At 71.7% G+C, this 57671-nt stretch carries 49 protein-coding genes and 2 pseudogenes (2 of these 51 running past the window's edge); 32 read left to right on the forward strand and 19 right to left on the reverse strand.

Translation table 11 applies throughout. The features are described from left to right. The 4 genes and pseudogenes from IE263_RS07105 to IE263_RS48295 all read left to right on the forward strand — a co-directional run. Window positions 1–117: the 3' portion of a glycoside hydrolase family 10 protein gene (locus IE263_RS07105; RefSeq protein ID WP_189933419.1), read on the forward strand. 1248 nt of this gene lie to the left of the window's left edge; 117 of the gene's 1365 nt are visible here — the last part of the coding sequence; the start codon falls outside the window, past its left edge; its stop codon occupies window positions 115–117. Between the two features lie 93 nt (window positions 118–210). After that, the gene (locus IE263_RS07110; RefSeq protein WP_189933421.1) at window positions 211–1272 is read left to right on the forward strand and encodes an LCP family protein; all 1062 of its coding nucleotides are present in this window, start codon (window positions 211–213) and stop codon (window positions 1270–1272) included. A 222-nt stretch (window positions 1273–1494) separates the two neighbouring features. After that, window positions 1495–1709 (forward strand): annotated as a pseudogene (locus IE263_RS07115) (YciI family protein); the annotation flags it as partial. Between the two features lies 1 nt (window position 1710). Continuing rightward, window positions 1711–1860: pseudogene (locus tag IE263_RS48295) on the forward strand (RNA polymerase subunit sigma-24); the annotation flags it as partial. On the opposite strand, the gene IE263_RS07120 reads toward IE263_RS48295, so the two are convergent. After that, the gene (locus IE263_RS07120) at window positions 1841–3019 is read right to left on the reverse strand and encodes a class I SAM-dependent methyltransferase (protein ID WP_189933423.1); all 1179 of its coding nucleotides are present in this window, start codon (window positions 3017–3019) and stop codon (window positions 1841–1843) included. The pseudogene IE263_RS48295 and the gene IE263_RS07120 overlap by 20 nt on opposite strands. 123 nt (window positions 3020–3142) lie before the next feature. Between IE263_RS07120 and IE263_RS07125 the strand changes: the two genes are divergently transcribed. Next, entirely contained in the window at window positions 3143–4036 is an 894-nt protein-coding gene (locus IE263_RS07125; protein WP_373311897.1) for a polysaccharide deacetylase family protein, read from the forward strand. Beyond that, a complete protein-coding gene (locus IE263_RS07130) occupies window positions 4033–4887 on the forward strand; it encodes a polysaccharide deacetylase family protein (RefSeq protein ID WP_189933427.1) in 855 nt (284 codons plus the stop codon). The genes IE263_RS07125 and IE263_RS07130 overlap by 4 nt, the downstream gene beginning before the upstream one ends. A gap of 97 nt (window positions 4888–4984) precedes the next feature. Here the strand turns inward: IE263_RS07130 and IE263_RS07135 are convergent, their stop codons facing one another. Then, on the reverse strand, window positions 4985–5272 hold the full coding sequence (locus IE263_RS07135) for a hypothetical protein (RefSeq protein WP_189933429.1): 288 nt from the start codon (window positions 5270–5272) through the stop codon (window positions 4985–4987). Window positions 5273–5448: 176 nt separating this feature from the next. Continuing rightward, on the reverse strand, window positions 5449–6027 hold the full coding sequence (locus IE263_RS07140; protein ID WP_189933432.1) for a TetR/AcrR family transcriptional regulator: 579 nt from the start codon (window positions 6025–6027) through the stop codon (window positions 5449–5451). A gap of 89 nt (window positions 6028–6116) precedes the next feature. Here IE263_RS07140 and IE263_RS07145 point away from each other — a divergent pair, with 89 nt between their 5' ends. From IE263_RS07145 to groL, 5 genes are all read left to right on the forward strand, one after another. Further along, entirely contained in the window at window positions 6117–6563 is a 447-nt protein-coding gene (locus IE263_RS07145) for an anthrone oxygenase family protein (protein WP_189933434.1), read from the forward strand. A gap of 322 nt (window positions 6564–6885) precedes the next feature. Further along, window positions 6886–7311 carry a DUF4267 domain-containing protein gene (locus IE263_RS07150; RefSeq protein ID WP_189933436.1) on the forward strand — a complete coding sequence of 142 codons (426 nt, stop codon included), beginning with the start codon at window positions 6886–6888 and terminating at the stop codon, window positions 7309–7311. A gap of 23 nt (window positions 7312–7334) precedes the next feature. Then, window positions 7335–7691, forward strand: a complete 357-nt coding sequence (locus tag IE263_RS50315; protein WP_444545092.1) for a zinc finger domain-containing protein — start codon at window positions 7335–7337, stop codon at window positions 7689–7691. Window positions 7692–7837: 146 nt separating this feature from the next. Continuing rightward, a complete protein-coding gene (groES, locus tag IE263_RS07155; RefSeq protein WP_039652762.1) occupies window positions 7838–8146 on the forward strand; it encodes a co-chaperone GroES in 309 nt (102 codons plus the stop codon). Between the two features lie 122 nt (window positions 8147–8268). Beyond that, on the forward strand, window positions 8269–9894 hold the full coding sequence (gene groL, locus IE263_RS07160; RefSeq protein ID WP_189933438.1) for a chaperonin GroEL: 1626 nt from the start codon (window positions 8269–8271) through the stop codon (window positions 9892–9894). A gap of 335 nt (window positions 9895–10229) precedes the next feature. Here the strand turns inward: groL and IE263_RS07165 are convergent, their stop codons facing one another. From IE263_RS07165 to IE263_RS07175, 3 genes are all read right to left on the reverse strand, one after another. Next, on the reverse strand, window positions 10230–10919 hold the full coding sequence (locus IE263_RS07165; RefSeq protein ID WP_189933440.1) for an ester cyclase: 690 nt from the start codon (window positions 10917–10919) through the stop codon (window positions 10230–10232). Between the two features lie 76 nt (window positions 10920–10995). Next, entirely contained in the window at window positions 10996–11769 is a 774-nt protein-coding gene (locus tag IE263_RS07170) for an SDR family NAD(P)-dependent oxidoreductase (protein WP_189933442.1), read from the reverse strand. Between the two features lie 95 nt (window positions 11770–11864). Further along, a complete protein-coding gene (locus tag IE263_RS07175) occupies window positions 11865–12533 on the reverse strand; it encodes an MOSC domain-containing protein (RefSeq protein WP_189933444.1) in 669 nt (222 codons plus the stop codon). 81 nt (window positions 12534–12614) lie between these two features. Between IE263_RS07175 and IE263_RS07180 the strand changes: the two genes are divergently transcribed. After that, window positions 12615–13511 carry a LysR family transcriptional regulator gene (locus IE263_RS07180; RefSeq protein ID WP_189933446.1) on the forward strand — a complete coding sequence of 299 codons (897 nt, stop codon included), beginning with the start codon at window positions 12615–12617 and terminating at the stop codon, window positions 13509–13511. A 108-nt stretch (window positions 13512–13619) separates the two neighbouring features. Here IE263_RS07180 and IE263_RS07185 read toward each other — a convergent pair whose 3' ends face one another. Beyond that, a complete protein-coding gene (locus tag IE263_RS07185) occupies window positions 13620–13946 on the reverse strand; it encodes a WhiB family transcriptional regulator (RefSeq protein ID WP_189933448.1) in 327 nt (108 codons plus the stop codon). A gap of 379 nt (window positions 13947–14325) precedes the next feature. On the opposite strand from IE263_RS07185, the gene IE263_RS07190 reads away from it, so the two are divergent. The 4 genes from IE263_RS07190 (at window position 14326) to IE263_RS07205 (ending at window position 18942) form a co-directional block, all read left to right on the forward strand. Then, window positions 14326–14937, forward strand: a complete 612-nt coding sequence (locus IE263_RS07190) for a response regulator transcription factor (protein ID WP_003948568.1) — start codon at window positions 14326–14328, stop codon at window positions 14935–14937. Window positions 14938–15478: 541 nt separating this feature from the next. Further along, a complete protein-coding gene (locus IE263_RS07195; RefSeq protein ID WP_189933450.1) occupies window positions 15479–16066 on the forward strand; it encodes a sigma-70 family RNA polymerase sigma factor in 588 nt (195 codons plus the stop codon). Window positions 16067–16208: 142 nt separating this feature from the next. Then, entirely contained in the window at window positions 16209–17711 is a 1503-nt protein-coding gene (gene guaB, locus IE263_RS07200; RefSeq protein ID WP_189933452.1) for an IMP dehydrogenase, read from the forward strand. Window positions 17712–17817: 106 nt separating this feature from the next. Continuing rightward, on the forward strand, window positions 17818–18942 hold the full coding sequence (locus IE263_RS07205) for a GuaB3 family IMP dehydrogenase-related protein (RefSeq protein ID WP_189933454.1): 1125 nt from the start codon (window positions 17818–17820) through the stop codon (window positions 18940–18942). A gap of 653 nt (window positions 18943–19595) precedes the next feature. On the opposite strand, the gene IE263_RS07210 is transcribed toward IE263_RS07205, so the two are convergent. Beyond that, on the reverse strand, window positions 19596–20804 hold the full coding sequence (locus IE263_RS07210) for a nucleotide sugar dehydrogenase (protein ID WP_189933456.1): 1209 nt from the start codon (window positions 20802–20804) through the stop codon (window positions 19596–19598). Between the two features lie 296 nt (window positions 20805–21100). Between IE263_RS07210 and IE263_RS07215 the strand changes: the two genes are divergently transcribed. Continuing rightward, window positions 21101–22807, forward strand: coding sequence for a glycerol-3-phosphate dehydrogenase/oxidase (locus tag IE263_RS07215; protein ID WP_189933458.1), 1707 nt, complete (start codon window positions 21101–21103; stop codon window positions 22805–22807). 183 nt (window positions 22808–22990) lie between these two features. Here IE263_RS07215 and IE263_RS07220 read toward each other — a convergent pair whose 3' ends face one another. After that, a complete protein-coding gene (locus IE263_RS07220) occupies window positions 22991–24034 on the reverse strand; it encodes a serine hydrolase domain-containing protein (RefSeq protein WP_189933460.1) in 1044 nt (347 codons plus the stop codon). 552 nt (window positions 24035–24586) lie between these two features. Here IE263_RS07220 and IE263_RS07225 point away from each other — a divergent pair. From IE263_RS07225 to IE263_RS07260, 8 genes are all read left to right on the forward strand, one after another. Next, window positions 24587–26713 carry a serine/threonine-protein kinase gene (locus IE263_RS07225; protein WP_189934283.1) on the forward strand — a complete coding sequence of 709 codons (2127 nt, stop codon included), beginning with the start codon at window positions 24587–24589 and terminating at the stop codon, window positions 26711–26713. A 237-nt stretch (window positions 26714–26950) separates the two neighbouring features. Beyond that, a complete protein-coding gene (locus IE263_RS07230) occupies window positions 26951–29614 on the forward strand; it encodes a serine/threonine kinase C-terminal domain-containing protein (protein WP_189933462.1) in 2664 nt (887 codons plus the stop codon). A gap of 154 nt (window positions 29615–29768) precedes the next feature. Then, window positions 29769–31508 carry a protein kinase domain-containing protein gene (locus IE263_RS07235; RefSeq protein ID WP_189933464.1) on the forward strand — a complete coding sequence of 580 codons (1740 nt, stop codon included), beginning with the start codon at window positions 29769–29771 and terminating at the stop codon, window positions 31506–31508. Between the two features lie 86 nt (window positions 31509–31594). Further along, window positions 31595–33220 (forward strand): serine/threonine-protein kinase, encoded by a 1626-nt coding sequence (locus IE263_RS07240; protein WP_189933466.1) that lies wholly within the window; start codon window positions 31595–31597, stop codon window positions 33218–33220. 115 nt (window positions 33221–33335) lie between these two features. Next, the gene (locus IE263_RS07245; RefSeq protein ID WP_189933467.1) at window positions 33336–34964 is read left to right on the forward strand and encodes a serine/threonine-protein kinase; all 1629 of its coding nucleotides are present in this window, start codon (window positions 33336–33338) and stop codon (window positions 34962–34964) included. Window positions 34965–35060: 96 nt separating this feature from the next. Then, window positions 35061–36938, forward strand: coding sequence for a serine/threonine-protein kinase (locus IE263_RS07250; RefSeq protein WP_189933469.1), 1878 nt, complete (start codon window positions 35061–35063; stop codon window positions 36936–36938). Between the two features lie 137 nt (window positions 36939–37075). After that, a complete protein-coding gene (locus IE263_RS07255) occupies window positions 37076–38707 on the forward strand; it encodes a succinic semialdehyde dehydrogenase (protein WP_189933472.1) in 1632 nt (543 codons plus the stop codon). A 72-nt stretch (window positions 38708–38779) separates the two neighbouring features. Further along, a complete protein-coding gene (locus IE263_RS07260; protein WP_189933474.1) occupies window positions 38780–40558 on the forward strand; it encodes a GMC family oxidoreductase N-terminal domain-containing protein in 1779 nt (592 codons plus the stop codon). A gap of 105 nt (window positions 40559–40663) precedes the next feature. On the opposite strand, the gene IE263_RS07265 is transcribed toward IE263_RS07260, so the two are convergent. Together IE263_RS07265 and IE263_RS07270 are read right to left on the reverse strand one after the other, a co-directional pair. After that, window positions 40664–41605: an LAETG motif-containing sortase-dependent surface protein gene (locus IE263_RS07265; RefSeq protein WP_229910832.1), complete on the reverse strand. Its 942-nt coding sequence runs from the start codon at window positions 41603–41605 to the stop codon at window positions 40664–40666. Between the two features lie 793 nt (window positions 41606–42398). Beyond that, entirely contained in the window at window positions 42399–42686 is a 288-nt protein-coding gene (locus IE263_RS07270; protein WP_189933478.1) for a chorismate mutase, read from the reverse strand. Window positions 42687–43091: 405 nt separating this feature from the next. Between IE263_RS07270 and guaA the strand changes: the two genes are divergently transcribed. Beyond that, the gene (gene guaA / locus IE263_RS07275; protein WP_189933480.1) at window positions 43092–44672 is read left to right on the forward strand and encodes a glutamine-hydrolyzing GMP synthase; all 1581 of its coding nucleotides are present in this window, start codon (window positions 43092–43094) and stop codon (window positions 44670–44672) included. 16 nt (window positions 44673–44688) lie between these two features. On the opposite strand, the gene IE263_RS07280 is transcribed toward guaA, so the two are convergent. Together IE263_RS07280 and IE263_RS07285 are read right to left on the reverse strand one after the other, a co-directional pair. Then, window positions 44689–45180 carry a pyridoxamine 5'-phosphate oxidase family protein gene (locus IE263_RS07280; RefSeq protein ID WP_189933482.1) on the reverse strand — a complete coding sequence of 164 codons (492 nt, stop codon included), beginning with the start codon at window positions 45178–45180 and terminating at the stop codon, window positions 44689–44691. Between the two features lie 130 nt (window positions 45181–45310). Then, on the reverse strand, window positions 45311–45937 hold the full coding sequence (locus IE263_RS07285; protein WP_189933484.1) for a hypothetical protein: 627 nt from the start codon (window positions 45935–45937) through the stop codon (window positions 45311–45313). Between the two features lie 110 nt (window positions 45938–46047). Between IE263_RS07285 and IE263_RS07290 the strand changes: the two genes are divergently transcribed. Further along, window positions 46048–46842 carry a class II aldolase/adducin family protein gene (locus IE263_RS07290; protein WP_189933486.1) on the forward strand — a complete coding sequence of 265 codons (795 nt, stop codon included), beginning with the start codon at window positions 46048–46050 and terminating at the stop codon, window positions 46840–46842. Window positions 46843–46963: 121 nt separating this feature from the next. On the opposite strand, the gene IE263_RS07295 is transcribed toward IE263_RS07290, so the two are convergent. Beyond that, window positions 46964–47881, reverse strand: a complete 918-nt coding sequence (locus IE263_RS07295; RefSeq protein WP_189933488.1) for a DUF4429 domain-containing protein — start codon at window positions 47879–47881, stop codon at window positions 46964–46966. Between the two features lie 189 nt (window positions 47882–48070). On the opposite strand from IE263_RS07295, the gene IE263_RS07300 reads away from it, so the two are divergent. Next, window positions 48071–49348: a hypothetical protein gene (locus IE263_RS07300; protein ID WP_189933490.1), complete on the forward strand. Its 1278-nt coding sequence runs from the start codon at window positions 48071–48073 to the stop codon at window positions 49346–49348. 198 nt (window positions 49349–49546) lie between these two features. Continuing rightward, window positions 49547–50074 (forward strand): DoxX family protein, encoded by a 528-nt coding sequence (locus IE263_RS07305; RefSeq protein WP_189933492.1) that lies wholly within the window; start codon window positions 49547–49549, stop codon window positions 50072–50074. Window positions 50075–50371: 297 nt separating this feature from the next. Here the strand turns inward: IE263_RS07305 and IE263_RS07310 are convergent, their stop codons facing one another. Together IE263_RS07310 and IE263_RS07315 are read right to left on the reverse strand one after the other, a co-directional pair. After that, a complete protein-coding gene (locus tag IE263_RS07310) occupies window positions 50372–50614 on the reverse strand; it encodes a hypothetical protein (RefSeq protein WP_189933494.1) in 243 nt (80 codons plus the stop codon). Beyond that, window positions 50601–52289 carry a PspC domain-containing protein gene (locus tag IE263_RS07315; RefSeq protein ID WP_229910833.1) on the reverse strand — a complete coding sequence of 563 codons (1689 nt, stop codon included), beginning with the start codon at window positions 52287–52289 and terminating at the stop codon, window positions 50601–50603. Before IE263_RS07315 ends, IE263_RS07310 begins: the two co-directional genes overlap by 14 nt. A 179-nt stretch (window positions 52290–52468) precedes the next feature. Between IE263_RS07315 and IE263_RS07320 the strand changes: the two genes are divergently transcribed. Both IE263_RS07320 and IE263_RS07325 read left to right on the forward strand, forming a co-directional pair. After that, complete coding sequence (locus tag IE263_RS07320; RefSeq protein ID WP_189933496.1) at window positions 52469–53761, forward strand: ATP-binding protein; 1293 nt, start codon at window positions 52469–52471, stop codon at window positions 53759–53761. Beyond that, window positions 53758–54504, forward strand: coding sequence for a LuxR C-terminal-related transcriptional regulator (locus IE263_RS07325; protein WP_189933498.1), 747 nt, complete (start codon window positions 53758–53760; stop codon window positions 54502–54504). The genes IE263_RS07320 and IE263_RS07325 overlap by 4 nt, the downstream gene beginning before the upstream one ends. A gap of 69 nt (window positions 54505–54573) precedes the next feature. Here IE263_RS07325 and IE263_RS07330 read toward each other — a convergent pair whose 3' ends face one another. Continuing rightward, on the reverse strand, window positions 54574–55206 hold the full coding sequence (locus IE263_RS07330; protein WP_189933500.1) for a hypothetical protein: 633 nt from the start codon (window positions 55204–55206) through the stop codon (window positions 54574–54576). 114 nt (window positions 55207–55320) lie between these two features. Next, window positions 55321–56397: a C40 family peptidase gene (locus tag IE263_RS07335; protein ID WP_189933502.1), complete on the reverse strand. Its 1077-nt coding sequence runs from the start codon at window positions 56395–56397 to the stop codon at window positions 55321–55323. 480 nt (window positions 56398–56877) lie between these two features. On the opposite strand from IE263_RS07335, the gene IE263_RS07340 reads away from it, so the two are divergent. Further along, window positions 56878–57231, forward strand: a complete 354-nt coding sequence (locus IE263_RS07340) for a hypothetical protein (RefSeq protein WP_189933504.1) — start codon at window positions 56878–56880, stop codon at window positions 57229–57231. Here IE263_RS07340 and IE263_RS07345 read toward each other — a convergent pair. Then, window positions 57209–57671: the final stretch of a tellurite resistance/C4-dicarboxylate transporter family protein gene (locus tag IE263_RS07345; RefSeq protein WP_189933506.1), read on the reverse strand. 512 nt of this gene lie beyond the right edge of the window; the window shows 463 of its 975 coding nt (coding positions 513–975); the start codon falls outside the window, past its right edge; its stop codon occupies window positions 57209–57211. The genes IE263_RS07340 and IE263_RS07345 overlap by 23 nt on opposite strands.

Genomic DNA, 57671 nt, shown 5'->3' on the forward strand with positions numbered 1-57671 from the left:
GTCACCTGTTCCAACGCCTCGTACAACGGGACGGTTCCCGACGGCGGTTCGGTGACCTTCGGGTTCAACGGGTCGTGGAGCGGGAGCAATCCGGTGCCGGTGGTGACACTGGGCTGAGTGGGGCCCGGAGAGTATGAGATTTTCCGAAGAAACTCGTCTCGGCGCTCCGTTCCTAACAGTCCCCTAATAATTCGGACTTACGTTCTTCACGTGACGGGACACGACGCGAGCGGGCACGGGGAAAGACAGCGGGGCCGGCGGTCGAGAGCGCTCAAGGCCGTCGGCCTCACCCTCGCGGGCGCGCTGGTGCTGGGCGCCGCCGCGGCGGGCTGGGCGTACCGGCATCTGAACGACAACATCACGAGCGTCGACATCGACAACGCGCTCGGCGACAACCGTCCGGCGCGCGCGGTGACCACCCCGTCCCCGTCCGGTACGGCCTCCGCCACCCCGCTGCCCACCGAGGCCGTCAACATCCTCGTCCTCGGCTCCGACTCGCGCAGCGGCGCGGAGAACCAGGAACTCGGCGGCGGCGACAGCACCGGCGCCCGCTCCGACACCGCGATGGTCGTGCACATCGACGCCGGCCGCGCCGGCGCCACCGTCGTCAGCATCCCGCGCGACACCCTCGTCACCCGCCCGTCCTGCCCGCTGCCCTCCGGCGGTTCGACGGCGGTGGCGTACGGCGCCATGTTCAACACCGCGTACTCCGTGGGCGGTCCGGTCTGCGCGGTGAAGACCGTCGAGTCGATGACCGACGTCCGTATGGACCACTACGTCGAGGTCGACTTCTCGGGCTTCGCGAAGCTCGTCGACGCCCTCGGCGGGGTCACCGTCACCACGGCCGAGGACATCGACGACGAGGACAGCCACCTGCGCCTCGCCGCCGGCACCCACCACCTCGACGGCACGCAGGCCCTCGCCCTGGCCCGCACCCGGCACGGCATAGGCGACGGCAGCGACCTCGGCCGCATAGGCCTCCAGCAGACCCTGGTGAAGGCCCTGCTGGAACAGATCTCCTCCACCGACCTGCTGACCAGCCCCACCCGGCTCTACGAGGTCGCCGACGCCGTCACCGGCAGCCTCACCACCGACACCGGCCTGGACTCCCTCACCGAGCTGATGGAACTCGGCCAGAGCCTGAAGGGCCTGTCGGCCGCGAACGTCACGACCCTGACGATGCCGGTGGTGACGGCACCCTCGGACCCCAACCGGGTGGTGGCCGACGAACCCGAGGCGAGCGAGCTGTGGGAGTCGCTCAAGCGGGCGTGACCCCCCGGCCGACCAGCCCGTCCACCACGGCCGCCACCTGCTCGGCGACGTCGTAGTCGGCCGTCACGTCCTCCCACCGCGCCGACAGGGCGGCCGGTCCCGGATGAGCCCGCCGGAAAAAACTTCGAAGAAGTCCGATGAGGGTGTCGATCCCTCCGTCTCCCGCTCGAAGTAAGGGTGAGAGGCGGGAACAGCCCGGCCCACCACACCGGAGGAGTCACCATGCCCCGCTACCTGTCGCTCGTCCGGATCGACGAGTCCACCATCCCCGCCGAGGGACCCAGCCCCGAGCTGATGCAGCGCATGGGCGAACTGATCGAGGAGATCACCAAGGCCGGCGTCATGCTCGACACCGCCGGCTGCTCCCGTCGGCGCAGGGCACCGGGCTGCACCTGAAGGGCGGCGACATCTCCGTCACCGACGGGCCCTTCACCGAGCCTCCTGCCCAGCGTCCGCGGCGACCTGCTCCTGCGCCTGGGCCGTACGGCTCAGGCGCGGGCGGAGTTCGCCCGGGCGGCCGAACTGGCCGGCAACGAACGGGAACGGGAGCTGCTGTGGGCCGGGCCGATCAGGCGGGGTGACCGATGAGCATCGTCGGCGCTCCCGCCACCCGCGTCAGGAACACGGTCGCCGAGTTCGGCCCCTGCGGCTTGACCTTCTTGCGCAGCTCCTCCGGCTCCACCGCCGACCCCCGCTTCTTCACGGTCAGGATCCCCACCTCCCGCTCCCGCAGCAGCGCCTTCAACTTCTTGACGTTGAAGGGGAGCTGGTCGGTGATCTCGTAGGCGGTGGCGTACGGGGTCACGTGCGACTCGTCGGCGGTGATGTAGGCGATGGTGGGGTCGATCAGCCCGCCCTCCAGGTCCTCGGCCACCTCGGCGACCAGGTGGGCGCGGATGACGGCGCCGTCGGGCTCGTACAGGTACCGCCCGACGGAGCGGACCTCTGGGTCGGGCAGCATGGTGTCGGGCGAGGCCCAGATCCCGGCCTCCGAGGGCAGTAGTGTCGCCCGCCGCGCCCCGGGCGTCCTGCCCGCGCCGAACCACAGCACCGCCTCCTTCACCTCCCCGCCGTCCGAGATCCACTCGGCCTCCGCCTCGTCGGGGATCACCTCGTGCGGGATGCCGGGCGCGATCTTCAGGGCGGCGAGCGGGGCCCTGAGCGCGGCGGACACGGCCCAGGACAGGGGAGGGGAGTAGGCCTCGGGGTCGAAGATCCGGCCGCGTGCGCCGGACCGCCGGGCCGGGTCGACGAACACGGCGTCGTACGGGGACGTGTCGACCTCCGTCACATCCGCCTCGCGCACCTCGATCAGCTCGGCCAGGCCGAGCGCGGCGGCGTTGGCCCGCGCCACCTCGCAGGTCAGCGGATCCCGGTCGACGGCCAGCACCCGGATCCCGGCCCGCGCGAACGCGATCGCGTCCCCGCCGATCCCGCAGCACAGGTCGGCGACGGACCGCACCCCCAGCGCCTGGAAGCACTCGGCCCGATACGTCGCGACACTCGCCCGCGTCGACTGCTCCACCCCGTTCGGCGTGAAGAACATCCGCTCGGCGTCCTCGGCCCCGAACTTCGCCACCGCCCGCTGCCGTAGCCGGGCCTGGCCGAGGGCCGCCGAGACGAGCTCCGCGGGGTGCTCGCGGCGCAGCCGGGTGGCGACGGCGAGTTCGTCGGCGGGGGCGGTGCCGCGCACGGCGTCGAGGAGGGCGCGGCCCTCGGGGGTGAGGAGGGGGGCGAGGTCGTTCACCGGCTCATTGTGGGCCAGTCGGTGGATGGTGCGCCTCCGGCAGAGGTGTCGGGCGGGTTCGTGGGGCGGTGACTGCGAGGATCCGGCGCCATGGAATCAGTAGTACAAAATGACAAAAAGGTGATGCGGTGGATGGGGTTCCGTGGCGGCCTGGCCGTCCTCGCCGCGACCGCCATCGTCTCGGGCTGCGGGGAGGGCAGCGACTTCGCGATCCGTCCCGCCTCCGGCCAGCAGCCCGACCAGGCCCCGCCGGCCGGCGCCCTGCACTCGTACGCGGACAGGCTGCGCGCCGACCACACGGCCAGGGTCGCGGCGGCGCAGCGCTGGGGTCTGAAGAAGGTCCCGCTGACGCCCCCGGCGCCCCCCGGGAAGAAGCCGAGGATCACCACCCGTGAAGGCTTCGAGGTGACCGGCCACGAGGACCTGAACCTCCCCCCGGTCTTCACCACCGTCCCCACCCGCCACAGGGTCGTCTTCCTCACCATCGACGACGGCGCCGAGAAGGACCCCGAGTTCCTGCGGATGACGACCGAGCTGAGGATCCCGTACACCGCCTTCCTCAGCGACTACCTCGTCAAGGACGACTACGGCTACTTCGAGAAGATGCAGAGCACCGGAGTGGCCCTGAACAACCACACCCTCCACCACCCGTACCTGCCGGGCCTGTCCTACAGGGGGCAGAAGCGCGAGATCTGCGGCATGCAGGACGTGATCGAGAAGCGCTACGGCAGACGGCCCGCCCTCTTCCGGCCGCCGTTCGGGAACTACAACCGCGACACACTGCGTGCCGCGAAGGCCTGTGGCGTGAAGTACGCGCCACTCTGGAACGCGGAGGTCTTCGCCGACCACTGGGAGTACCGCGAGGGGGACCGGGACCTCCACCCCGGCGACATCGTCCTGAGCCACTTCCGTGGCCGGGCCGAGGGGGCGGGCACGATGCCCGACATGGTCCGCCGGTTCCTGAACAAGGTCACGGAGAAGGGATACGCGGTGGCCCGCCTGGAGGACTACCTGTGAGAAGCCGCGGACTGGTCGCCGCACTGCTGACACTGACACTGACCCTGACGCCCCTGACCGGTTGCGCCCAGTCCGTCGACCCGATCGAACGACTGGGCAAGAAGGCGGCGGAACGCGTACGACCGGACCACGGCCCGACACCGGAACAGCCTCCCCCACTCGCGGCAACGCTCGAGCCGGGGGACCCCCATCGCCGCTGGGGCCTGACGACCCCCCTGGCCCCGCCCCCCACCCCCGCGGCCGGACCACGCACCGCAAGCCACGCCTCCCTCCCCCCGGTCGTGGACCACATCCCGACCCGGGACAAGGTCGTCTTCCTCACCTACGACGACGGCGCCGAACGCGACCCCCGCTTCATCGACATGGTCCGCGAACTCCGCCTTCCGGTGAGCATGTTCCTCACGGACAGCGTGGTGGGCCCCGCCTACGCCCACTTCGCCCACCTGCGGTCCGTCGGCGCGAGCATCCAGAACCACACCCTCGACCACGCCGCCCTGCGCGGCCTGCCCTACGCCGGCCAGCGCGCCGAGATCTGCGGCCAGCAGGACAAACTCAAGTCCCGCTTCGGCCTGCGCCCCCGCCTCTTCCGTCCGCCCTACGGCATCTACGACACCACCACCCTGCGCGCCGCCGCCGACTGCGGCATCACCGCGATCGTCCTCTGGCGCGCCTCGATGGGCCCCACCGACCTCACCTACACCCACGGCTCCCACCACCTCCACCCCGGCGACATCATCGCGGTCGACCCCGACGAGGCGATGGGCCCGAGTCTCAGGGAACGGACGACCAGGCTGCTGCGGCGAGTGCAGGAACAGGGCCTGACGGTGGGGCGGCTGGAGGACTATCTCTAGCGCCGAGGAGCGCCGAGGAGCGCCGAGGAGCATCGAGGAGTACCGAGGAGTGCCGATGAGTACCGACGCCACCGAGGAGTACCGAGGACCACCGAGATCAGCGGGCCCACACCATCGCCGTGAAGACCAGGAAGAGCCCCGCCGTCACCGCCTGCGCCGCCCCGGTGACGGGGTACCCGCGCCGGAACAGGAGAACAGCACTCCCGAGGGCCGCCAGCCCCATCAGACCGAGCCACACCAACAGCGCCGTCGGACGCCCGCTCATCACCAGAATCGCGGCGATCAGATACCCACAGACGATCTCCACCGGCACAAGAAGCGCCGCCAGGCAGCAGCCGGCCGTGGGGGAGGGGTCGGAGGCGGGCGCGGGAACTCGGCGAGACATGCAGGAACGGTACGGCAGCCACCCGGTCCGGCGTTCGGGAAGGAGGGTGGCACGTGGGGGCGAGGGCCTGCCGTCCTGAGCCCCGGCCCACCCGAGGGGGCGTGCCCTTTGGAACGCAGGTCAGCAAAATCAGCCCGTCCGGCGGGCCCCGGCTGCGTGCCCGCCGGGACGGTGTGTCAGACCACGGCGAGCCGGTCCACCAGCAGCTCCACCCTCTGCGCGGCGTCCTCGGGCGGCAGCCGTCCCGCGCGGGTCAGGGTCGCAAGGCCGTGCAGGGACGCCCAGAACGTCTCGGTGAACAGCCCCGGGTGGACGCCGTCCCCGGCGACCTCGGCGAGGCACTCGAGCAGGGCGGCGAAGGCGTCCTTGAGAGGTTCAGGGGTGTCCTCCTGCGCGTACGCCAGGCCGCCGTCGAGCTGGAACAAGGCGTCGTAGACCGCCGGGTTGCGTGCGGCGAAGTCGAGGTAGGCGCGGGCGAGCGCGGCGACCCGGGCGCGCGGGCCGTCCGCGGCGGAGGTCGCGGCCCGCACCGCTGTGGCCATTTCGGCGGCGCCCTCCAGGGCGACGGCGCCGATGATCTCGCGCTTGCCGCGGAAGTGGCTGTAGAGGACGGGCTGGCTGTATTCGATGCGCTCGGCGAGCCGGCGGGTGGTGACTGCGTCCCAGCCCTGCTGCTCGGCGAGTTCGCGGGCTGTCGTCACGATGAGGCGTTCGCGCTCCGCCCGTTCGCGCTGCTTGCGTTCCTGTACCGACATGATTCGATCCTAGCACCGCTAGACAATCAAGCGGCAGCAGTACTAGCGTTGCCTCGTCCGCTAGCAACACTAGATGCGAAGGGGTCGTCATGCTCAACGCACTCGAGGTCGTCACCATCGTGATCGTCGGCGTGATGGTGGGGGTGGAGTTCTCCGTCGCCTTCGTCATCAACCCGATCCTCAACGCACTCCCCGAGGACAGCGGCCAACTCGGCCATGCCCACGGGGGTCGGATGCTCGGCGCCGTGATGCCGGTCTGGTACATCGGCTCGCTCGTCCTCGTCGCGGCCTGGGCCATCGCCGGATGGCACCACGAGGGCGCCGGACTCGTCGTCACCGCGGGCGCGCTGCTGCTTTTCAGCGTGGTCATGTCGCTCCTGCTGCTCGTCCCGATCAACAACCGGGGCAAGACATGGACCCCCGAGAATCGGCCCGCCGACTGGAAGCAGCAGCTGAACCGCTGGGAACGCTTCCACTACGTCCGCGTCGCCGTCATCATCGCCGCCTTCGCCCTGCTGGTCGCCGCCCTCGCCTGATACCAAAGCCGCCCCGACATGCACTGATTCGCCCCGTTATACCGACGGCTTTCGCCCGTCGGGGTGAGCCCGACAGGGCTTCGGATTACTGACCCCGCGGGCCGACGCCGCGCCGGTGGCGCACAATCCCCGATCCCCGGGCGGCAGCTGGCCACCGAAATCCCGACATCCGGGAATGCGGCTGCCGCGCAGATCTGACAACGGCGATCCGACGAACTACGCCCCTCGATCAGCCGCGTCCGCGCGGCCTGATCAGGCCCCACAGACTCGGCAAGCTCCACGAAGCTCACCAAGCCGACGAAGACTCGCAAGGAGAAGCACAATGTCGCTGAAGAAGATCAACACCGTCCTGGCCGCCGCCTTCATCCTCTTCATCCTCTGGTTCGGGGCGGAGTTCATCCTGAGCCCGGAGACGACGGCACCGGGCTTCGGCCTGCCGAGCTGGCCGTCGGGCGACGGCGACGGCTTCCTGATCATCAAGGGAATCCGCGACGTCGTCTTAGCCCTGGTCCTGGGCATCCTGCTGGTGACGGGCCACCGCCGGGCGCTGGGCTGGGCGCTGCTGGTGGAGGCCCTCGCCGCGTACGGCGACATGGCCACCGTGCTGGCCCACCACGGCTCCGTGGCCACCGCGCTCGGCGTCCACGGCCTGACCGCGACACTGATGGTGGTCAACGGCCTGCTGATGATGCGCGAGACCCGCAAGGCCGCGGCCGCTCCGGCAACGCCCGCCCCGCAGCCTGCCTAACGCCACCTTGGGCGCGTGTCGGTATGCGCCTGTCAGTGCCTGCCGGGAAAGGTGAGGCGCACGATCTTCTTCCGGTGGGCGGCGGCCTGGCCCCTCAAGAAGCCTCCCCGAGCGACGCGGACGAGGTCGAGCGCCACCCTTGTCCGCGCTGCCGGGCCGAACCCGGCTCGCCGTGCCGCTCGCGCTCCGGCGCGGTCGCCGGCACCTACCACACCGGCCGCTTCACGAAGGTGCCCCGACTCGCCAAGCTTCTGCGCGTGCCGGCCCCCGCCGACCGCGGGCCGGGCCGGCCGTGGCGCAGGGCGCCAAGAAACCCCCGCCAGCTGAAAAACCTGCCGACGCGCCGCCAGGCATTGGCACTCCGCTTGACCGAGTGCTAACCCCGGTCATAGTCTCAGCTCTGGCACTCCCCACTGGAGAGTGCCAACAACGCGACGGGCAGGTCCGGCACCCGCGACGACGGATCGACCTGGTCGCCACCTCAGACAGTTAACCCCGTGAGATCTCCGAAGGGGGAGGTCGGATCGTGACGACCGCCAGCTCCAAGGTTGCCATCAAGCCGCTCGAGGACCGCATCGTGGTCCAGCCGCTCGACGCCGAGCAGACCACGGCCTCTGGCCTGGTCATCCCGGACACTGCGAAGGAGAAGCCCCAGGAGGGCGCCGTCCTCGCCGTGGGCCCGGGCCGCTTCGAGAACGGCGAGCGTCTTCCGCTCGACGTCAAGGTCGGCGACGTCGTCCTGTACAGCAAGTACGGCGGCACCGAGGTGAAGTACAACGGCGAGGAGTACCTCGTCCTCTCGGCTCGCGACGTCCTCGCGATCATCGAGAAGTAATTCACCTCGAGCAATTTGTTGCTTGAAGCTGCGCCCCTGGCCCCCGCGACCACATAAGAAGCCGGGCGCCCGGGGCGCAGTGCCTTTTTCACCCACAGATTTCCGAGAGGGCTCCCGCTGTCATGGCGAAGATCCTGAAGTTCGACGAGGACGCCCGTCGCGCCCTCGAGCGCGGCGTCAACAAGCTGGCCGACACGGTCAAGGTGACGATCGGCCCCAAGGGCCGCAACGTCGTCATCGACAAGAAGTTCGGTGCCCCCACCATCACCAACGACGGTGTCACGATCGCCCGTGAGGTCGAGATCGACGACCCGTACGAGAACCTCGGCGCGCAGCTGGTGAAGGAGGTGGCGACCAAGACCAACGACATCGCTGGTGACGGCACCACCACCGCCACGGTCCTGGCCCAGGCGCTGGTCCGTGAGGGCCTGAAGAACGTCGCCGCCGGCGCCTCCCCGGCCGCCCTGAAGAAGGGCATCGACGCCGCCGTCAAGGCCGTCTCCGACGACCTGCTCGCCTCGGCCCGCCCGATCGACGAGAAGTCCGACATCGCCGCCGTCGCCGCGCTGTCCGCCCAGGACCAGCAGGTCGGCGAGCTCATCGCCGAGGCGATGGACAAGGTCGGCAAGGACGGTGTCATCACCGTCGAGGAGTCCAACACCTTCGGTCTGGAGCTGGACTTCACCGAGGGCATGGCCTTCGACAAGGGCTACCTGTCGCCGTACTTCGTGACGGACCAGGAGCGCATGGAGGCCGTCCTGGAGGACCCGTACATCCTCATCAACCAGGGCAAGATCTCCTCCATCGCCGACCTGCTGCCGCTGCTGGAGAAGGTCATCCAGACCAACTCCTCCAAGCCGCTGCTGATCATCGCCGAGGACGTCGAGGGCGAGGCCCTCTCCACCCTCGTCGTGAACAAGATCCGCGGCACCTTCAACGCGGTCGCCGTCAAGGCCCCGGGCTTCGGTGACCGCCGCAAGGCGATGCTGCAGGACATGGCGACCCTCACCGGTGCCACCGTCATCTCCGAGGAGGTCGGCCTCAAGCTCGACCAGGTCGGCGTCGACGTGCTGGGCTCCGCCCGCCGTGTCACCGTCACCAAGGACGACACCACCATCGTCGACGGCGCCGGCAAGTCCGAGGACGTCCACGGCCGCGTCGCGCAGATCAAGGCCGAGATCGAGAACACGGACTCCGACTGGGACCGCGAGAAGCTCCAGGAGCGCCTCGCGAAGCTGGCCGGCGGCGTGTGCGTGATCAAGGTCGGCGCCGCCACCGAGGTGGAGCTGAAGGAGAAGAAGCACCGTCTGGAGGACGCCATCTCCGCGACCCGCGCCGCGGTCGAGGAGGGCATCGTCTCCGGTGGTGGCTCCGCGCTGGTCCACGCCGTCAAGGTCCTCGAGGGCAACCTCGACAAGACCGGCGACGAGGCCACCGGTGTCTCCGTCGTCCGCCGCGCCGCCGTCGAGCCGCTGCGCTGGATCGCCGAGAACGCCGGCCTCGAGGGCTACGTCATCGTCTCCAAGGTCGCCGAGCTCGAGAAGGGCAACGGCTACAACGCCGCCACCGGCGAGTACGGCGACCTGATCAAGGCCGGCGTCATCGACCCGGTGAAGGTCACCCGCTCCGCCCTGGAGAACGCCGCCTCCATCGCCTCCCTCCTCCTCACGACCGAGACCCTGGTCGTCGAGAAGAAGGAAGAGGAGGAGCCGGCCGCCGCGGGCCACGGCCACGGCCACGCCCACTGACGTACGTCAGCACTGAGGCCCGGCGCCCTGAAGGGGGCGCCGGGCCTTCGCGTTCATGTGACGGTTGTCAGCCGTCGCGCCGCACCAGGAACCGGACGGGCGCGAGCGCTGCCCGCGCCTTCCTGGTCCGCCGGCCGAGCCGCGAGAGCGGCCCGACATCGACCTGGCCGGTGGCTGTCACCTCGTCATGGAATTGAGCGAACAAACCGGAACGCACTGAAGAATGCGAGCGGCGGCCCACTCTTTTTACGAAGGCCCCGCTCCGCACGCGTGCCGGAGCGGGGCCTTCCTCTTCACTGAGCCCCTTCGCTGAGCTTCTCGCTGATCCTCGCGGGCTACTGAGCGAGTACCCCCAACTGCTCCAGCAGCCCCGCCCGGTCGTACTGCCGCCACGCCTCGCAGATCTGCCCGCCCCGGAACCGGTGCCAGGTCATGCCGGTCATCGTGGCCTCCTGGCCGGTGGCCGGGATCCCCAGGAAGTCGCCCTTGTGCCGGCCGTGCCAGGTCCAGCGGCTGCACACCAGGTCGTCCTCGGCGATCTGGTTGTCCACCCGGATCGAGAAGTCGAAGGCCCGCCGCCAGCCCACGACCTCGTCACGCGCCGCCCGCAACCCCGTGTCCTGCGGGTTCGCCGGGTCGTGGTCCACGTAGTCGTCGGCGACCCGCTCGAACAGCCGGTCCACGTCGCCCCGCCCGAGCCCCTCGAGGAACTCCCGCGCCACACCACGGTTGAGCTGCTCGTCCCGCACCACGTCGAGATCGGTGAAGGTCGGCATCTCGTCGCAGAGGGCCACCATCTCCCGGAAGATCCGGTCGGTCTCCGGGAGGTTCGAGTTCCGCATCGCCTCCTCGTACGAGGGGAACTCCACGATCTCGATGAAGTGCGACGCGTCCGACCGGTCCTTGCCGACCAGCGCGTGCGTCGCGGTCCGCTTTCCCCTGGTCTGTTCGACCCATGTGTCCAACAGCCGGTTCATCTCGTCGAACCGGCTCGTCCTGCAGTCGATGAGCTGTACGAATGTCATGACGCCGCCTCCGGCCCCCCTGGGTCCGGTCTGATCACGCCCATTTTCCCACCGGAGCGCCGACGTCACCCGCCCACTACTGGGGCCCGTACTTCCGTCCCGTCCTCGAGCTGATCCCGCCCAGCAGCGAGCGGGGTGTCACCTTCACCAGCCCCATCAGCGCCTTGTACCGCGGGTCGGGAATCGACACCGACTTCCCACGCGCCAGATCGTGCAGCGCCGCCGCGACCAGCTTGTCGGCGTCCAGCCACATCCAGCCGGGGATGTTGTCCGTCCCCATCCCGGCCCGCTCGTGGAACTCCGTCCGCACGAACCCCGGGCACAGCGCCATCAGCCGCACCCCGCTGCCGTCCAGGTCCTTCGCGGCCCCCTGCGTGAACTGCACGACCCACGCCTTGGACGCCCCGTACGTCCCGCGCGGCAGGAAGGCCGCGACCGACGCCACGTTGACGACCCCGCCACGCCCCCGCTCCCGCATCGCCGCGGTCGCCGCCGACGTCAGCCGCAGCACCGCCTCGCAGTGCACCTTGAGCATCCTCAGCTCGTCGGCCATGGGTACGTCGAGGTAGCGGCCCTTGTTGCCGAAGCCCGCGTTGTTCACGAGCAGGTCGACGGGGTTCTTGCGGTCGCCGAGCCGGGCGGTCACCGCCTCGATGCCCTCGTCCTCGGCCAGGTCGGCCGTCAGCACCTCCGCCTCGATGCCGTGCCGGTCGTGCAACTCGGTCGCCTGCTCCCGCAGACGCTTGGTGTCCCGTGCGACGAGGACGAGATTGTGCCCGTCCGCCGCCAGCCGGCGCGCGAACGCGGCACCGATGCCCGCGGTCGAACCCGTAATCAGAGCCGTTGTCATGGCAGAAGGGTAGTGACCCGGACTGACGGCGTCCGTTCTCTGCACGGCGCCTCCAGAAGGTGAAGGCGCCGTGTGCACGCCACCCGTGACGGGCGTCAGCCCCCGTACTGCTCCACATACTTCCGGGCCGCCGCCAGCGCCTCCGGGTGCAACGCCTCGCCCGTCGCCAGCAGCCGCGGCAGCAGCTCCCGGTGCGTGGTCGTGGCCTGGAACTCCATCCGGGCCGTCACCTCGTGCTCCGGCAGGTGGACGATTTCCACCGGATCCCCCGCGCGGATCTCGCCCGGCACGATCACCCGCAGATACGCGCCCGTCGCGGCCTTCCGCGTGAACCGCTTGACCCACCCCTTCTCACCCACATGAGCCTGGAAGGTCAGGCAGGGTATGCGCCCCGAGGTGACCTCCAGGACGACGGTCGGGCCGATCCGCCAGCGCTCGCCGATCCGCGCGCCGGACACGTCCAGGCCGGTGGTGGTGAGGTTCTCGCCGAACGCGCCGTTCGCCAGCGTGCGCCCCAGCTCGCGCTCCCAGTCGTCGAGGTCCTCGCGCGCGACGGCGTACACCGCCTGGTCGTTCCCGCCGTGATGGCGCAGGTCGCACACCGCGTCCCCGGCGAGCCCGCTTCCCCCGGTGCCCTTCGGCCCGGGCGCGGCCACCCGCACGGGCCCCTCGACGGGCCGCTTGTCGATGCCGGTCAGTCCCTGCGGCTGGTCGGTGTACGGCACGGCCTTCGGACGGCCCACGTTGACGGACAGAAGCCTCATGGGCGGCACGGTAGGGGACCGTTGGTCAAAGTGTCGACGCATTATTCGCCGCCGTCCCCAAGATTCACTTATGCTCGAAGGGTGATCGAGGCCCGTCATCTCCGCGTGCTGCGCGCCGTGGCCGCCACCGGTTCCTTCTCGGCGGCGGGGCGCGAACTGGGGTGCACCCAGCCCGCGGTCAGCCAGCAGATGAAGGCCCTGGAGGCGTCCGTCGGCACGCCCCTGCTCGTGCGCAGCGGCCGCGAGATGCGCCTGACCCAGGCGGGCGAGGCCCTCGTGCGGCACGCGGCCGGGATCCTCGCGGGGCTCACCGCCGCCGAGGAGGAGGTCGCCGCCATCGCCGGACTGCGCGCCGGCCGGGTCCGCCTCGTCTCCTTCCCCAGCGGCAGCTCCACGCTCGTCCCCACCGCCCTGGCCGCCCTGCGCGCCGCCCACCCCGGCACCCGGGTCTCCCTGGAGGAGGCCGAGCCGCCCGAGTCGGTCGACAAGCTGCGCGCGGGCGACTGCGACGTCGCGCTCGCCTTCCGTTACGAGGGTGCGGCGGGCGCCGAGGAGTGGGCCGACCTGGTCGGCCGCCCGCTCCTGATGGACCGCCTCGTCGCCCTCGTACCCGAACGGCACCGCCTCGCGCGCGCGGAGTCCCTCGCCATCGGCGAGCTCGCCCGGGAGCCCTGGATCGCCGGATGCCCGCGCTGTCGCGGCCAGCTGGTGGAGGTGTGCGAGGGCGCGGGCTTCACACCCCGCATCGACTTCGCGACCGACGACTACCCGGCGGTCGCGGGCCTTGTCGGCGCCGGCCTGGGCGTCGCCGTCCTGCCCCAGCTCGCGATCGAGTCCGTACGGCCCCGAGGGGCGCGCGCGGTGACGCTGGAGCCGGCGGTGCGGCGGGAGATCGTCGCGCTCACGCTGCCCGACCTGGCGCAGGTGCCGGCGGTGGCGGCGACGCTGGAGCAGCTGGGGCGGGCGGCGGCGCGGTAGGACGCGGTGGGAGCGGTGCGTGCCGGCGGCCGGGGTCGTAGCGGCAGGGGCCGTAAAAGCCGACAGGGCACGCGCGTGCGTGCCCCAGAGATGTGCAGAAACGTTCCTTCAGGCGTTCGGAGCAGCGTCTCCGCTGGTCGACGCCGACACCAGTCGGTGGCGCGCCCGCCCCATGAGCTCCTCGCGCTCGTCCTCGGTCAGCCCACCCCACACGCCGTACGGCTCTCTCACCGCCAGCGCGTGCGCCGCGCACTGTGCGCGCACGGGGCACCTCATGCAGACCTCCTTGGCCGAGTTCTCGCGAGCGCTCCGCGCCGCCCCGCGCTCGCCCTCCGGATGGAAGAAGAGCGAACTGTCCACCCCGCGGCAGGCGGCCAGGAGTTGCCAGTCCCACAGGTCCGCGTTCGGTCCGGGAAGGCGGGAGAAATCTGCCATTGCGTGACCCCTTGTAGCCGTTCTGAGCGGATACGGTGTTCACGACCGTACAACTACGATCTAAGGAGATGAAAATATGACCCATTGCGAATCTAGCCTCAGACGCCAGTAAATGGGAAGAAATGGGGCCGAATGGGGCGCCGGTTGTGATGAAAGATTGAGGGTCCGCGCGGCTGTCTCCACCGTGTCCGCGCCCTCACGTAGAGTGCCGAAGAGTGCACGCAGCCCCGTAACTCTTTCGAGTGACCGTCGTTGAGAGTGCGGAGGCGGTTGAAAACACAAACGCTCGGGCAGGCGTCCGAGACGGTCGACCGCACAGGTGACGATTCGTACCAGCCTGGAGGCACAAGGTGACGCGCATCAGCTGCGGAGGGCGGCCATGACTTCCGTCCTCGTCTGCGACGACTCCCCGCTTGCCCGAGAGGCGCTCCGCCGCGCGGTCGCGACCGTGCCCGGCGTCGAGCGCGTGACGACGGCGGCCAACGGCGAGGAAGTCCTCCGCCGCTGGGGCGCCGACCGCTCGGACCTGATTCTGATGGACGTGCGGATGCCCGGACTGGGAGGCGTCGAGACCGTCCGGCGGCTGCTGTCCGCCGACCCCGGCGCCCGCATCATCATGCTGACCGTCGCCGAGGACCTCGACGGCGTCGCGCTCGCGGTCGCCGCCGGCGCCCGCGGCTATCTGCACAAGGACGCCTCACGCGCCGAACTGCGCGCGACCGTGACCCAGGCTCTAGCCGACCCGACCTGGCGTCTGGCCCCCCGTCGGCTGCGCTCCGCCGAGATGGGCGCGGCACCCACGCTCACCGCGCGGGAGATCCAGGTCCTGGAGGGCATGAGTCACGGCCGCTCCAACGCGGAGATCGGCCGCGAGCTGTTCCTCTCCGAGGACACCGTGAAGACCCACGCCCGCCGGCTCTTCAAGAAGCTCGGCGCCTCGGACCGCGCGCACGCCGTGGCGCTCGGCTTCCGCTGGGGGCTGGTCCGCTAGGACCCGTCCGGCGGATCACGTCGGGAAGAAACAGCGGCACCTTGTGGCGGCCGGCGAGCGGGGGCGAGGGGTGTGCCCACGCGAGCGGGCCGGTATGGGCGCCGAGCTCGGAGGCCGGGTTCCGGGGCCTGGCGCCGATGCCCGGCTCGGGGGCCGGGCATCGGAGGCGCCGCAGCCGGCGACAACGCCGTTTGGGGGTCTCCCTCCGGGCAGGCCCCGCAGACTTTTCGGAGCAAGCCGACTTCGTCGAAGGGGAGCGGGGGCATGGGCGAACCTCCCTGTTCGGAAGGGGTCGAGGGCTTGCGGGAACCCCCCGTCCGACGGGCGGTGGACGGGGGCGGCACAGGGCCTCGCCCGGTGCCCGCTGCTCGTTTCGCCGCGGATGCCGCATCCTTGAGGTGTGGAGTTCCTCGGGGACGAGTCGGTCGAGCGGAAGGGGAGGGCGCAGGGGATGAGTTCCGGCGCACCTGCTCATAACGCTTCGGTGCACAACGACGGGCACGGTGCCGCGGCCGGTAAAGCCGCGGTGCACCATGGACCGATGCGCGAAGACGAGGCGGTCCGTGCCCAGGGAGCGATCGGCGGCCTCGTGCACCGCGCCGTCGACGGCGACGAGCAGGCCACCCACGACCTGCTCGCCCATGTCCACCCCTTGGCGCTGCGCTACTGCCGCACCCGGCTGTCCCGCCTGCCCGGCGACGCACGCCACTTCGTGGAGGACCTCGCCCAGGAGGTCTGCGTGGCCGTCCTCCTGGCCCTCCCGCGCTACAAGGACACAGGCCGTCCCTTCGAGGCCTTCGTCTTCGCCATCGCCGCCCACAAGGTCGCCGACCTCCAGCGCGCGGCGATGCGCCACCCGGGGTCGACGGCGGTGCCCTCCGACGAGATGCCCGAGCGGCCGGACGACTCGTTGGGCCCGGAGGAGCGGGCCCTGCTGAGCAGCGACGCCGAGTGGGCGAAGAAGCTGCTGGCCAACCTGCCGGAGAACCAGCGGGAGCTGCTCCTGCTCCGCATCGCGGTGGGCCTCACGGCGGAGGAGACGGGGCAGATGTTGGGAATGTCACCCGGCGCCGTCCGCGTGGCCCAGCACCGCGCACTGAGCAGACTGCGGGCGCTCGCCGAGCAGTAGTTGTCCCTTCAGTGAACAGCCCCCCTGCCGTTTCCGTACGAACATACGAAGCCCGGAGTCACTCGGAACCGTGGAATTCGGGAGGCGCGCTTCCCGTTAGCATGGACATCCGCACCGATCAAGGCCATTTGGGGAAGGTGTCATGACTGCCAACGTCGACGGAGTGCCCGACAAATTCGCGACCCTCGGGCTGACCTACGACGACGTGCTGCTGCTGCCGGGTGCATCCGAGGTGCTCCCCAACGCGGTCGACACCTCGTCCCGCATTTCCCGCAATGTCCGTGTGAACATCCCGCTGCTCTCGGCGGCGATGGACAAGGTGACCGAGTCCCGCATGGCGATCGCGATGGCCCGCCAGGGCGGCGTCGGCGTGCTGCACCGCAACCTGTCCATCGAGGACCAGGTGAACCAGGTCGACCTGGTCAAGCGGTCCGAGTCCGGCATGGTCACCGACCCGATCACGGTGCACCCCGAGGCGACGCTGGCCGAGGCCGACGCCCTGTGCGCCAAGTTCCGCATCAGCGGCGTGCCCGTCACCGACGGCAGCGGCAAGTTGCTCGGCATCGTCACCAACCGCGACATGGCCTTCGAGTCGGACCGCACGCGCCAGGTGCGCGAGGTCATGACGCCGATGCCGCTGGTCACCGGCAAGGTCGGCATCTCCGGCACCGACGCCATGGAGCTGCTGCGCCGCCACAAGATCGAGAAGCTTCCGCTGGTCGACGACGCGGGTGTCCTCAAGGGCCTCATCACCGTCAAGGACTTCGTGAAGGCCGAGCAGTACCCCCGGGCCGCCAAGGACGCCGAGGGCCGCCTGCTCGTCGGTGCCGCCGTCGGCGCCAGCCCCGAGGCCCTGGAGCGCGCCCAGGCCCTCGCCGAGGCCGGTGTGGACTTCCTGGTCGTCGACACCTCGCACGGCCACAACAGCAACGCCCTCAGCTGGATGTCGAAGATCAAGTCGAGCGTCGGCGTCGACGTGATCGGCGGGAACGTCGCCACCCGCGACGGCGCCCAGGCCCTGATCGACGCCGGTGTCGACGGCATCAAGGTCGGCGTCGGCCCCGGCTCGATCTGTACCACCCGGGTGGTCGCCGGCATCGGCGTCCCGCAGGTCACCGCCATCTACGAGGCCTCCCTCGCGGCCCGCCCGGCCGGCATCCCGCTGATCGGCGACGGCGGCCTGCAGTACTCCGGCGACATCGGCAAGGCGCTGGCCGCCGGTGCCGACACGGTGATGCTGGGCAGCCTCCTCGCGGGCTGCGAGGAGTCGCCGGGCGAGCTGCAGTTCATCAACGGCAAGCAGTTCAAGTCGTACCGCGGCATGGGCTCGCTGGGCGCCATGCAGTCCCGCGGCCAGGGCAGGTCGTACTCCAAGGACCGCTACTTCCAGGCCGAGGTGGCGTCCGACGACAAGCTCGTGCCCGAGGGCATCGAGGGCCAGGTGCCCTACCGTGGCCCGCTGGCCAACGTGCTGCACCAGCTCGTCGGCGGTCTGCGCCAGACCATGGGCTACGTGGGTGCCGCCACCATCGAGGAGATGGAGTCGAAGGGCCGGTTCGTCCGGATCACCTCGGCGGGCCTGAAGGAGAGCCACCCGCACGACATCCAGATGACGGTCGAGGCGCCGAACTACAGCAGCAAGTAGGAGCCAAGGCTTCCCGAGGGCGGCCCCGGATCATCCGGGGCCGCCCTTGTCGTACCCGTCGGCGATACTGGAAGACGCTGAAACGCATCAGGGAAAGGCCACAGACGTGACTGAGATCGAGATCGGGCGCGGCAAGCGCGGCCGCCGGGCGTACGCCTTCGACGACATCGCCGTCGTCCCCAGCCGCCGTACGCGGGACCCGAAGGAGGTCTCGATCGCCTGGCAGATCGACGCCTACCGTTTCGAGCTGCCGTTCCTGGCCGCCCCCATGGACTCGGTCGTCTCCCCGGCCACCGCCATCCGCATCGGCGAGCTGGGCGGCCTCGGCGTCCTGAACCTCGAGGGTCTGTGGACGCGGTACGAGGACCCGCAGCCGCTGCTGGACGAGATCGCCGCGCTGGACGTGGACACGGCGACCCGGCGCCTCCAGGAGATCTACGCGGCTCCCATCAAGGAGGAGCTGATCGGCGCCCGCATCAAGGAGGTGCGCGACTCGGGCGTGGTCACCGCGGCCGCGCTCTCCCCGCAGCGCACGGCCCAGTTCTCCAAGGCCGTGGTGGACGCGGGCGTGGACATCTTCGTCATCCGGGGCACCACGGTCTCGGCGGAGCACGTGTCTGGCTCCCACGAGCCGCTGAATCTGAAGCAGTTCATCTACGAGCTCGACGTCCCGGTGATCGTCGGCGGCTGCGCCACCTACACGGCGGCGCTGCACCTGATGCGCACCGGCGCGGCCGGCGTCCTGGTCGGCTTCGGCGGCGGCGCCGCGCACACCACGCGCAATGTGCTGGGCATCCAGGTCCCGATGGCGACCGCCGTGGCGGACGTGGCGGCGGCCCGCCGCGACTACATGGACGAGTCCGGCGGCCGGTACGTGCACGTGATCGCGGACGGCGGTGTCGGCTGGTCCGGCGACCTGCCCAAGGCGATCGCCTGTGGTGCCGACGCGGTCATGATGGGCTCCCCGCTCGCCCGCGCGACCGACGCACCGGGCAAGGGCCACCACTGGGGCATGGAGGCTGTCAACGAGGAGCTGCCGCGCGGCAAGAAGGTCGACCTCGGCACGGTCGGCACCATCGAGGAGGTCCTCACCGGCCCGTCCCACAAGCCGGACGGCTCCATGAACTTCTTCGGCGCCCTGCGCCGGGCGATGGCCACCACCGGGTACAGCGAGCTGAAGGAGTTCCAGCGCGTCGAGGTGACGGTGGCGGACTCGGTGCATCGGCGGTAGGCAGGCCTTAGTCCCTGGGACGGGAGAGGGGCCGGTCACTCACTTGGGTGAGTGACCGGCCCCTCTTCGTGTGTCCGGGGTGGGGGCGTGCGGGGTGGGGCGGGGGCGCACGGTTGCCTTCGGGGCGGATGTGGGCTGGTCAGCGCGGGCGCAGGCGATAGCGTCCGTGTCGGCGCCCCAGTTGTGCGGGGTGCCCCCTTCCAAGGACATGGTCCGGACCCCGCCCTCGGGGCCCGGCCCGAACCCGAACGTGTCGTCTACCGGGCCACTGGGCGGCATCGTGGAAGGGGGCGCCCATGGGACGCCACCGCAAGCCCACCCGCTGGGACCGACTCCGTCTTCGGATGGTGAAGTTCCGGAGGAGGTGGATCTTGCGGCTTTTCGGATGGTGAGCGGCCGCCCCTAAGCACATTAGGGGCGGACACTCTGTGATCCATCCGGGAGCCTGCCGCAGTGGCCTCTGCGGTGGGCTCCACCCGCTTTCGGATGGTGAGCGGCCGCCCCTAAACACAATAGAGTCGGACACTCCGTGAACCATCCAGGAGCCTGCCGCAGTGCCTGCTGCGGTGGGCTCCACCTGCTTCGTACGTTACCGGCGCGCCCTGGCCCACGCCACCAACCTCGGAGTCGGCCCACGTCTCGCGCGCCCCCCTTCACAACCGGTGCGCCGCCCCCGTAGGCGTAGCCCCCCGCGTGTCCAGCAGCAGTTGCGCCTTCACCGACAACCCCTGCAGGTCGTACGTCCGGTGCTGCTGGAGGAGGATCGTCAGGTCCGCGTCGGCGGCCGCCTCGTAGAGGGAGTCGGCGCGGGGGACCGGGCGGTCGAGGATGCTCCAGGACGGGACGAGGGGGTCGTGGTAGCTGACGGCGGCGCCGAGTTCCATCAGGCGGATCGCGATTTCGCGCGCGGGGGTGTTCTGCTGGTCGGCGATGTCCGCCTTGTACGTGACGCCGAGCAACAGCACGCGCGCGCCCCGCGCCGACTTGCCGTGCTCGTTGAGGAGGGTGGCGGCGCGCTGCACGACGTAGCGGGGCATGCGGCTGTTGACCTGCTGGGCGAGTTCGACCATGCGCAGGGGGCCGCCGGGGTGGCCGGTGCGGTCGAGGGGGACGGAGTGGCCGCCGACGCCGGGGCCGGGGCGGAAGGCCTGGAAGCCGAACGGCTTGGTCTCGGCGCAGCGGATGACGTCCCACAGGTCGACGCCCAGGTCGTGGCAGAGCACGGCCATCTCGTTGACGAGGGCCATGTTGACGTGCCGGAAGTTCGTCTCCAGGAGCTGGACGGTCTCGGCCTCCCTGAGGCCACGCGCGCGTACCACCTTGTCGGTGAGGCGGCCGTAGAAGGTGGCGGCCGACTCGGTGCAGGCGGGGGTGAGGCCGCCGATGACCTTGGGGGTGCAGGTGGGGGTGAAGTCGCGGCGGCCGGGGTCGATCCGGCTGGGAGAGTACGCGAGGTGGAAGTCGCGGCCCGCGCGCAGGCCGGACATCTCCTCCAGGAGCGGCCGCAGGAATTCCTCGGTCGTCCCGGGGTACACGGGCGACTCCAGGATCACGGTGGTGTGCGGGCGCAGCTGTCCGGCGAGGGTGCGGGCGGCCGCCTCCACCTGGCTCAGATCGAGCCCGCCGTCCGCGTCGCGCGGGGTGGGGGCGCAGATGACCGCGGTGCGTACCCGGCCCAGTTCGACGGGGTTGGCGGCAGGCCGGAAGCCCCCCGAGAGCATCCGGCGCAGTTCGGCGGGGCTGAGGGAGCCCGCCTCGGGGCCTGTGCGGTAGCCGAGCGTGGGGATGCCGGCGGCCACGGCGGCCTGGGCCAAGGGCAGTCCGAGCGGGCCGAGTCCGATGACGGCGAGATCTGCGGGCATGGCGTGGGCCGTCCTTCCCAATAACCGAAGCGGGACAGGTGCGCAAGCCCGGTGGACAGGATGAGCGAGCGCAATGTCAGACTAGGAGTAAATATGACCGTTATGTGGGATTGATTCGCTGTGTTGACCTGCTGTGTTGTCCGGCAGGCCCATTCCGGTGTCCTGAGAGTTGTCCACAGGCTGGGGGTGAGTGGTGGCTGAAGCCGGGCAACGCGGTCAGAATTTGGGCATGGGGGATACGGAGCGGGCTTCGCCCTGACGGGTGCGGCCGGCGCCACCGACAGCGGGAGGCAGCGGTGAGGACAGCGACACTGGGGCCGGCGCAGCGAGCCGAGTCACTGGCGGCCATGGCCGAGCGCGAGCTCGACGTGCTGGTCGTGGGAGGCGGCGTGGTCGGCGCGGGCACCGCCCTCGACGCCGCCACGCGCGGCCTGTCCACGGGTCTGGTCGAGGCGCGTGACTGGGCGTCGGGCACGTCGAGCCGGTCCAGCAAACTGATCCACGGCGGCCTGCGCTACCTGGAGATGCTCGACTTCGCCCTCGTCCGCGAGGCGCTGAAGGAGCGTGGCCTGCTGCTGGAGCGGCTGGCCCCGCATTTGGTCAAGCCGGTGCCGTTCCTGTACCCGCTCCAGCACAAGGGCTGGGAGCGGCTGTACGCCGGGTCGGGCGTCGCGCTCTACGACGCGATGTCCATGGCCCGCGGGCACGGCCGGGGCCTGCCGATGCACCGTCACCTGAGCCGCGGTCAGGCTCTGCGTGTCGCCCCCGCCTTGAAGAAGGACGCGCTGGTCGGCGCGCTGCAGTACTACGACGCCCAGATGGACGACGCCCGCTTCGTCGCCACGCTGGTGCGCACGGCGGCGTCGTACGGCGCGAAGGCGGCCAACCGCGCGCGCGTGACGGGTTTCCTGCGCGAGGGCGAACGGGTCGTGGGCGCGCGCGTGCAGGACGTCGAGGCGGGTGGGGAGTACGAGGTCCGCGCCCGGCAGATCGTCAACGCCACGGGCGTGTGGACGGACGACACGCAGGCCATGGTGGGGGAGCGGGGGCAGTTCCACGTCCGTGCCTCCAAGGGCATCCACCTCGTCGTGCCCCGGGACCGGATCCACTCCTCGACCGGGCTGATCCTGCGCACCGAGAAGTCCGTGCTGTTCGTCATACCCTGGGGCCGGCACTGGATCGTCGGCACCACCGACACCGACTGGGACCTCGACAAGGCCCACCCGGCCGCCTCCAGCGCGGACATCGACTACCTGCTGGAGCACGTCAACTCCGTCCTCGCGGTGCCGCTCACCCGCGACGACGTCCAGGGCGTCTACGCCGGTCTGCGCCCGCTGCTCGCGGGCGAGTCGGACGCCACCAGCAAGCTGTCGCGGGAGCACACCGTCGCCCATCCCGTGCCCGGGCTGGTCGTCGTGGCGGGCGGCAAGTACACGACGTACCGGGTGATGGCCAAGGACGCCGTCGACGAGGCCGTGCACGGGCTCGACCTGCGGGTCGCCGAGTGCGTCACGGAGGACGTGCCGCTGCTGGGCGCGGAGGGCTACCGGGCACTGTGGAACGCGCGGGCGAGGACCGCCGCCCGGACCGGTCTGCACGTGGTGCGGGTCGAGCACCTGCTGAACCGGTACGGCTCCCTGGCGGAGGAGGTCCTCGACCTCATCGCCGCAGACGCGTCACTGGGCGAGCCGCTCCAGGCGGCCGACGACTACCTGCGCGCCGAGATCGTCTACGCCGCCTCGCACGAGGGGGCGCGACACCTCGACGACGTGCTGACCCGGCGCACCCGCATCTCCATCGAGACCTTCGACCGGGGCACGCGCAGCTCCCGGGAGGCGGCCGAGCTGATGGCACCGGTCCTCGGCTGGGACAAGGACCAGATAGAGCGCGAGGTCGAGCACTACGACAAGCGGGTGGAGGCGGAACGGGAGTCGCAGCTGCAGCCCGACGATCTGACGGCGGACGCGGCGCGGTTGGGAGCGCCGGACATCGTGCCGCTGTGAGACCTGCCGGGTGCTCCTCGCGAGAGCGCCGGGTCGTCTTTCGTGAGACCGCCCGGTCGTCCTTGCGCGACCCCCGCCCGGTCCTGTCTGCGAGGCTCGCCTGTTCCGGTCTGTGAGGCTCACTCGTCCGTTTCACTCGAACGAGTGTCGTGAGCTGGGATCTTCGTTCGGAACCGGGTCGTTCTAGAGGGTGCGAGGGCAGAACTCGGCGGCGAGCAGGGCCGGTTCGAGGCCGGGGTCCGCCATCGCCGTCGTGTTCACGCGGAAGGTGAGGACACGTCGGCCGTCGACGGTGGCCGCGGTGCGCACATAGCTGCCGGAGATCCGGCCGTTGTGTCCCCACACGGTCACACCGCAGGTCAGCGTCGCGGGGAACAGACCCATGCCGTACGAGCCCTGTGCGGTGCGGGTGTCGAGCATCTCGCGCAGCCAGTGCGGGGGCAGCAGCTCACCGCCCAGGAGCGCGGCGTAGAAGCGGTCCAGGTCGGCGAGCGTGGTCACCAGCTCGCCCGCGGCCCCGGCCACCCGCGGGTCGAGCTCGGTGACGTCGGTTCCGTCCGTGCCGTAGGCGCGGCCGTGCGGGGAGGGCAGCGAGGTGCGGGACCCGGGGAAGGAGGTGCCGGTCAGACCCAGTGGAGCGATGACGCGCCGCTCGGCCTCCGAGGCGTACGAGCGGCCGGTGACCTGCTCGACGACCATGCCGAGCAGGACGTAGTTGGTGTTGGAGTAGGCGTAGCGGCCGCGGTCGGCCGGAGGGTGGGTGAGTGCGATACGGACGGCTTGAACGGCGGTGACGGGGACGATGCCCCCGGTGTCCCGGATGAAGTCGTACAGGCCGCTGGTGTGGGTGAGCAGGGAACGCAGGGTCAGCGCGCGTCCGTCGTTGCCCGCTCCGCGCACCAGGCCGGGCAGGTGCCGCTCCACCGGGTCGGACAGCGACAGCCGGTGTTCGGCGGCCAGTTGGAGGACGACGGTGGCGAGGAAGGTCTTGGTGATGCTGCCGGCCCGGAAGTGGTCGGAGCGGGCGATGCCCGGGCCTGCCTCGGCGTAGCGGGTGCCGGTCTCCTCATGGGCCAACAGGGCCGCGGCGGGGGCTTTGCCCCGGGTGAGCAGGAGGGGTAGGAAGGCGTCCGTGGAGTGGGTCGAGGTCGCCCGGGAGCCGGCCGCGGTCAGGGCGAGGAGAACCAGGGCCACGGGCACGGCCAGCAGGCTTCGCGACGCCGGCATCTCGGATCCTCCTTCCTCGTCCCTTCAGTCCCTTTCGCACTTCCGCTTGAGCCCTCATCATGCCGGGCTGAGCCCATCATGCAGGGCACGGGGGCAGGTGCGTCAGGGGGTCTCGCCCGTCCGGCTCGGCCGCCAGGTCCGGCCAGGTCCGCCTGGTCCGCATGGTCTGCCTGGTCCACCCGGTCCACCCGGTCCACCCGGTCCGTTGGGCGGCCGAAGTGGGTTGGGCGCTCTGGGCGAAGGCTGTCCCGGGCGCGACGGGATTCCTTTCCGGGGGCTGAGCGGAGGCTGTTCCGCGCATGGCCGGCGCTCCCTGTTTCCCCGTGCCTGGGCGGAGTCTGTTCGCGGATTCGATGGGAGCATTCCCGGGCCCGGCCAGGGTCTGTTTCGGGCATTGGTGGGAGCTTGTTCCGGGGCCTGGCCGGACTGTGCTGCACCTTCTGGCCGGAATGCGTCGGTCCTGTGGGGCGGTGAGGGGGCCCCTGGGCGTTGGGCACTTGTCGGGTGAGGGACAATGGAGGCTCTGTCAGGGCGGGTTGCATGAGGGGACGCATGTCGGAGGCGGAGCGGGCGGGGTCATCCCGTCAGGACAAGAGCGCACGTCTCCTCGCCGGGCGGTACCGGCTGGGAGACGTACTCGGCCGCGGCGGCATGGGGACGGTGTGGCGCGCCGAGGACGAGACGCTCGGGCGGACGGTCGCCGTCAAGGAGCTGCGGTTCCCGTCGAACATCGACGAGGAGGAGAAGCGCCGGCTGATCACGCGGACGCTGCGCGAGGCCAAGGCCATCGCGCGGATCCGCAACAACAGCGCGGTGACGGTCTTCGACGTGGTCGACGAGGACGACCGGCCGTGGATCGTGATGGAGCTCGTCGAGGGCAAGTCGCTCGCCGAGGTCATCCGTGAGGACGGTGTGCTGGAGCCGAGGCGCGCGGCGGAGGTCGGGCTGGCGATCCTCGACGTGCTGCGGTCGGCCCACCGCGAGGGGATCCTGCACCGCGACGTGAAGCCGTCGAACGTGCTGATCGCCGAGGACGGCCGGGTCGTGCTCACCGACTTCGGTATCGCCCAGGTCGAGGGCGACCCGTCCATCACCTCGACCGGCATGCTCGTCGGCGCGCCCTCCTACATCTCCCCGGAGCGGGCCCGCGGGCACAAGCCGGGACCGGCGGCCGACCTGTGGTCGCTCGGCGGCCTGCTGTACGCGTCGGTCGAGGGCACGCCCCCGTACGACAAGGGATCCGCGATCGCGACGCTCACCGCGGTGATGACCGAGCCGTTGGAGGAGCCGAAGAACGCGGGTCCGCTGAAGGACGTCATCTACGGCCTGCTCACCAAGGACCCGGAGCGGCGGCTCGACGACGCCGGGGCGCGGCAGAAGCTCAACGCGGTGATCCACGCGCCCGAGCCCAAGGAGGCCGAGCCGGCGGACGCGACGAAGCTCGTGCCGCTGCCGGTGCAGCCGGACGGCCCCGGGGACAAGGGGGGTTCGGGCGGGGAGGCTGCCGAGAAGCTGCGCGGGGCCCTGCGGTCCGTGCGGAAGGCCGCCGTCGCGGCGGGGGCGGCCACCTCGGCCGCGGCCCGTGCCAAGTCGGCGAGCGGTACGGCGGCTTCGGGGAGCGTGACGGAGGAAAAGGCGAAGGGCGGCGTGAGTGCCGGTACCGCCGCCTCCGCGGCCACCGCGCCCGCTGTCCCGGCTGCCCGGTCCGCCACGTCGAAGACCGCTACCACGGCGGCATCCGAGTCTGTTTCGGCCTCTGGTTCCGGTTCGGTTTCCGCTACCGGGGCCGGGGTGAACGGCAGCCGCGGGCCGGGTGCGTCGGGCGGGCAGGGTGCTCGTGGGGGGAACGGCGGGACGGGCGGCCGGAGTTCGGGGTGGCCCGTGATGACGCCGCCGGATCTGCCGCCGCGGCCCGTTCCCAGGGCGCCGCTCACCGATGTGGTGCCGAAGCGGACGCTGGTGATCATCGCCGTGGTGGTGGTGCTCGCGGTGCTCGGCACGGTCCTGGCCCTCACGCTCGGCGACGGCGACGACAAGGCCGACGGTTCGAAGAGCGGCGGTGCGAAGGTCGTCGCCAGTGAGAGCGCGAGCGCGAACACCAAGGAGGACGAGGCCGGCGGGACCGGTACGGACGGCTCGGCGTCGCAGTCCGCGTCGGCGGGTTCCGCCTCCGGCAGCGGCACGCCCAGCTCCGGGGTGTCCACGACCGGCGGTACCGGTTCCGACGTCTCCGCCACCGAGAACAGCACGGCGGCGACGACACACACGGGCGGGCAGGGGTACTCGATCGGGCTGCCCACCGGGTGGAAGTACCAGTCCTCCGATGCCGCGGGGGACCGGTTCACCGGGCCTGACGGGCAGAAGCTGCTCGTCGCCTGGACGACCACGCCCAAGGACGACCCCGTCGCGGACTGGAAGAACCAGGAGCGCTCCATGGTGCGCTCCCAGTACAAGAGGATCCGCATAGAGAAGGTGGAGTATCGCGGCTGGAACACGGCCGACTGGGAGTTCACCTATGTGGAGAGCGGCACCGCGTACCGCACGATCGACCGCGGATTCGTCGTGAGCAGCAGTCAGGGGTACGCGCTGATGTACACGGCGAAGGCCGCCGCGTGGGACAGCGCTCTGCGGAAGAGCACCTGGGCGACGCTGACGCAGACGTTCACGCCGAAGAAGTAGCGCCGGAGCGGAGCGGAGCGGGGCGGGGCCGGGGCGGGTCGTTCGCGGTCGGCGCGTGTGCGGTACGTGTTCGAGGCGTGAGATCGGGCATCCCCTCTCTGCGGGTTGCCTTCGGCACGTATCGTGAGTGCTTGCGGACCGTACGCATCCAGCAGTGCGCCTGGATACGGTCGGGTGAGGCCGGAACGGGCCGCGGGGCGAACGGAATTGACCGACCGGATGGCCGGGGGAGGCAACGTGGACGACTATGCGGGGCGGGTGCTCGCCGACCGCTACCGCCTGCCGCTGCCGCCCTCCGACGAGTACGAACTCACCGAGACCCGGGCCTTCGACACCTACAGCGGGCAGGAAGTCCTGGTCCGGCAGGTGCCGTTGCCGGAGGTCGTCGAGGCGGAGGTGCTCGACGCCGAAGGGCTGCCCGACGGGTTCACGGCACGGGAGCGCGGGGCGCGGAGGCCGGCGGGACGCGCGGGCCTGGGTGTCAGTACGAGGCGGCCCGCCGATCCGGTCGTACGGCGGGCGGTGGAGGCGGCGCAGGCCGCGGCGAGCATTCCCGACCATCCGCGGCTCGACCAGGTCTTCGACGTGTTCGCCGAGGGCGGTTCGCTGTGGATCGTGAGTGAGCTGGTGGCCGCGCGGCCACTCGCGGCGCTGCTCGCCGAGAAGCCGCTGACGCCGTACCGGGCGGCCGAGGTCGCCTCCGACGTGCTCATGGCGCTGCGGGTACTGCACGCGCACGGCTGGGTGCACCGGAACATCACCGCACGCACGGTGCTCGTCTGTGACGACGGCCGGGTCATGCTGACCGGGCTGGCCGTCGGGGCGGCGGAAGAGGCGTTGTGCGGGTACGACCCGGTGCCGGCGGAGGAGAGCGAGGAACGGCCCGGCCGCTCCGTCGAGGAGGGCGCGGGGCTTCGGGGGCCTGGAGGGCCGGGCTCCGGTGGGGGCGGGTTCGGCGGTGCCGCCCTGCCCGGTGGCGTGGGCCCCGGGACCGGTGGGACCGCGGGGCGGCCGCGGCCCGGAGGGCTGGGAGCCGTCAGCGGGAGCGGGACTGTCGGTGGGGCCGGGATGGATCCCGAGGCCGCTCGGCGGGCGGCGATCGAGGCGCGGGCGGCCGGCGGGCTGCCGGCGGCGGGAGCCGAGCCGGCGAACGGAGCCTCCGGTGCCGTGGCCCGCAGGACCGTGGAGACGGGTGGGGACATTCGTGCCGCGCGGGCCGGTGCCATCGCCGCGTACCGTGCGGGCGCCCGGGCGGCGGCCCGGGTGCAGGAGGCCCAGCAGGGCGGGCGGGCGGCGCTGCCGGGTGCCCGTACCTCGCCCGAGGGTGACGTAGGAGTCCCGGGCGCGGCGCCGTCGCCGTATGCGATCGGGAGCGGGCGGGAACAGGGGGCCGGGAGTTCGGCTCCGGGGCAGATCGCCGACCCCTACGGGGTGCGGGGGGCAGTCGGCCCCAGTGCGGCTGGGCATGTTCCCGTGCCTCCGCAAGGCGTGCAGGCGGACGGTCCCGTGCCCCCGCAAGGTGTGCCGGTGGGCGTGCCCGCGCCGGGTGGCGGGGCGGGCGGTGAGACGCGGGCGGGTGCCCGTTGGGACGAGCTGGCGGCCGGGGCCGGGGTGCGGAAGGGGCCGGGCACCGCGCTGGCCGCCGAGCGGGCGCGGCAGGCTCGGATGGCCGTCGTCGGGCCCGTCACCGAGCGGTGGGCGCCGGAACAGGCCGGACCCGTGCACGAGAACTGGCAGCTGGCCGCGCCGATCGGGCCCGCGACCGACCTGTGGGCGCTCGGCGCGCTGCTCTTCCGGGCCGTTCAGGGGCATGCCCCGTACCCGGAGGAGTCCACGGCGGAGCTGGTGCAGATGGTGTGCGCCGAGCCGCCGGCCTTCGCCGAGGAGTGCGGGCCGCTCCGGCCGGTGGTGGAGTCGCTGCTGCGCCAGGACCCCACCGAACGCCTCGACTTCGAGGAGCTGCGCGGCTGGCTGCGCTCGCTGGTGCGCTCGGCGCCCGAACCGGAGGCGGGCACACACGTCGTCGCCGCACCGCCGACCGACCCGCGCCGGCTGCCGATCGTGCGCCGCAAGGGCGAGCTGGTGCGCCGGCGGCGCGCCGGGCTGCCCGCGACCAGCGGACGGCACAAGCGGACCCGGCAGGAGACGGCGCGTTCGCCCCGCAGCCTGGGCCGCACCCTGCTCCTGCTGATCCTGCTCGCGCTGGCCGCGGCGATCGCGTACGCCGTGCTGTTCATGCCGAAGGCCGATCAGGACGGGGCGGGCGGCGCGAGCGGTGCCGACCGGACCGGGGCCGCCGGCCAGGCCGAACAGGCGCCCGAGGCGAGCAGCGAGCCCCGGCCCGACGACCAGAACTCGCCGGCGCCGGACAGCAGCGCCTCGGCGTCCTCCGGGGCCTCCGGGTCCTCCGGCTCCGGCGCCACCGAGACGCAGTCCGGGGCCGACGTCCCCGACGGCTTCACCCTGCGCGAGGACGCCGAGGGCTTCCAGATCGCCGTCGCCAACGGCTGGGACCGCACACCCAAGAACGGGCGCGGACAGGTCGTCTACTCACACGGCGGCTTCGAGCTGATCATCGTGCCGGGGCGCGACACCGCCTCCCAGTACGGCAACGACCCGATGGCGTACCAGCGGGAGAAGGAGAGCGAGCTGCAGCCCTACCGCGACTCCAGCTGGGCCACCGCCTCCGGGCTGCGGACGATCCAGGTGGGCGGGCGGACCATGGCCGAGGGGCAGTTCACCTGGACCGGCGACGACGGGCGCGAACTGTTCGTACGCAACCTCGCCCTCCTCCTCGACGGGCGGTACCACGTCGTCCAGCTGCGCGGTCCCGAGGCCGAGCGGGACGAGGTGACACGGCTGTTCGAGCAGGCGTCGGCCAGTTACCGGTACACGGGCTGAGTACTGAGCGTCGTAGGCCTCGTCGGTTCCGTGTCCACCCCGGAAAGCGACAACCGTCACAGTGGGGTTTCCTTGGGACCCCGCTGGTTCCGTGGAGGGGGACCGGTCTTTACTCTGGCCCCTGTCAAGAGCATTGCGGGGCAACGTGAATCAGATGCAGGGCCTGCTCATCGCGGGCCGCTACCGGCTCGCCGACTCCATCGGCAGCGGCGGCATGGGCCGAGTGTGGCGCGCGCACGACGAGTTGCTGCACCGGGCCGTCGCCATCAAGGAGCTGACCGCTGCCCTCTACGTCTCCGAGAGCGACCAGGAGCGACTGCTCGCCCGCACCCGTGCGGAGGCCCGTGCGGCCGCGCGGATCAACCACTCCGCCGTGGTCACCGTCCACGACGTGCTCGAACACGACGGCCGCCCCTGGATCGTGATGGAGCTGGTCGAGGGCCGCTCGCTGGCCGACGCGGTCAAGGAGGACGGACGCGTCGAGCCCGCCGAGGCCGCGCGGATCGGGCTGTGGGTGCTGCGCGCCCTGCGCGCCGCGCACTCCGCCGGCGTCCTGCACCGTGACGTCAAGCCCGGCAACGTGCTCCTCTCCCACGACGGCCGCGTCCTGCTCACCGACTTCGGCATCGCCCAGATCGAGGGCGACACCACCATCACCCGCACCGGGGAGGTCGTCGGGTCCGTCGACTACCTCGCCCCCGAGCGCGTCCGCGGCCAGGACCCCGGCCCGTCCTGCGACCTGTGGGCGCTCGGCGCGACGCTGTACACGGCGGTGGAGGGCCGCTCGCCGTTCCGCCGCACCTCGCCGCTGAGCACCATGCAGGCGGTCGTCGAGGAGGAGGCCGCCGAGCCGCGGTACGCCGGCCCGCTCGGGCCTGTGATCACCGCCCTGCTGCGCAAGGACCCGGCCACCCGGCCGGACACAGCCGAGGCGGAGTACCTGCTCGCCGAGGCGGCGGAGGGCCGCCGGCCGAGCGGGGCACAGGCGTACGTGCCGACGCAGTTCGCGGGCCCCGGCCAGGGCACACAGGGCAGCGGGACGCATTTCGTGTCCGGACCCACGCAGGGCAGCGGCCCGCAGTACGTGTCGGGCACGACCCAGGGTGGGGCCCACTTCGCGTCCGGCACCCAGTACGCCCCCGCTCCGGAGGCATCGACGCCGGTGCCGGCCTCCGGAGCCCGGCACGCCATGACCGGACCGACCACCACCGGCCCCGGCCCGGCGCAGCCCCGGCGCCGCCGGCTCCGGACCCTCGCGCTCGTGGTCGCTGTCGCCGCGCTGGTCGGAGGCGCCACGGCGGTGGGGCTGCAGGCGTTGAACGAGAGCCGGCAGCCGAGCGCCGAGTCCGGCGCCTCCTCGAGCCCCAGCCCCAGCCCCACGGCGACCAGCACCGGCAAGGCGGCGGAGGGCACCGATCCCGCCTCCTGGAAGCCGGTGACCGACCCGTTGGGCTTCGGGCTCTCCCTGCCCGAGGGCTGGGAGCGGACGGTGTTCCAGGACGACGGCGACCTCCAGCAGATCGACTACTCACCCGACGGCGGCGAGCACTTCGTCCGTATCGCCATCGACGCCTCCCCGGACTTCAACGACCCCTACGCCCACCAGATCGACCTCGAACAGCAGCTCAAGCGGCTGGTCGACTACAACAGGGTCACCCTGGAGCGGAACCTGTACCGCGACCGCGAGGGCGCCGAGTGGGAGTACACCTGGACCGCGCTGGCCAAGGACACGGAGTTCCCGGGGCCGCGGCGCGCGATCGAGGAGACGTACATCGCGCGGGACGGCACCGAGTACGCGATCTACATGTCGTCGCCCGCCGAGGACTGGGAGACGACCGCCGAGCAGTTCAAGTCCGTGTTGCAGAGCTGGCGGGAGCCGCAGAGCGCTTCCTGAACCCCGTTCCGTGTCCCGGCCTCCGTCCGTGACTTGGCCGGTCGGCGCCCCGGAGGCGGGGCGTCCGGTGGGGCATGATGGGGCGCATGGGGACCGAGGGGGACGCCGTCCGGGTCATCGCGGGCCGCTACCGGCTGGAGGCGAGGCTCGGGCGTGGTGGCATGGGCGTCGTGTGGCGGGCCACCGACCGGCTGCTGGAGCGGCAGGTGGCCGTCAAGGAGCTGGTCCCCGACGACTCCCTCTCCGCCGAGGAGGCCCGCGGCCGCCGCGACCGGACGCTGCGGGAGGCCCGTGCGGTCGCCCAGTTGAGCCATCCGCACATCATCGTCGTGCACGACGTCGTCGAGGAGGACGAACGCCCGTACATCGTCATGGAGTTGATCGACGGCAGCTCGCTCGCCGACCGGATCGCCGAGCACGGGCCCGTCGAGGCGCGTGAGGCGGCCCGGATCGGCGCCGACCTGCTCGGCGCCCTGCAGGCCGCGCATGCGGCCGGGGTCCTGCACCGGGACATCAAGCCCGCGAACGTCCTCGTCGAGTCCGGCACCGGGCGCGCCGTCCTCACCGACTTCGGCATCGCCCAGGTCGCGGGCGCGACCACGCTCACCGAGACCGGTTCGTTCGTCGGTTCGCCCGAGTACACCGCGCCCGAGCGCATGTCCGGGGAGCGGACCGGCCCCGCCTCCGACCTGTGGTCGCTGGGCGCGCTGCTGTGCACGGCCCTGAGCGGCGAGTCCCCGTTCCGCCGCGACTCGTTGGGCGGCATCCTGCACGCCGTCGTCTTCGCCGAGATCCGTACGCCCCCGCAGGCGGCACCGCTCCTGCCCGTCGTACGAGGGCTGCTGGAGCGGGATCCGCAGCGGCGGCTGGAGGCGGCGGAGGCGGAGCGGATGCTGCGCGCCTTCCTGGACACCGGGCGTACACCACCGGTGCCGGCGCGGACCGGATACACGCCGACACAGGCCGACCTGCCCCGTCAGCTGTCCTTGTCCCCCTCGGGCCCTCCCGGCCGTGAGCGGTCCACACGGGGCGTGCTGGTGGCAGCGCTGCTGGTCGCGGCGATGGCGGGCGCGGGGGTGTCGGCGGCAGCGCTGCTGGTGGACCGGGGTGGCACCGGGGGCGGGTCGCCCACGAGTTCGGCGCCGGGGCGGCCGACGGGCACCTCACCGACGTCCAGCGCCGGTGCCGGGGGTGGCCTCACCGCCACTGCCAGTGCCAGTGGCCCCACGGTGGGCGGCTCCCCGTCCGTCTCCGCCTCGGACCGGCCGTCCGCCCCCTCCGGCTACCGCGTCGCCGACGACCCGGCCGGGTTCGCGCTCGCCGTGCCGGACGGCTTCACGCGGGTGTCGCAGGGCGAGCGGGTCTTCTACATGTCCCCGGGGCAGATTTTCCGCCTCGGCATCAAGGTCACCGACCCGCAACCCGGTGGCCCCCTCGGCGTGTTGGAGCGCTCGGCGGCCAAGGGGCCGGACACCAACCCCGGTTACCGCGACGGCCGGGTCACCGTGACCACGCGCGACGGACGCCCCGCGGCCCTCTGGGAGTTCACCTGGGACGGCTTCAGTGCGGCGGAGGGCCCCCGGCACACCTACGACCTGTGCTGGGAGGAAGGCGGACGGCTGTACGACGTGTGGGTGTCGGCGCCGCTCGGGAAGGTACGGGAGGCGCGGGAGTACTTCGATGTGGCGGTCGACACGCTCGTACCCGCATGAACCACCCGCTCGTACCCACCTAAAGGGGAGATAAGGAACGGCCCGGGTCACGGGTCTGTGACCGGTATGTGCCCACGGTGGATCCCGGCCTGTGTGGCGCGATATGGATGGAGCCATGAGCAGCAACGGGGGAGCCCCACACGAGGCCGACGAGACGACGAGTTTCGTTCTGCGACCACCGAACCAGCCCGCGGCCGCGCCGCATCCGGACCACCCGCACGCGGTGCCCGCACAGGTGGCGTCCGTTCCGCAGGAGCCCGGCGCCGGGCGGCTCATCGCAGGCCGCTACCGGCTCCTCGCCAAGCTCGGGCACGGCGGCATGGGCACGGTGTGGCGCGCCAAGGACGAGATGGTGGACCGCGAGGTCGCGGTCAAGGAGCCCCGCATCCCGGACCACCTTCCCGAACGGGAACGAGCCAACGCCTTCGAGCGGATGCGGCGCGAGGCGCGGGCCGCGGCCCGGCTGGACCATCCGGCGGTGGTGAACGTCCACGACGTCGCCGTCGTCGACGGACAGCCGTGGATCGTGATGGAGCTGGTCCACGGGCGCTCCCTCGGCAGCGCCCTGCAGGAGGGCACGCTGAGCGTGCGCGAGGCGGCCCGGATCGGCCTGGAGGTGCTCGGCGCGCTGGAGGCCGCGCACGCGGCGGGCATCCTGCACCGGGACGTGAAGCCGGACAACGTGCTGCTCGGGCGGCACGACCGGGTCGTCCTCACCGACTTCGGCATCGCCCAGATCGAGGGCGAGACGAACCTGACCGACACCGGCGGCTTCGTCGGCTCGCCCGAGTACATCGCGCCCGAGCGGGTGCTGGGCCAGCGCCCGGGCCCGGCCTCCGACCTGTGGTCGCTGGGTGTCGTGCTGTACGCGGCGACGGAGGGCGTCTCGCCGTTCCGCCGCAGCAACACCCCGGCCACCCTCCAGTCCGTCCTCAACGCCGTGCCCGCGCCGCCCGCCGCCGCGCAGGGCCCGCTCGCCGAGGCCATCAACGGCCTGCTGGACAAGGACCCGGCCCGCCGCCCGCAGGCCGCGCAGATCCGCGCCCTGCTGGAGCGCGCCGCGAACCCGCCCGCGCCGGTGCCCACCCAGGTCGTGCAGCACACCGAAGTGCCCCGCAGAGGGTTCCGGTTCGGGCGGACGGCGTGGATCGGGCTCGGGGCCGCGGTCGTCGCGGCGGCGGTGACGGCGTACCTGGTGATCGCCGACCCGTTCGCAGGGACGCGGCAGGACGGCTGGAAGACGGCCCACGAGAAGGACGTCACCGCGACCCTGGCGGTGCCCGACGGCTACGAGAGGGGCGTCCCCGACCGCTCCTCCGACGACAGCCACTGGGTCAGCTACACCGACCCGAGCGGAGCCCTGTCGATCATGCTGTCGGTGGAGCGCAAGGCGGAGGACACGAGCAACGACATCAAGGAGTCCGCGGCCGCCCAGATGTACGCCGACAACGGCGAGTTCAAGAACAACGGCAGCTACCGGCTCGACATGCCGAAGGGGCCCCGGACCCGGACCGACGACAACGCGACCTTCCACGGGAAGAAGGCCGCGGAGAACACCGTCACGTACACCACCGACGACACCCAGAACCCCCGCCCCCGCGAGCTGAGGATCTTCTACTACAGGTCCTCCGCCGGCGACATGTACCGGCTCACCATCGCCTACCCGGGCAAGGGCGACTTCACGGAGCGCGGCCGCGAGGTGGCGAAGACGGCGATCGCGGAACTGGAGCTCGACAAGCCCTGAGAGCGGGCGGGCGGACGTCGTGAAGGCGCGGCCGGAAGCGGGGCGGTTCACCGTGGATCGGTGGGGGTGACGCCCCGCTCGTGGTAGTCATGAGACATGACCAACGGCGGGGACACCGGAGGCGACAAGGGCCGGACGGTCGGCGGCCGTTACCGGCTGCTCGAACGCATCGGCTCCGGCGGCATGGGCACCGTCTGGCGGGCCCGCGACGAGCTGGTCGATCGTGAAGTCGCCGTCAAGGAGCCCCGGTTGCCCGGCGACCCCGAGGACGAGGCGCACCGCCGGGCCGCCCACCGCCTCTACCGGGAGGCCCGCGCCGCCGCCCGCGTCGACCACCCTTCCGCCGTCTCCATACACGACGTCGTCGTGGAGGAGGGGGACGAGGGCCTCCAGGACGGACTGCCCTGGATCGTCATGGAGCTGATCCGCGGCGAGTCCCTGCACGAGGTCCTGCGTCGCGGGCCCCTGGAGGCCGCCGAGGCCGCCCGCATCGGCCTCGCCGTCCTCGGCGCCCTGCGCGCGGCGCACGCCGTCGGCATCGTCCACCGCGACGTCAAGCCCGCCAACGTCCTGCTCGGCCCGCACGGCCGCGTCGTCCTCACCGACTTCGGCATCGCGCACGTCCAGGGCGAGGAATCCCTCACCGTCAGCGGTGAGTTCGTCGGCTCCCTGGAGTTCATCGCCCCCGAGCGGATGTCCGGCCGTGGCGCCGGCCCCGCCTCCGACCTGTGGTCCCTCGGCGTGCTGCTCTACGCCGCCGTCGAGGGCTGGTCTCCTTTCCGCCGTACGACCCTGGAGTCCACGCTCGCCGCGATCCTCGCCGCGGACCTGCCCGAGCCGAAACAGGCCGGCCCCCTCGGCCCGCTCCTCGTACGGCTCCTGTCCCGGGCCCCCGACCGGCGGCCGGGCCCGGCGGAGGTCGCCGCGGTACTGGAGGCGGTGGCCGAGGGCCGGCCGGTGACGCCCTTTCCCGCGGCGGGTGAGGAGACGGAGGGAGCCGAGCCCCAGGACGTGGGGCAACTGCGGGAGCTGGGGGACGATGCGGGGACGGTGCGGTTGGCGGCAGGGGGCGGCGACGGCGCCGTAGCAGCGGAGGGCGGGGCCGATGCCGTAGAAGCGGGGGAGCAAGCCGAGGGGAACGAGCCGGATTCCGACGGGAGCCCCGAGCGGGATGCCGGGGCGAGCCCTGAACCGGGCTCCGGTGCGAGCCCTGCGCGGGGTGCCGGGGCGAGCCCTGAGCCGGATTCAGGTGCGAGCCCTGTGCGGGAAGTCGAGGCGAGCCCCGAGCCGGATTCAGGTGCGAGCCCCGAGTCCGCAACCGCCGCGCACCCCTCACGCCCCTTCTCGCGCGGCCCCTTCCACCGCCGATCCCTCCCTCTCGCCCTCCTCACCGTCCTGCTCGCCTGTGGCGCCTGGCTCGGGGTGGCCTTCCTGGGGAAGCCCGACAGCGGGGCGATCACGGAGTGGACCGGGACCTACACCCCGGCCTCGGAGATCACGCCGACCCCGGAGCGGACGACCCCCTGGGTCATCCACCGGGAGTCCGACATGAACGCCGTCCTCTCCCTCCCCGTCCAGTACCGCGAGTCCGCCCGCCAGGGCAGCGCGAGTGGGCAGCCCCGGCTGGTGGTCTACTCGGCCGGTTCCGTGGACGTACGTCTCACCCAGTGGGACGAGGCACCCTCCTCCCCCGCGGACCGGGCCGCGCAGGCGCACAGGACGTGGGACGGGTACGACGGGGACGCGCGGACGCAGACCACCCGCACCACCTTCCAGGGACACGCGGCCGTCCTCGCCGACACCACCTACGGCATGGAAGGGTCCCCGACCCGTGTCATGGAGCTGTTCGTCCGCACCGACGACAGCCGGATGTACGAGCTGCGCGTGGACATGCCGAAGGGGACACCGGACGAGAAACAGGGCACGGCGGTCTTCAAGGCGGCCCGCGACCGTCTGCGGATCGGAACGCCGTAGAACATCACAGGACTTCACCGCACAACGCCCTGATCAGCGGGTTTGTTGCCAGTGACCACTGGCGTCGTGTGTGCGGTCGGTGAATCCCTATTACCGCCGGGTACCAAAAGCCTTTCCCACGTCATACTCTGCGCCTCATGACGGACTCGCAGGCCCCGGAAAAGACCGGTACCACGCCCACCGCCGGTACCAACCCCCTCGCCCCCGCCCCCACCGGCGTCCGTACCGCCGCCGATGTGGTCACCCCCCAGCTCGTCGCCCACCTGACCAAGGGCGTCGTCGGGTCCGGGCGCACCGCCAACCACACGCCGTTCACCGGCGAGAAGCTCGCCGACCTGCCCGAGTCCACCCCGGAGGACGTGGAGAAGGCGTTCGCGGCGGCCCGTGCCGCGCAGCAGGTCTGGGCACAGGTGCCGGTGCGGGAGCGTGCCGCGGTCCTGCTCCGCTTCCACGACCTGGTGCTGGAGCGCCAGGCCGAGGTCCTCGACCTGATCCAGCTGGAGGCCGGCAAAGCCCGTCTTTACGCTCACGAAGAGGTGCAGGCGGTCGCCGTCGCCGCCCGTCACTACGGCCGCAAGGCCCCCGCCTACCTCAGGCCCAAGCGGCACACGGGCGCCATGCCGACCCTGACGAAGGTCACCGAGCTGCGCCACCCGCGCGGTGTCGTCGGCCAGATCGCCCCCTGGAACTACCCCCTGGAGCTCTCGGTCGGCGACGCGCTCCCCGCCTTCGTCGCGGGCAACGCGGTCGTGATGAAGCCCGACACGGAGACCTGCCTGACCGCCCTGTGGGCCCGCGACCTCCTCATCGAGGCCGGCCTGCCCGCCGAGGTCTTCCAGGTCGTCATCGGCGAGGGCCCGGTCATCGGCCCCGAGGTCGTCCGGCACGCCGACTACGTCTCCTTCACCGGCTCCACCCGCACCGGCCGCGAGGTCGCCCAGGGCGCCGCCGCCCGCCTGGTCGGCGTCTCCCTCGAACTCGGCGGTAAGAACGCCATGCTGGTCCTCGACGACGCCGACATCGAGAAGGCGGCCGCGGGCGCGATCCGCGCCTGTTTCTCCTCCGCCGGCCAGATCTGCATCTCCATCGAGCGGTTGTACGTCCACGAGTCCGTCGCGGACGCCTTCCTGGAGCGCTTCGCCGCCCGCACCCGGTCCATGCGCCTCGGCACCTCCCTCGCCTACGGCGCCGACATGGGCTCCCTGGTCGGCGAACGCCAGCTGGAGACGGTGAAGCGGCATGTGGAGGAGGCCGTGGCGAAGGGCGCGAAGGTGGTGGCCGGCGGCGTCGCCCGCCCCGACATCGGCCCGTACTTCTTCGAGCCCACGATCCTCGACGGCGTGACGGAGCCCATGTCCGTCTGCGCGGAGGAGACCTTCGGCCCGGTCGTCTCGATCTACCGCTTCAAGACGGACGACGAGGCGATCGAGCTCGCCAACTCCACCCCGTACGGCCTGAACTCCTCGGTCTGGACGAAGGACGGCCGCCGCGGCCGCGAGATCGCCGCCCGCCTGCGCACCGGCACCGTGAACGTCAACGAGGGCTACGCCGCCGCCTACGGCAGCGTCCAGTCGCCCATGGGCGGCATGAAGGACTCCGGCCTCGGCCGCCGCCACGGCTCCGAGGGCATCCTCAAGTACACGGAGGCCCAGACGGTGGCCCAGCAGCGGTTGCTGCCGATGGCGCCGTCGCTGGGGATGGACGACGAGAAGTACGCGGAGTTCATGAGCAGGAGCCTGCGACTGATGAAGGCGTTCCGCTTCCGCTAGCCCACAACCAGCCACAGTCGGCCCGCACCGCACACTCAAACCCGCACCGCACACTCAAAGGGGAGACCGCAGGTGCCACAGGACGCTTACGACTACGACGTCATCGTCGTCGGATCGGGCTTCGGCGGCTCGGTGACCGCCCTTCGCCTCACGGAGAAGGGCTACCGCGTAGGCGTCCTGGAAGCCGGCCGCCGCTTCACCCGGGAGTCGCTCCCCAAGAACTCCTGGGACCTGAGGAACTACCTCTGGGCGCCCAAGCTCGGCCTGTACGGAATCCAGCGCATCCACCTGCTGGGCAACGTCATGGTCCTGGCCGGCGCGGGCGTCGGCGGCGGCTCCCTCAACTACGCCAACACCCTCTACGTCCCGCCGAAGGCCTTCTTCGAGGACCCGCAGTGGCGTGACATCACCGACTGGCAGGAGGAGCTGCGGCCGTACTACGACCAGGCGCGCCGCATGCTCGGCGTACGGCTCAACCCGACGACGACCCCCTCCGACGTGCACCTGAAGGCGGCGGCCGAGCGGATGGGCGTCGGGGACACCTTCCACATGGCGCCGGTCGGCGTGTTCTTCGGGGACGGGCAGGACGCCGACGGGTCGCTGCGGGCGAGGCCGGGGGAAGAGGTAGCGGATCCCTACTTCGGTGGCGCGGGCCCGTCCCGCAAGGCCTGCACCGAGTGCGGCGAGTGCATGACCGGCTGCCGCCACGGCGCGAAGAACACCCTGAACGAGAACTACCTCTACCTCGCCGAGAAGGCGGGCGCGGTCGTGCACCCGTTGACGACGGTCGTGTCGGTCACGGACGACTCACAGGGCGGGTACGCGGTGACCACCCTCCCCACCGACGACCGCCGCAGGGCGAAGGGCCGCACCTTCAAGGCCCGCAAGGTCGTCCTCGCCGCAGGCACCTACGGCACCCAGACCCTGCTGCACCGCATGAAGGCGAACGGCCGGCTGCCGTACCTCTCCGACCGTCTGGGCGAGCTGACCCGCACCAACTCCGAGGCACTGGTCGGCGCCCAGACCGACGACCGCCGCTACCGCAGGGTGACAGGGCAGGCGAGGGTCGACTTCACCCGCGGAGTCGCCATCACGTCCTCCATCCACCCGGACGAGAACACCCACATCGAGCCGGTCCGCTACGGCAAGGGCTCCAACTCGATGGGCGGCCTGTCGATCCTCCAGGTGCCCTACGCCGAGGGCTCGTCGAGGGTCGGCGGCTGGCTGGTGAACGCGGCCCGCCACCCGCTCCTCGTCCTGCGCTCCCTCTCCAACCGCCGTTGGTCGGAGCGGACCATCATCGGCCTGGTGATGCAGTCGCTGGACAACTCGCTGACGACGTATCTGAAGCAGACGGGCGTCGGCAAGGGCCTGCTCACGGCACGCCAGGGCCACGGCAGCCCCAACCCCAAGCAGATCAAGGCGGCTTCTCAGGCCGCGTCCGCGATCGCCGCCGACATCAACGGCTTCGCCGGCTCCAACGTCGGCGAGCTGATGGGCACCCCCCTCACCGCCCACTTCCTCGGCGGCTGCCCCATCGGCGCCTCGCGCGAGACCGGCGTCATCGACCCCTACCACCGCCTCTACGGCCACCCCGGCATCTCGGTCGTGGACGGCGCCGCGGTCTCGGCGAACCTGGGCGTGAACCCGTCCCTGACCATCACCGCCCAGGCCGAGCGCGCGATGTCGTACTGGCCCAACAAGGGCGAGGAGGACCCGCGCCCGGCCCAGGGCACGGCGTACGAACGCCTGAAGCCGGTGGAGCCGAAGGCGCCGACAGTCCCGGCAGAGGCGTTCGCCGCGCTGCGGCTGCCGTTTCTGGGGATGCCGACGGTGCCGCCGAAGCCGTAGCGCAAGGGCATACGGGTCACAGCGGCGGGGGACATGCGAAAGGGACCTGCACCCCCCTCCGAGCGCAGGTCCCTTTTCGTTGGTGGCCCTAGGGCCGGTTCAGACTTACGCCTGCACCTTGCGGCGGCGCACCGCGAACACCGCACCCGCGCCGGCGACGACGGCGACACCGCCGACCAGGCCGATCATCGGCATCGCGGAGCTGGAACCGGTCTCGGCGAGGCTGCCGGTGACCTGCGGGGTGGTGCCGCTCGGCTTGCTGTCCGAGACCGGGGCCTTGCCGCCTTCCTGCGGCTTGGTGCCGTCGGTGTCGGTGCCGGCGGCGACGATCTGGAACTTGTACGAGATGTCACCGAAGCCGGTGCAGTTCGCGTCGCTGTCGCCGTAGATCGTCGCGCCCAGCGAGAAGCCGGCGCCGACCGGGGCGGACGCCTTCACGTTGAGGCGCAGCGGGATGTTGACCTCGTACTCGGGCTTCAGCTCGTCGGTGTAACCGACGAACCCGACCGCGTAGCCCTCCTCGTCGACGTTCTCCCAGACATCGTCGTCCGGGTTCCAGGTCTGGAGCTGGACCTGCTTGCTCTTGAAGAGGTCCTCGCCGTACTCGTCGGAGGAGGCGCCGGCGAGGAAGTTCAGCTCCTGGAGGGTGGAGTCGGAGTTGTTGGTCACGTCCAGCGAGAACTTGTGCCAGCCGCTGCCCGCCGCGATCTTGCCGGGCAGGCCGGTGATGTCGACGTCGACCTTGGTGTCCTCGCAGATCGACGGCTCGGGGTCCGGGGTCGGCGACTGGGAGGCGGAGGCGCTCGGCGAGCTGGAGCTCGACTGGGAGGCGGAGGCGCTCGGCGAGCTGGAGCTCGACTCGGAGGTGGAAGCGCTCGGCGAGCTGGAGGTGCTGGCCGACTCCGACTGGGAGGCCGAGGCGCTCGGGGAAGTGGTGTCGGACGCGGAGGCGCTCGCGGAGGGGGACGCGGAGTCGGATGCGAACGCGGCCGGGGCAGTGAGCAGCGCAAGCGGCGCAATCGCGGCTGTCGCTGCGGCGGCTGCCATGGCACGACGAAGCTTCATGAAGACCTCAAGGAGTCCAGGTGGAGGGCTCCGCGTGTGGGGCGCGGGTGTGGCCCTTGGTTCGCGAGGTTTGATCCGTGAAACCTGTGAAAGGTTGCCCTGCCGCTCACAGAATTTTTATGTGGTCTGGATCACTCGGATCACCCCTGCCTCAGGCCGCCCCGGACACCGAGGAGTCCGGGGCGCGGGGACGACGAAGGGCCCCGCGGGACGGATCCGCGGGGCCCTTCTTTATCGTCAGCACCGGCGTCAGGGCAGCGCCGGTGCCTGGGAGCGGCGCCGGGGGGTTGCGCCGCTGGTCTCTCGAGCGCCCTCGTCCGCACCGGGTCGCCGCCGGGGCGCGCGGGGGGCGCGCGACCGGTCTGGACCTTTGGCGGTCGTTCGGGGCAGAGCGCCTCATTGCAGTTCAAGGGCTGCAACGAGGTGCAATGCGGTTGTCCCCGGCGGGACTTGGGTCTTTCTACGCATCGTGCTGGATGAACGCGGCGCCCGCAACCGTTTGACCCAGCCCTTGTGCATTTTTGCCATTCCCGCCGGTCGGCCCCGGGCGTCCCCGAGGCCGACCGTTCTCTTGGGTGACCGGGCTGCTGTCCCCTGCCGTCCGGTCACTTCCCTGGAGCGAGGTCCCACGACGCACAGCACGATCCGTACGCCTCATCACTCCAGCGAGCCACGCGTGGTTCTTCCGGGCCCGCCCCTGGCTGGAACGGACACCGGGACCAACGAAGCCGTCCGGGACCGGTCACGCGCCGTACGGGTGAGACGGAGCCCGAACTCAGATACGCCCCCGGCACAGCTCGAGCAGCGTCATCGCGAGGGCCGTACCCGGCTTGCCCAGCGCCTCCCTGTAGTGGCCGAGGACCTCCATCTCGCGGGAGAGGTTGACCCGGCGCCCACCGGAGGCGATCCGGGCGTCCTGGATCACGGCGGACACGGCCATGCGTTCCTGCACGAGACCGATGATCCGGTCGTCGAGGGCGTCGATGCGCTCCCGGGCGTCGGTGATCAGCCCGGCGGCCTCGTCGGTACGGGCGCCGGTCTTGTCGGTGGAGGTGACGGTCATGTCGGGGCTCCTCGGAATCGAAGGGGTGCGGTGCCCCGGAGCGGCACGACCCGGAAAACGACAGGCGCCCCGGGCCTTGTCGGCCCGGGGCGCCTGGGAAGTCGCTTGGCGGTTCGCTCAAGCAGCACGACCATGGCAGCCGGCGGGCCGGATGCCATAGGTAAAGAGGAAGGTCGTGGGCGTGAGCATGGGCTCAGTATGCCCGGGGCGGGGGTGCTGTCCAAGACGGCTCGCATGGTGAGACGGCGCCGTGTGTCCCAGCCCGTCCGGTGTCCGAGGGCGAGGCCCGTTCGGAGCCGGAGCGGGGGGCCGGGCGCGGTAGCCCCCGGCGACCGGACCGTCCCTGTGCCCACCTCGGTAGAATTGGCCAGCACAGAGACCCCGCCCAACCGCCGGAAGGCCCCCGTGTCATCAGCGACTCCCGCTGCCGCCGCCCCCGACACCGTCCTGGTCGTCGACTTCGGCGCGCAGTACGCCCAGCTCATCGCCCGTCGAGTCCGCGAGGCCCGGGTCTACAGCGAGATCGTGCCGAGCACCATGCCGGTCGCGGAGATGCTCGCCAAGAACCCGGCGGCGATCATCCTCTCCGGCGGCCCCTCGTCCGTGTACGAGGAGGGCGCCCCCCGCCTCGACCGCGAGATCTTCGAGGCCGGCGTCCCCGTCTTCGGCATGTGCTACGGCTTCCAGCTGATGGCGCAGACCCTCGGCGGCACGGTGGACAACACCGGCGCCCGCGAGTACGGCCGCACGGATCTGCACGTCTCCAGGACGTCCTCCACCCTCTTCGAGGGCACCCCGGCCGAGCAGGCCGTGTGGATGTCGCACGGCGACGCCTGCTCCGCCGCCCCCGAGGGCTTCTCCGTCACGGCGTCCACCGACGTCGTCCCGGTCGCCGCCTTCGAGAACGACGAGAAGAAGCTGTACGGCGTCCAGTACCACCCCGAGGTCATGCACTCCACGCACGGCCAGCAGGTCCTGGAGCACTTCCTCTACCGAGGCGCCGGCCTGACCCCCTCCTGGACCACGGGCAACGTGATCGAGGAGCAGGTCACCGCGATCCGCGAGCTGGTCGGCGACAAGCGCGCGATCTGCGGCCTGTCCGGCGGCGTGGACTCCGCCGTGGCCGCGGCCCTGGTCCAGAAGGCCATCGGCTCCCAGCTGACCTGCGTGTATGTCGACCACGGCCTGATGCGCAAGGGCGAGACCGAGCAGGTCGAGAAGGACTTCGTGGCGGCGACCGGAGTCCAGCTGAAGGTCGTGGACGCGGAGGAGCGGTTCCTCAAGGCGCTCGCGGGGGTCTCCGACCCCGAGGAGAAGCGGAAGATCATCGGCCGCGAGTTCATCCGCGTCTTCGAGCAGGCGCAGGCGGAGATCATCGCGGACGAGGGTCCCGAGGTCGCCTTCCTGGTCCAGGGCACGCTCTACCCGGACGTGGTCGAGTCCGGTGGCGGCACCGGCACCGCCAACATCAAGTCGCACCACAACGTCGGCGGCCTGCCCGAGGACCTCGAGTTCAAGCTCATCGAGCCGCTGCGCAAGCTGTTCAAGGACGAGGTCCGTATGGTCGGCCAGGAGCTCGGCCTGCCGGAGGAGATCGTCCAGCGCCAGCCGTTCCCGGGCCCGGGCCTGGGCATCCGGATCGTCGGCGAGGTGACGAAGGAACGCCTCGACCTGCTCCGCGAGGCCGACGCCATCGCCCGCGAGGAGCTGACGGCGGCCGGCCTCGACCGCGAGATCTGGCAGTGCCCGGTGGTCCTGCTCGCGGACGTCCGCAGCGTCGGCGTCCAGGGCGACGGCCGCACCTACGGCCACCCGATCGTGCTGCGCCCGGTCTCCTCCGAGGACGCGATGACCGCCGACTGGTCGCGCCTGCCGTACGACGTGCTCGCGAAGATCTCGACGCGGATCACCAACGAGGTGCGGGACGTCAACCGGGTCGTCCTCGACGTGACCTCGAAGCCGCCGGGCACGATCGAGTGGGAGTGAGCCTCCCTGGTGAAGGTCACGTCCGCTTGAGAGTCCGCACCGGCTCTCCGGGCTTCCAGACCTGGGCGACCAGATACGTGTCGTCCTCGACGTAGGTCCGTACGACCTCCGTCAGCTCGGTGCGGAAGAGGTGGAACGGCTCCGGCGGTTCCACCTCTTTCACGTATCCGGCCTTCGTCGCCTCCTCGTCCCCGACCTCGACGGCCCGCCCGCTGATCCGGACGTCGCCGCCGCCCATCCCGGTGCCCTCCCCGGGGTTGGCCTGGAGGCTGAAGCGGGGGTCGCGGCGCAGGTCGAGGGCCTTGAGCGAGCCGGGCATCATCCCGAGCCACAGCTCGCCGTCGAGGAAACGCACCTCCAGGCCGCTGGTGCGGGGGGAGCCGTCCTTGCGGAGGGTCGCGAGGACGTGGTGTGTGAAGGCGCCGAAGCGGTCCTCGACGGTCTTCGCGAGCTCCGGTTCCGCCGCCGCGAAAGCCGCCCAGTTCGATGCCCTGTGGTTCGGTGTCATACGGCGAGTGTGGCGCCGATACCCGACATCTTCTGTCCGGTTTTCCGGGGGCGTGTCGGACGGAGGGGCAGGAGAGAGAGGGTCAGGAGAGGGCCGGAGGGAGTTGCCGGGGAAGGCCGGAAGGGGTGCGTCAGGCCACGTGTGGAACCGGCCGTACGTACCGCTCCCGCCCCTCCTCGTCCCGTACGGGCGTGCAGCCCGCCGCCGTGAGCCGTTGCGCGAGCTTCGCGCGCCGGATGGTGTTGACCCGCAGGGCGCCCAGCATGCCCAGCGGCATCGCGACAGCGAGCGGGAGCAGGACGGCGTACTTGCCGGTCAGCACGGCCAGCAGCAGGAACAGGGCCGCCGAGCCCCAGCCGATGGTCAGCAGCTGGGCCCGGTTGGCGGCCGCCTCCAGAGCGTCGTAGCGGATGAGGGTGGCGAGGAGGTCGACGTCCGCCTGGGCCTCGGGGACCGGGGTGAGCGAGCCCAGGTACATGCCGGGGACGGGGCGGCCGGGGCCCGGGTCGGGGAAGGCAGCCGTGTTGGCCGCGGCCCGCTGCCGCGCCGCGGGGCTGGGGTCGCGGACCAGGTGGACGTGCACGACCCGCTGCTTGCCGACCAGGCGGACGCTCTCGTAGCGGAAGCCGTAGCACTCGGCCACGTACGCCAGCGCGCCGAACGTCTGCAACTCCGCGAAGGGGTGGATGAGTTCGATGGCGTTGCGCGTGGTGATCTGGCGCAGGAGGGAGTCGAGGTGGCGATCGGCGAGGCTCAAGACGTGCTCCACACGTGACGGAAATCGTCATCTTTGCATAACGGCTCTGCCCTTTTGCCCTGACCGACGGTAACTTCCGCCCCGTAAAGCAACCCAGCGCTGGAGGACCGATGCACGGGCCCACGCCGCCTGCTCCGCTGCCCACCGACCGGCTGCAGTTCGCCATGCCGCCGATGCACGAGTCGGTCGAGGACGAGCGCCGGCACCGCAAGGAACGGCTGGCGGGCGCGGTGCGGATCTTCGGACGGCTCGGCTTCGAGGACGGCGTCTCCGGGCACATCACCGCGCGCGACCCCGAGTACAGCGACTGTTTCTGGGTCAATCCGTTCGGGATGCCGTTCAAGCACGTCACGGTGAGCGACCTCGTGCTCGCCAACGGGGACGGGCAGGTCGTCGAGGGCCGCTACCACGTCAACCAGGCCGCTTTCACCGTGCACGCCCAGGTGCACGCCGCCCGGCCCGACGTCGTCGCCGTCGCCCACTGCCACTCGGTGCACGGCCGCGCCCTCGCCGCCCTCGGCGAGCTGCTCGACCCGATCACCCAGGAGAGCTGTGCGTTCTACGAGGATCACGCCCTCTACGACGCCTACACCGGCGTCGCCGTCGACGCCGAGGAGGGCCGGCGCATCGCGTCCGCGCTCGGCACCCGCAAGGCGCTCGTCCTGCGCAACCACGGGCTGCTGACCGTCGGCGACTCGGTGGACGCGGCGGCCTGGTGGTTCCTGTCCATGGAACGCTCCAGCCAGGTCCAGCTGACCGCCCGCGCCGCCGGCCGCCCGGTGCTGATCGACCACCGCGCGGCGGTCGCGACCCGGGAACAGCTCGGCGGCGACCTGGTGGCGTGGATCAACTACCAGCCCCTGTGGCAGGACATCAGCAGGAGCGAACCGGATCTCCTGTCGTGACGGCGCTTCGGTGACGGCGGTTCCGTGACGCCGGTTTCGTGACGGTGCTTCCGTGACGCCGGTTTCGTGACGGCGCTTCCGTGACGCCGGTTTCGTGACGGCGCTTCCGTGACGCCGGGGTTCAGAACCCGCGCAGCACGACTGCCTTCGTCCGTGCGAACTCCTCGTCCGTGAGCACCCCGTCGCGGTGCAGCTCCCCCAACTCCCGCAGCCTGCGCAGCAGCACGTCGTGGTGGTCGGCCTGCGGCGGTACGGCCGACGCGGGCGCGGGCGCGGGCGCGGGCCGGTCCGGGTGGTGGTCCGCATACCGGTCGTGCCCGTCGGCGGTACGGGTGGACGGATGCGGCAGCCGGGCGGTCACCGCGGTCGCGACCAGCGCGGTCAGCAGGTCGCGCCGGGAACTGCCCCACAGGTCCAGGGCGTACGGGTCCTTCTCCGGCGGGAGTTTCGCGAACACCGTCTCGCGGGTCACGAAGCGCAGAAGGCCGTCCTCATGGCCGGTGTTGGGCAGCCATTCCACCTGCACGAGGTCGCACACGTGGACGACGCGCGGGCCCGTCGCCCGCTTCACCCGGTCCGCGGTGTCGGCCCAGTCGATGCGCACCTGGGTGCCGTCGAAGGAGACCGTGCCGTCGGAGGAACGGACGGACACCGGGACCGGCGGGCCGGGCAGCAGATAGGCCTTGGTCGGCTCCTTGGGGATCTGGTCGAGCAGCAGTGCGTGCCGGATCTCCTCCGCGACGTACTCGGCGATCCCGGAGGCGTCCATGTCCACGACGAGCCGGTAGGGGTCTGCCGTGTCGGGCAGCCGCCCGCCCGTCGCCTGCAACAGCGGGTCGGCCCCCTCCCGCAACCGCAACCGCAGCCGGCCACGCTTGCGTTCGGGCTCGTAGACGATGCCGGCGACGGCCTCCAGGGGCACGGCGATCTCCCCGTACGTCTGCCGGAACAGCGGCACACTGCGGTGGAGGCCCGGCGTGATCCTGACCGTCGTGCCGTCGAAGGCCCAGGCCCCGTCACGCTGGATGATCTCGGCCATACGGAAATTCTCGCAGCCAGGTCAACACGGCGGGCCCCGCCTCACCCGCGCTGACCAGACCTGTCGGAGCCGCACGGTGTCCGGTAGGGCACAATTCGCTGTCATCACAGGGGAGTTGTTCGCAGGGCAGGTGGCCGGATTCGTCGGGGCCGCCGGTCGTGAATGTCGCGGGGAAGGCGGACGTCGGACGTGGCGGTACAGGAAGCGAGACAGGGGCCGGACGCGAGCGCACACGAGGGCGGCTGCACCTGCGGGGACTGTCCGCACGGAGCACGCCAGGGGCACCGGCGCGCGGTGGCCGAGTTCCTGCTGAAGCGCGACGAGTTCGCCGCCGGGCAGGGCCTGCCGGCCGCCGTCGCCCACTCGGCCTCGGCCTCCCGCCAGTGGGTCTCGGAGGAGCTGACCCAGTCCGCGGAACTCGTCGCCGAACGAGGCCGCGCCGAGGGCGGGGCCTGGTTGGCCCGCCTCTGGCTCCGCACCGCGTGCACGGTATGGGCGGCGGTGGTCCTCCTGCTGTTGGTGCAGTCCCTCACCGCGATCGGCGCGGGCTGGACCACGGCCCGCACGGCCGGACTCCTCGCCGCGCTCGTCGTCGCCGGGGCGCTGACCGCCGCCTCCTGGCTCCACCGGGCGCGCGGCGGCGCGCTGGCTCCCGTCATCGGCGAGGACAACCGGCTGTCCACCTCCCGCGCGGTCGCCGCCGCCTGGGTGCTGCTGGTGGCGTACGCGGTGCTGGTCCTGGTGGGCCGGCTGGCCGCCGCCTCCGGTTCCGCCGAACGCGACGCGCTGATCTCCGGCCTCGACCTCGCCCACGGGGCCGGCGTGGTGACCGTCCTCGCCGTGGTCTGCGCGATCGCCGTGCTGGTGCGCCGGGTGGTCGGGTTGCGTGTCCTGGGCCAGCGGCTGCAGAAGGTCCGCGCGCACCGGCCCCGGGCCGCCGACCTGCTCACCGACGACGCGGGCCGCGGCACCTTCGCCGACATCCAGTACGTCGTGATCAGCGTCGTCGCCCTGGCCTTCGCCGCCGTACGCCTCGCCCGCCGCCCCGACCAGCTGCCCGACCTGCCCTGGGGGCTCGCCGTGGTGGTGCTGGTCTCGGCCGCCACCTACCTCGCCGGCAAGTACGCGGAGGGCGGCCGCCCCGTGATCCTCTCTGTCGTCCGCTCCCGCGAGGCCGGTGACCTGGATGCCCCGATCCGCACCGGCGACGACATCGAGATCCGCGGCGCCGGCTTCGTCCCGCCCGGCGCGCAGGCCGCCGACCGCCTCTCCCGGATGGTCGTCCGCATCGGCACGGTCCACGTCCATGTGCCCCTCGTCCCCGTCACGGGCGGCTTCAGCAACCCCACCGACGCGGTCCTGACCGTCCCGGTCCCGGCGGAGGTCGAGCCCGGCCGGGTGGAGGTGCAGGTGGTGACCGCTGCGGGCGTGGAGACGAACCGGTACGCGATCGACGTGACCGAGTAGGACGCGACGGAACAAGGAGAGCAACGGGAGCGAGGAGAGCAACGAGAGTAAAGAAAGTATGGACGGCAGGGACAGGGGGTTCGGGAGCCGCCGTCCGTTCCGGTCAACCATTGAACGCACCCCTCATTTCGTACGTATGGTCTTGCGTATGGTCTGTTGAGGGGTCCCACCACGGCGGGCGAGAGGCGGCTACGAGCGATGACTCACAGCATGCGGACGGACACGCACCCCCCTTACCTCGACGGCGGCCGCGACTGGCGGGACTCCGCCACCCGGTACGCCCTCCTCCCACTCCGCGTCTTCCTCGGCGTCACCTTCATCTACGCCGGACTCGACAAGCTCACCGACGGCGCCTTCCTCAAGGACAGCGGCGCCGGATCCATCGGCGACACCATGCGCGCCGTCCGTGACTCCTCGGCCATCCCGGCCCTCGTCGACCTGTCTCTGAAAAGCCCCACCGGCTTCGGCTACGCCATGGCCTTCGGTGAACTCGCCGTCGGGATCGGCACCCTCATCGGCCTCCTCACCCGCCTCGCCGCACTCGGCGGCGCCCTGATCTCCCTCAGCCTGTGGCTGACGGTGAGCTGGGCCTCGGACCCCTACTACTACGGCAACGACCTCGCCTACCTCATGGCCTGGCTCCCTCTCGTCCTCGCGGGCGCCCCCGTCCTCTCGCTCGATGCGGCGTGGCGCAATCGGAGGAGGCAGCGGGCGGGGGGCTTTTAGCCGACTCTTCTCCGGACTGCGGACTGCGGACTGCGGACTGTGCCTGCTCCGCCGAGGGCGCCGCGCGCCTGCCCAGTCGTAGGGGCGGCGTGCCTGTGGGGGCGGGCTGTGCCTGCCTCGGTCGTAGGAGGGCGGTGAGCCGGCGAGGGGAGCTCGGCGGCTCTGCCGGGCCGTGTCGGCATCAGGAGCGCCTGTTCCGACGGAGGCGTCACTCCGCCTCGTGACCGCCCGCGCCGGTCAGCGCGGGCGGCCCACTCCACCGACCCGGTCGGTCTGGCATGAGCGTCGGCCTCCGCCTCAGCTCGCCGTTTCCCCGCCCGCCTCGACGGGAGCCCCGCGGCGCGGTCCCCGGCGTCTGCGTATGGACTGGGTCAGCACTCCGGTCGCGCCCGCCAGGCAGAGGCCGCCCATCACCATCGGGATCACGGCGAACCACGGTGTCTCCCAGAGGCCGCCCGCGTCACCCGCGTAAACGATGCCGGCGAGGGTGAAGGCGGCGCCGGCCACCAGCCGGCCGGGACGGAACTCATGACGCAGCACGGGCCACCTCCGCCTGTCCCGCCCCGACCTGGAGGTCGAGGTCGATCGTCCCGGTGTCCTTGCCGCCCGAGACCGGCGACAGGGTCACCTCCTTGTGCTTGCCCGGCTCCACGTCCACGTCCTCCTGGTTCTCACCCGGCAACTGGATGTCGCCCAGGCCCACGTCGATGCTCATCTTCACGGTCACGTCCGGCGGCACGATCACCCGCAGCCGGCCGAGCCCCACCTCGGCGTTCGTACTCACCGTCTGGCCCTTGGCCAGGTCCAGCCGGGACAGGTCCAGGGTGCCGTCGCCGGTGCCGAGGTCGTAGACCTCCCGGACGTCGGCCACCGTCGCGGGCCGCCAGGTCGTGTCGATCCAGTACGTGGTGATGTCCCTGGGCAGGGTGGCCGAGCCGGCGAGCAGGCCCGCGGTGACGATCGCGAGGAACACCGAACCCGTGCCCGTCCGCCCCAGGAACGAGCTGACCGCGATGCCCAGGCCCAGCACGATGAGGGCGGTGGCCAGGCCGGCCTGGAGGCTGGTGCCCAGCGGGTGCTCGTCCCAGGTGAGCCGGGTGGCGAGACCGCCCGCGAGCAGCGCGAGCAGGAACAGCCAGCCGCCGATCCAGCGGGGGCCGCGCGCTCTGGGGGACCGGCCGTGCGGGGTGCGTATGTCCTCGCGGGCGCCCGTGTGCCCGGTGAGACGGACGTCGATGACCGAGGTGATGTCCGGAGTGCGGGTGTCCCGGGGACCCCACAGATAGCCGGTGCCGCCGTAGTGCGTGCCGTCCTTGACGATGGGGTCGCGCCACCAGGAGGGGTAGGCGGCCGGGACCGGCGGTGCCTGGGCCTCCGGCGGGGCGTCGGCGACGGCCTGAGCGGCGAGCGGGTCGGCGTCGGGGGCGTCCCGGTGCCGTGACCAGTACCCGGCGCCGGCCAGGAGGAAAGAGAGGACGACGGCGAAGGTAAGCACACCGCCGTTGTTCAGCATCGACAGGAGCACCCCGCAGCCGACCAGCGCGAACAGCACCGCCGCGAGGGCCTGTCCGTCGACGCGGCCGGTCAGCAGCTTGCGCACCTCGTTCTCGTCGTCGTCGGCGTACGGGACGAAGAGCCAGGCGAAGCCGTAGAAGATGAGGCCGATGCCGCCGGTAGCGGAGAGCACGGCGAGCGTGATCCGGAAGATCACCGGGTCCATGTCGCACTGCCGCCCGAGGCCCGCACACACGCCGGCGAGCATCTTGTGTCCGCGGTCGCGGCGGAACTTGTGCGGGGAGGTGTCGGACAGGCCGGAGCCAGCCGGATCGGAGCCGTCGGCCCTACCGCGGTCGTCGGTCAGACCGGGGTCCGCGGGCGAGGCGGGTGCCTCGGGCGCCCCGGGCGGCCGGGTCCCCGTCCCGGATCCAGCCCCGGTGTTGTTGCCCGTGCCCGTGCCCGTGCCCGTGCCCGCGCCCGTGCCCGTGCCGGTGTCGGCCGTCGCTGTCTCCTCGTTCACGTCTGCCTCTCCGGCCCTGCCCGGTTCTTCGGGCGCACCCCGTTCTTCGCGTGTGCGCGCCCGCTCGTGTGCGCCCGCCCGCTCGTGCGCGCGCGGATCCTCACCTGCGGCGCCGGGGGCGCCGGTGGACGGGGCGGCCGCGTCGGGCGCGGTGCCCCCGTCGGGCACGGCGTCCGCGGCGTGCTGGTGATCTGCCATGGGTCCATGGTGGCGGGCGAGCTGCCCCGGCGGCAGTCGGAATGACCCTGGCCGGACCCTGATATCGGCCCTGAGCCGGCGCCCGGGAGGCGTTCGACCTGCGCGGGCGTCGAAGATCAGGGGCGTCTCGGGGGCAAACCCTGATGCCCGGGCCCGGCCGCCGTGTGAACATCGATGGCATGCCGGAAGCCGCAGCAGCGCCACTCGTCGAACCGCGGCCGCCGCGCAAGCTCTACCGCAGCAGCGACGGACGCTGGCTGGGTGGTGTGGCGCGGGGGCTCGCCGGGCATCTCGGGCTGCCCGTGATCTGGGTGCGGCTCGTCTTCGTCGGCCTGTTCCTGGCGGACGGCCTCGGCGCCCTGCTCTACGCGGCCTTCTGGTTCTTCGTGCCGCTCGGGATCGGTGGCGTCGGCGACCATAAGCCCCCCTCCCTCGTCGCCACCGAGACCGCGCCCGACGGCCGCCGCAGACTCGTCGCCCGCAAACCGGACAAGGGCCAGATCGTCGCCCTGCTCCTCATGGTCGTCGTGGCCATGGTCTTCGTGGGCAACGTGAATCTGGGCACCGGCGCCAAGGCCTATCTCCTGCCCGCCGTCCTCGTCGGCGCGGGCGTCGCCCTCGTGTGGCGTCAGGCGGACAACGCCCGCCGGGCCCGCTGGGTCGAGGTGGGCCGCAAACGCCGTACGCTCACGCTGCTGCGCGCGGGCGGAGGTGTCCTCCTGGTCACCGCCGGCGTCTCCGGCATCTTCGTCCTGCAGGGCTCCGCCGCCCACCTCGGCTCGGTCCTTCAGGCGGCCCTCGCCGTCCTGGTCGGTATCACGCTGCTCGCCGGGCCGTATCTCGTGCGCATGACGCAGGACCTCTCCGAGGAGCGGCTGATGCGCATCCGGGCTCAGGAGCGCGCGGAGGTCGCCGCGCACGTCCACGACTCGGTGCTGCACACGCTCACCCTGATCCAGCGCAACGCGGAGAACGCGAACGAGGTGCGCCGCCTCGCCCGCGCCCAGGAGCGCGACCTGCGCACCTGGTTGTACAAGCCCGAGGGCACCGGCAAGGACGAGGCCGACGAACCGACCACGCTCGCCGACGCGGTCCGGCGCAACGCCGCGGAGGTGGAGGACAAGCACGGCGTCCCCCTCGAGGTCGTGGTCGTCGGCGACTGCCCGCTCGACGAACGGACAACAGCGCAGATGCAGGCCGCGCGCGAGGCGATGGTGAACGCCGCCAAGTACGGTGGCGAGGGCGGCGCCGTGCAGGTCTACGCCGAAGTCGAGGGAAGGACGGTCTTCGTGTCGGTCCGGGACCGCGGCCCCGGTTTCGACCTCGACTCGATACCCGCCGACCGCATGGGCGTCAGAGAATCGATCATCGGCCGCATGGAGCGCAACGGCGGCACCGCGCGACTGCGGGCGGTGCCGGGCGGTGGCACGGAGGTCGAGCTGGAGATGGAGAGGGCGGAGAAGACGTCATGAGCGAGCCGACCGAGACGAACGGAACGGCGGGAGCGGCCGAGCCGACCGAGCCGGCGAAGATCTTTGGCGGCGGCACGGGCGGACGCCATGTGCGCGTGGTCCTGGTCGACGACCACCGCATGTTCCGTACGGGCGTCCAGGCCGAGATCGGCCGGACCGAGGAGACCGGCGTCGAGGTCGTCGGCGAGGCGGCGGACGTCGACCAGGCGGTCACGGTGATCACCGCGACCCGACCCGAGGTCGTCCTGCTCGATGTGCACCTGCCGGGCGGCGGCGGGGTCGAAGTGCTGCGCCGCTGCGCCGCGTTGATGGCCGACGCCGAGCAGCCCGTGCGCTTCCTCGCCCTGTCCGTGTCGGACGCGGCGGAGGACGTGATCGGGGTGATCCGCGGCGGCGCCCGGGGCTACGTCACCAAGACGATCACCGGCACCGATCTGGTCGACTCCATCTTCCGTGTGCAGGAGGGTGACGCCGTCTTCTCGCCTCGCCTCGCCGGCTTTGTCCTCGACGCCTTCGCCTCCACCGACGCCCCGCCGGTCGACGAGGACCTCGACCGCCTCACCCAGCGCGAGCGCGAGGTCCTGCGCCTCATCGCCCGTGGCTACGCCTACAAGGAGATCGCCAAGCAGCTGTACATCTCCGTGAAGACGGTCGAGTCCCATGTCTCGGCGGTTCTGCGCAAGCTTCAGCTGTCCAACCGGCACGAGCTGACGCGGTGGGCGACGGCACGGCGGCTGGTGTGACATCGGGCGCGGGTCGCTGAGTGCCGTCTCGGTGAGCCGGGTGGAACGCAGGTCGCGGATGCCGGTCGCTCATCGGTGCCCCGCCGTCGGCGCCGGTCCCAACGCCCGCAGTGCCCACCGGTAGTGCCGTACCGCCTTCACCACGCCGATCAGGCCCGTCAGCCACAGGATCATGCCGATGCCCATGCCGAGGGCGACTTCGGCGTACGTCGAACGGCCGGGTCGTGCGCCGGCCACGGCCGCGAAGGACGCCCACAGGCCGATCGCGGCGACAGTGAGGGAGGACAGCAGCCAGAAGAGGCTGAGGCCGGGGGAGCGCAGCCGGGCGTCGGACAGGGGGTGGCTGTCCAAGGCGAGCCAGGCGTCGATGAGTTGCCGTATCTGGTGGTCGCGGCGGATGGCGAGGACGACGGCCACGACGGACGGGGCGAGCGCGGCGAGGCCGAGGAGCGCGAAGACCGGGCCGAGGAGAAACGCCGTCGGGTCCTTCTCCTCGAACTGCTGCACCGGCAGGACCAGCAGAGACCATCCGATGACCGCCGCGAGTGCCTGCAGCCACAGCAGGAGCACCCGGTGCACACCGAGGCTGCGCCGGTGCAGTTCGTCCAACGCCCGCTGCCGGTCGGCCAGCAGTGCCGACCGGTCCGGCCAGGTGCGGATGTGCGGCGGAGGTGGAGGAGGAGGGAGCGTGACGCGGGACATCGGGGCTCTTTCGGGCGGAAGGGGAGGAAGCGACGACGGACGACGGCGTGCCGTTGCCGCGCGCTGAACCTACCGTGTCGCATGTCCATGCCCTGGTTGCCCCGGCAGGGGTGTTCACACCACCCGGGTCGCCCCCGCGTACGGCATCTCGTCGAGTGGTGCCACGCGCACCGGGGCCGACGGGTTGGGGGCGTGGATCATCCTGCCGTCACCGATGTAGATCCCCACGTGGGTGATGCCGGAGTAGAAGAACACCAGGTCGCCCGGGCGGAGTTCGTCGCGGGAGACGCGTCGGCCGGCGTCGATCTGGGCGTATGTCGTGCGGGGAAGGGAGACGCCCGCGGAGCGGTATGCGGCCAGGACGAGGCCCGAGCAGTCGAAGGCGTTCGGGCCGGTCGCGCCCCACACATAGGGGCTGCCGAGTTTGGAGTAGGCGTAGGAAACGGCCGCCGCGGCACGGGAGTTGGGGGTGGCGGTCGCGGAGCCAGGAGCCTGGAGGGCGTCGCGGGCGCCCGTCGAGGCCCGCGAGGCGTGCGTGATGCCCGTCTCGCCGCCCGCTCTTCCCGCGAGCCGGGCTCGCTCCTGAGCCGTCAGTCGGGACAGCAGACGGCGGGCGGCGTCCAGCTTGCCGGTGATCGTCTTCTTGTGCCGCTTCAGTTCCGCCTGACGCGTCTGGAGGGAGGTCAGTTCGACGCGGGCGGCGCCGCGCAGTTGCTCGATCTCCCGCAGTTGTCTGCGGACGCGGGCGACGGCGGCGGACTGGCGGTCGCCGGCGCGTTCGGCGAAGGCGGCGCCGTCGAGGTACTGGTCGGGGTCGTCGGAGAGCGCCAACTGCATCGCGGGGTCGAGCCCACCGTTGCGGTACTGCGCCGCAGCCATCGAACCCAGCGCCTCCCGCGCCGAGTTGAGCCGTGCCTCCTTGCGTGCGGCCTCGTCGCGCAGGGCCTTCAGCCGCTTTTCGGCCGCCGTCGCCTTCTCCTGCGCGCCGTTGTACTTCTCGGTGGCGGCCTCCGCCTCCTGGTACAGCTTGTCCACCTTGGCCTTCACCTGCGCCGGCGTGGGCTTCGGCTCGGCGTGTCCGGTTCCGTCGAAGGCCGTCGTGCCCGCCGCGCCGGCGAGGGCGATCGTGGCCGCCGTGCGGACGGTGTGGCCGCCGAGCGAGCGCTGTCGGGGCTTGCGGTGCGCTGGCACGTGGGACTGCACGTCCTTTCGTCCGACCGCCTCGTCGGTACGGCCATCAGGCGGCCGGGCGGGGGCCCGGGCCCGCCGGGGAAGCGGACGGACGTACGGCCGCGGGGAGCGGCTGACGCGCCCGGCGGCGGCCCGCACAGGGGAGAGGGCCGCCGCCGGACTTTCTCGGCGGTGGTGCCCGACTGCCGCCCCTGGCCCGGGCGGCGGTGGGGAGCCGGTCACCTGGGGGAGGACGCTAGGCCCGTCCGTGTCGGGTCGGTAACGCGATGTGCGGAAGTGACGCGAGCGGGCTGACAGGTGACCGGATGTGGTCGTCGATCCGGTCCGGAGGCGTCGGCTTCGGGCGGCACGCTGACCGATGCGGCGGAAACCGGACATGCCGGAGCAGCAGAGTGCTATGGGGCGCATATATGCGACCGCCGTCACAGAAGGTGGGCCGGTGTCGGGTGGCCTCCGAGCGGCTGATTAGCATCCGGCTCCATGGGCGTACTCATCCATCTCTTCGTCGGCCTGCACATCATCGGCATCGCCGCGCTCCTGGGCGGCTTCCTCACGCAGATGAAGGCGATGGGCCAGGGCACGGCCCGCTTCGTCCCCGCCATGCTGCACGGCGCGGCGACGATGCTGGTCACCGGCGTGATCCTGGTGGGCCTCAACCAGGCGGACGACCAGGAGGTCAACAACATCAAGATCGGCGTGAAGCTGGCCCTGCTGATCGTGATCCTCGGCCTGGTCTACGTGAAGCGGGACGACGAGAAGGTGGAGAAGCCCCTGTTCGGGCTGGTCGGCCTGCTGACCGTGGCCAACATCTTCATCGCGGTCCTCTGGACCTGATGGACGCGCGGGTCGCCACGAGCGCTCCCGCGGCGACGGCCGACCATGCCGCCACGGCGACCCACAGCAGCGCCAGCCCGGGCCCTTCCAGCCACGGGACGCCGACGGCGGCGGCGACGGACAGCGTTCCCGCCGCCGTCATCCCCATCGCGAACACCGTCGCCCAGCGCCGCACGTCGTAGCGCGGCCGCGGCCACCGCACCTCGGCCACGAGCAGTACGGCGTACCAGCTCAGGTCGAGGATCAGCAGCGCCACGGTCATCGTGCGCAGGGCGCCGCTGTCGTCCTCGTTCCACAGGTACAGGCCGCCGTCGTCGGCCGTGAGGAGCCTCGACCCCGCCAGCGCCGAGATGGCGAGCGCGCCGCCCGCAACCCAGTGGTCCCCGGCGCCCCCGGCCACCTGCCGCAGGTCGAAACGGGGCAGCGCGAAGCCGTACAGC

This window comes from Streptomyces aurantiogriseus (assembly GCF_014649375.1).
GTDB classification, from domain to species: Bacteria; Actinomycetota; Actinomycetes; order Streptomycetales; family Streptomycetaceae; genus Streptomyces; species Streptomyces aurantiogriseus.

Excerpts from the sequence above, each read along its gene's own strand:
- IE263_RS07295 (WP_189933488.1), bottom strand. The coding sequence starts at position 47,881 with ATGGCCGAGATCATCCAGCGTGACGGGGCCTGGGCCTTCGACGGCACG.
- IE263_RS07245 (WP_189933467.1), top strand. The coding sequence starts at position 33,336 with ATGAGCAGCAACGGGGGAGCCCCACACGAGGCCGACGAGACGACGAGT.
- IE263_RS07320 (WP_189933496.1), top strand. The coding sequence starts at position 52,469 with ATGCCGGAAGCCGCAGCAGCGCCACTCGTCGAACCGCGGCCGCCGCGC.
- IE263_RS07170 (WP_189933442.1), bottom strand. The coding sequence starts at position 11,769 with ATGACAACGGCTCTGATTACGGGTTCGACCGCGGGCATCGGTGCCGCG.
- IE263_RS07240 (WP_189933466.1), top strand. The coding sequence starts at position 31,595 with ATGGGGACCGAGGGGGACGCCGTCCGGGTCATCGCGGGCCGCTACCGG.
- IE263_RS07140 (WP_189933432.1), bottom strand. The coding sequence starts at position 6,027 with ATGTCGGTACAGGAACGCAAGCAGCGCGAACGGGCGGAGCGCGAACGC.
- IE263_RS07325 (WP_189933498.1), top strand. The coding sequence starts at position 53,758 with ATGAGCGAGCCGACCGAGACGAACGGAACGGCGGGAGCGGCCGAGCCG.
- IE263_RS07270 (WP_189933478.1), bottom strand. The coding sequence starts at position 42,686 with ATGACCGTCACCTCCACCGACAAGACCGGCGCCCGTACCGACGAGGCC.
- IE263_RS07315 (WP_229910833.1), bottom strand. The coding sequence starts at position 52,289 with ATGGCAGATCACCAGCACGCCGCGGACGCCGTGCCCGACGGGGGCACC.
- IE263_RS07150 (WP_189933436.1), top strand. The coding sequence starts at position 6,886 with ATGTCGCTGAAGAAGATCAACACCGTCCTGGCCGCCGCCTTCATCCTC.
- IE263_RS50315 (WP_444545092.1), top strand. The coding sequence starts at position 7,335 with ATGCGCCTGTCAGTGCCTGCCGGGAAAGGTGAGGCGCACGATCTTCTT.
- IE263_RS07145 (WP_189933434.1), top strand. The coding sequence starts at position 6,117 with ATGCTCAACGCACTCGAGGTCGTCACCATCGTGATCGTCGGCGTGATG.
- groL (WP_189933438.1), top strand. The coding sequence starts at position 8,269 with ATGGCGAAGATCCTGAAGTTCGACGAGGACGCCCGTCGCGCCCTCGAG.
- IE263_RS07340 (WP_189933504.1), top strand. The coding sequence starts at position 56,878 with ATGGGCGTACTCATCCATCTCTTCGTCGGCCTGCACATCATCGGCATC.
- IE263_RS07250 (WP_189933469.1), top strand. The coding sequence starts at position 35,061 with ATGACCAACGGCGGGGACACCGGAGGCGACAAGGGCCGGACGGTCGGC.
- IE263_RS07185 (WP_189933448.1), bottom strand. The coding sequence starts at position 13,946 with ATGGCAGATTTCTCCCGCCTTCCCGGACCGAACGCGGACCTGTGGGAC.
- IE263_RS07290 (WP_189933486.1), top strand. The coding sequence starts at position 46,048 with ATGCACGGGCCCACGCCGCCTGCTCCGCTGCCCACCGACCGGCTGCAG.
- IE263_RS07265 (WP_229910832.1), bottom strand. The coding sequence starts at position 41,605 with ATGGCAGCCGCCGCAGCGACAGCCGCGATTGCGCCGCTTGCGCTGCTC.
- IE263_RS07125 (WP_373311897.1), top strand. The coding sequence starts at position 3,143 with ATGCGGTGGATGGGGTTCCGTGGCGGCCTGGCCGTCCTCGCCGCGACC.
- IE263_RS07195 (WP_189933450.1), top strand. The coding sequence starts at position 15,479 with ATGCGCGAAGACGAGGCGGTCCGTGCCCAGGGAGCGATCGGCGGCCTC.
- guaB (WP_189933452.1), top strand. The coding sequence starts at position 16,209 with ATGACTGCCAACGTCGACGGAGTGCCCGACAAATTCGCGACCCTCGGG.
- IE263_RS07330 (WP_189933500.1), bottom strand. The coding sequence starts at position 55,206 with ATGTCCCGCGTCACGCTCCCTCCTCCTCCACCTCCGCCGCACATCCGC.
- IE263_RS07280 (WP_189933482.1), bottom strand. The coding sequence starts at position 45,180 with ATGACACCGAACCACAGGGCATCGAACTGGGCGGCTTTCGCGGCGGCG.
- IE263_RS07165 (WP_189933440.1), bottom strand. The coding sequence starts at position 10,919 with ATGACATTCGTACAGCTCATCGACTGCAGGACGAGCCGGTTCGACGAG.
- IE263_RS07305 (WP_189933492.1), top strand. The coding sequence starts at position 49,547 with ATGACTCACAGCATGCGGACGGACACGCACCCCCCTTACCTCGACGGC.
- IE263_RS07235 (WP_189933464.1), top strand. The coding sequence starts at position 29,769 with ATGCAGGGCCTGCTCATCGCGGGCCGCTACCGGCTCGCCGACTCCATC.
- IE263_RS07210 (WP_189933456.1), bottom strand. The coding sequence starts at position 20,804 with ATGCCCGCAGATCTCGCCGTCATCGGACTCGGCCCGCTCGGACTGCCC.
- IE263_RS07135 (WP_189933429.1), bottom strand. The coding sequence starts at position 5,272 with ATGTCTCGCCGAGTTCCCGCGCCCGCCTCCGACCCCTCCCCCACGGCC.
- IE263_RS07220 (WP_189933460.1), bottom strand. The coding sequence starts at position 24,034 with ATGCCGGCGTCGCGAAGCCTGCTGGCCGTGCCCGTGGCCCTGGTTCTC.
- IE263_RS07225 (WP_189934283.1), top strand. The coding sequence starts at position 24,587 with ATGTCGGAGGCGGAGCGGGCGGGGTCATCCCGTCAGGACAAGAGCGCA.
- IE263_RS07175 (WP_189933444.1), bottom strand. The coding sequence starts at position 12,533 with ATGAGGCTTCTGTCCGTCAACGTGGGCCGTCCGAAGGCCGTGCCGTAC.
- IE263_RS07255 (WP_189933472.1), top strand. The coding sequence starts at position 37,076 with ATGACGGACTCGCAGGCCCCGGAAAAGACCGGTACCACGCCCACCGCC.
- IE263_RS07190 (WP_003948568.1), top strand. The coding sequence starts at position 14,326 with ATGACTTCCGTCCTCGTCTGCGACGACTCCCCGCTTGCCCGAGAGGCG.